This window comes from Sediminibacterium sp. KACHI17, assembly GCF_040362915.1.
Taxonomy (GTDB): domain Bacteria; phylum Bacteroidota; class Bacteroidia; order Chitinophagales; family Chitinophagaceae; genus Sediminibacterium.
In genome coordinates this window covers 1,326,443-1,384,113 of the sequence record NZ_AP029612.1, presented here as the reverse complement: position 1 = coordinate 1,384,113, position 57,671 = coordinate 1,326,443, and the positions used below count along the sequence as shown (strand labels likewise).

55 protein-coding genes, 1 tRNA gene and 1 pseudogene (2 of these 57 running past the window's edge) are annotated in these 57,671 nt (G+C 39.9%); 34 read left to right on the top strand and 23 right to left on the bottom strand.

What is annotated here, in order from left to right:
* Both ABXG83_RS06085 and ABXG83_RS06080 read right to left on the bottom strand, forming a co-directional pair.
* Positions 1 to 754: the 5' portion of an ABC transporter permease gene (locus ABXG83_RS06085; protein WP_353550594.1), read on the bottom strand. 71 nt of this gene lie to the left of the window's left edge; only the first 754 of its 825 coding nucleotides appear in the window; it begins with the start codon at positions 752 to 754; its stop codon lies off the left edge, out of view.
* Positions 755 to 776: 22 nt separating this feature from the next.
* Positions 777 to 1,673: an ATP-binding cassette domain-containing protein gene (locus ABXG83_RS06080; RefSeq protein WP_353550593.1), complete on the bottom strand. Its 897-nt coding sequence runs from the start codon at positions 1,671 to 1,673 to the stop codon at positions 777 to 779.
* A gap of 207 nt (positions 1,674 to 1,880) precedes the next feature.
* Between ABXG83_RS06080 and ABXG83_RS06075 the strand changes: the two genes are divergently transcribed.
* Positions 1,881 to 2,336 (top strand): ATP-binding protein, encoded by a 456-nt coding sequence (locus ABXG83_RS06075; RefSeq protein WP_353550592.1) that lies wholly within the window; start codon positions 1,881 to 1,883, stop codon positions 2,334 to 2,336.
* Positions 2,337 to 2,391: 55 nt separating this feature from the next.
* Here ABXG83_RS06075 and ABXG83_RS06070 read toward each other — a convergent pair whose 3' ends face one another.
* A complete protein-coding gene (locus ABXG83_RS06070; protein ID WP_353550591.1) occupies positions 2,392 to 4,767 on the bottom strand; it encodes a 3-hydroxyacyl-CoA dehydrogenase/enoyl-CoA hydratase family protein in 2,376 nt (791 codons plus the stop codon).
* Between the two features lie 627 nt (positions 4,768 to 5,394).
* Here ABXG83_RS06070 and gatC point away from each other — a divergent pair.
* From gatC to ABXG83_RS06055, 3 genes are all read left to right on the top strand, one after another.
* Complete coding sequence (gene gatC, locus ABXG83_RS06065) at positions 5,395 to 5,685, top strand: Asp-tRNA(Asn)/Glu-tRNA(Gln) amidotransferase subunit GatC (RefSeq protein WP_353550590.1); 291 nt, start codon at positions 5,395 to 5,397, stop codon at positions 5,683 to 5,685.
* 29 nt (positions 5,686 to 5,714) lie between these two features.
* The gene (locus tag ABXG83_RS06060) at positions 5,715 to 6,425 is read left to right on the top strand and encodes an ABC transporter ATP-binding protein (RefSeq protein WP_353550589.1); all 711 of its coding nucleotides are present in this window, start codon (positions 5,715 to 5,717) and stop codon (positions 6,423 to 6,425) included.
* Between the two features lie 104 nt (positions 6,426 to 6,529).
* Entirely contained in the window at positions 6,530 to 7,090 is a 561-nt protein-coding gene (locus ABXG83_RS06055; RefSeq protein WP_353550588.1) for a cob(I)yrinic acid a,c-diamide adenosyltransferase, read from the top strand.
* Positions 7,091 to 7,163: 73 nt separating this feature from the next.
* Here ABXG83_RS06055 and ABXG83_RS06050 read toward each other — a convergent pair whose 3' ends face one another.
* Entirely contained in the window at positions 7,164 to 7,823 is a 660-nt protein-coding gene (locus ABXG83_RS06050) for an ABC transporter ATP-binding protein (protein WP_353550587.1), read from the bottom strand.
* Between the two features lie 143 nt (positions 7,824 to 7,966).
* Here ABXG83_RS06050 and ABXG83_RS06045 point away from each other — a divergent pair, with 143 nt between their 5' ends.
* Complete coding sequence (locus ABXG83_RS06045; protein WP_026767946.1) at positions 7,967 to 8,188, top strand: DUF2795 domain-containing protein; 222 nt, start codon at positions 7,967 to 7,969, stop codon at positions 8,186 to 8,188.
* A gap of 128 nt (positions 8,189 to 8,316) precedes the next feature.
* On the opposite strand, the gene ABXG83_RS06040 is transcribed toward ABXG83_RS06045, so the two are convergent.
* The 6 genes from ABXG83_RS06040 to ABXG83_RS06015 all read right to left on the bottom strand — a co-directional run bounded on the left by ABXG83_RS06040 (position 8,317) and on the right by ABXG83_RS06015 (position 14,807).
* Positions 8,317 to 8,583: a SemiSWEET family transporter gene (locus ABXG83_RS06040; RefSeq protein ID WP_353550586.1), complete on the bottom strand. Its 267-nt coding sequence runs from the start codon at positions 8,581 to 8,583 to the stop codon at positions 8,317 to 8,319.
* Between the two features lie 75 nt (positions 8,584 to 8,658).
* The gene (locus ABXG83_RS06035) at positions 8,659 to 9,474 is read right to left on the bottom strand and encodes an SDR family oxidoreductase (protein ID WP_353550585.1); all 816 of its coding nucleotides are present in this window, start codon (positions 9,472 to 9,474) and stop codon (positions 8,659 to 8,661) included.
* A gap of 56 nt (positions 9,475 to 9,530) precedes the next feature.
* Positions 9,531 to 11,207, bottom strand: a complete 1,677-nt coding sequence (gene recN / locus ABXG83_RS06030; protein WP_353550584.1) for a DNA repair protein RecN — start codon at positions 11,205 to 11,207, stop codon at positions 9,531 to 9,533.
* Positions 11,208 to 11,365: 158 nt separating this feature from the next.
* Positions 11,366 to 12,853, bottom strand: coding sequence for a bacterial transcriptional activator domain-containing protein (locus ABXG83_RS06025; RefSeq protein ID WP_353550583.1), 1,488 nt, complete (start codon positions 12,851 to 12,853; stop codon positions 11,366 to 11,368).
* Positions 12,854 to 12,919: 66 nt separating this feature from the next.
* Entirely contained in the window at positions 12,920 to 13,675 is a 756-nt protein-coding gene (locus ABXG83_RS06020; RefSeq protein WP_353550582.1) for a C4-type zinc ribbon domain-containing protein, read from the bottom strand.
* A gap of 28 nt (positions 13,676 to 13,703) precedes the next feature.
* Positions 13,704 to 14,807, bottom strand: a complete 1,104-nt coding sequence (locus ABXG83_RS06015) for a Nif3-like dinuclear metal center hexameric protein (protein WP_353550581.1) — start codon at positions 14,805 to 14,807, stop codon at positions 13,704 to 13,706.
* A gap of 48 nt (positions 14,808 to 14,855) precedes the next feature.
* Here ABXG83_RS06015 and ABXG83_RS06010 point away from each other — a divergent pair, with 48 nt between their 5' ends.
* From ABXG83_RS06010 to ABXG83_RS06000, 3 genes are all read left to right on the top strand, one after another.
* Positions 14,856 to 15,707: an aminotransferase class IV gene (locus ABXG83_RS06010; protein WP_353550580.1), complete on the top strand. Its 852-nt coding sequence runs from the start codon at positions 14,856 to 14,858 to the stop codon at positions 15,705 to 15,707.
* A 277-nt stretch (positions 15,708 to 15,984) separates the two neighbouring features.
* The gene (locus ABXG83_RS06005) at positions 15,985 to 17,295 is read left to right on the top strand and encodes a deoxyribodipyrimidine photo-lyase (protein ID WP_353550579.1); all 1,311 of its coding nucleotides are present in this window, start codon (positions 15,985 to 15,987) and stop codon (positions 17,293 to 17,295) included.
* A 431-nt stretch (positions 17,296 to 17,726) separates the two neighbouring features.
* On the top strand, positions 17,727 to 18,815 hold the full coding sequence (locus ABXG83_RS06000; protein ID WP_353550578.1) for a heavy metal-binding domain-containing protein: 1,089 nt from the start codon (positions 17,727 to 17,729) through the stop codon (positions 18,813 to 18,815).
* A 121-nt stretch (positions 18,816 to 18,936) separates the two neighbouring features.
* Here the strand turns inward: ABXG83_RS06000 and ABXG83_RS05995 are convergent.
* Positions 18,937 to 19,386 (bottom strand): annotated as a pseudogene (locus ABXG83_RS05995) (FKBP-type peptidyl-prolyl cis-trans isomerase); the annotation flags it as partial.
* Positions 19,387 to 19,511: 125 nt separating this feature from the next.
* On the opposite strand from ABXG83_RS05995, the gene ABXG83_RS05990 reads away from it, so the two are divergent.
* The 10 genes from ABXG83_RS05990 (at position 19,512) to ABXG83_RS05945 (ending at position 31,355) form a co-directional block, all read left to right on the top strand.
* Positions 19,512 to 19,883, top strand: a complete 372-nt coding sequence (locus tag ABXG83_RS05990; RefSeq protein ID WP_353550577.1) for a 4-fold beta flower protein — start codon at positions 19,512 to 19,514, stop codon at positions 19,881 to 19,883.
* A 211-nt stretch (positions 19,884 to 20,094) separates the two neighbouring features.
* Entirely contained in the window at positions 20,095 to 20,991 is an 897-nt protein-coding gene (locus ABXG83_RS05985; protein WP_353550576.1) for a putative phage abortive infection protein, read from the top strand.
* A gap of 137 nt (positions 20,992 to 21,128) precedes the next feature.
* On the top strand, positions 21,129 to 22,223 hold the full coding sequence (locus ABXG83_RS05980) for a DUF3644 domain-containing protein (protein WP_353550575.1): 1,095 nt from the start codon (positions 21,129 to 21,131) through the stop codon (positions 22,221 to 22,223).
* A 301-nt stretch (positions 22,224 to 22,524) separates the two neighbouring features.
* Positions 22,525 to 23,100: a Crp/Fnr family transcriptional regulator gene (locus ABXG83_RS05975; protein ID WP_353550574.1), complete on the top strand. Its 576-nt coding sequence runs from the start codon at positions 22,525 to 22,527 to the stop codon at positions 23,098 to 23,100.
* A 90-nt stretch (positions 23,101 to 23,190) separates the two neighbouring features.
* Positions 23,191 to 23,802: a hypothetical protein gene (locus ABXG83_RS05970; RefSeq protein WP_353550573.1), complete on the top strand. Its 612-nt coding sequence runs from the start codon at positions 23,191 to 23,193 to the stop codon at positions 23,800 to 23,802.
* Positions 23,803 to 23,909: 107 nt separating this feature from the next.
* Positions 23,910 to 24,539, top strand: coding sequence for a hypothetical protein (locus tag ABXG83_RS05965; protein ID WP_353550572.1), 630 nt, complete (start codon positions 23,910 to 23,912; stop codon positions 24,537 to 24,539).
* Between the two features lie 10 nt (positions 24,540 to 24,549).
* Entirely contained in the window at positions 24,550 to 24,972 is a 423-nt protein-coding gene (locus ABXG83_RS05960) for a DUF6326 family protein (RefSeq protein WP_353550571.1), read from the top strand.
* Positions 24,973 to 25,136: 164 nt separating this feature from the next.
* Positions 25,137 to 28,307 carry a SusC/RagA family TonB-linked outer membrane protein gene (locus ABXG83_RS05955; protein WP_353550570.1) on the top strand — a complete coding sequence of 1,057 codons (3,171 nt, stop codon included), beginning with the start codon at positions 25,137 to 25,139 and terminating at the stop codon, positions 28,305 to 28,307.
* 18 nt (positions 28,308 to 28,325) lie between these two features.
* Positions 28,326 to 29,810, top strand: coding sequence for a SusD/RagB family nutrient-binding outer membrane lipoprotein (locus ABXG83_RS05950; RefSeq protein ID WP_353550569.1), 1,485 nt, complete (start codon positions 28,326 to 28,328; stop codon positions 29,808 to 29,810).
* 18 nt (positions 29,811 to 29,828) lie between these two features.
* Entirely contained in the window at positions 29,829 to 31,355 is a 1,527-nt protein-coding gene (locus tag ABXG83_RS05945) for an alkaline phosphatase family protein (RefSeq protein WP_353550568.1), read from the top strand.
* Positions 31,356 to 31,423: 68 nt separating this feature from the next.
* Here ABXG83_RS05945 and ABXG83_RS05940 read toward each other — a convergent pair whose 3' ends face one another.
* The 5 genes from ABXG83_RS05940 to ABXG83_RS05920 all read right to left on the bottom strand — a co-directional run bounded on the left by ABXG83_RS05940 (position 31,424) and on the right by ABXG83_RS05920 (position 35,384).
* Positions 31,424 to 32,470, bottom strand: a complete 1,047-nt coding sequence (locus ABXG83_RS05940) for an NAD(P)-dependent alcohol dehydrogenase (protein WP_353550567.1) — start codon at positions 32,468 to 32,470, stop codon at positions 31,424 to 31,426.
* Positions 32,471 to 32,541: 71 nt separating this feature from the next.
* Positions 32,542 to 33,399: a dienelactone hydrolase family protein gene (locus tag ABXG83_RS05935; protein ID WP_353550566.1), complete on the bottom strand. Its 858-nt coding sequence runs from the start codon at positions 33,397 to 33,399 to the stop codon at positions 32,542 to 32,544.
* A gap of 107 nt (positions 33,400 to 33,506) precedes the next feature.
* A complete protein-coding gene (locus ABXG83_RS05930) occupies positions 33,507 to 34,094 on the bottom strand; it encodes a hypothetical protein (RefSeq protein WP_353550565.1) in 588 nt (195 codons plus the stop codon).
* A 14-nt stretch (positions 34,095 to 34,108) separates the two neighbouring features.
* On the bottom strand, positions 34,109 to 34,918 hold the full coding sequence (locus ABXG83_RS05925; RefSeq protein ID WP_353550564.1) for a hypothetical protein: 810 nt from the start codon (positions 34,916 to 34,918) through the stop codon (positions 34,109 to 34,111).
* A 151-nt stretch (positions 34,919 to 35,069) separates the two neighbouring features.
* Positions 35,070 to 35,384 (bottom strand): hypothetical protein, encoded by a 315-nt coding sequence (locus ABXG83_RS05920; RefSeq protein ID WP_353550563.1) that lies wholly within the window; start codon positions 35,382 to 35,384, stop codon positions 35,070 to 35,072.
* 261 nt (positions 35,385 to 35,645) lie between these two features.
* Here ABXG83_RS05920 and ABXG83_RS05915 point away from each other — a divergent pair, with 261 nt between their 5' ends.
* On the top strand, positions 35,646 to 36,047 hold the full coding sequence (locus ABXG83_RS05915; RefSeq protein ID WP_353550562.1) for a hypothetical protein: 402 nt from the start codon (positions 35,646 to 35,648) through the stop codon (positions 36,045 to 36,047).
* A 52-nt stretch (positions 36,048 to 36,099) separates the two neighbouring features.
* Here the strand turns inward: ABXG83_RS05915 and gcvP are convergent, their stop codons facing one another.
* Positions 36,100 to 38,970 (bottom strand): aminomethyl-transferring glycine dehydrogenase, encoded by a 2,871-nt coding sequence (gcvP, locus tag ABXG83_RS05910; protein ID WP_353550561.1) that lies wholly within the window; start codon positions 38,968 to 38,970, stop codon positions 36,100 to 36,102.
* Positions 38,971 to 39,125: 155 nt separating this feature from the next.
* Here gcvP and ABXG83_RS05905 point away from each other — a divergent pair, with 155 nt between their 5' ends.
* From ABXG83_RS05905 to ABXG83_RS05895, 3 genes are all read left to right on the top strand, one after another.
* Positions 39,126 to 39,920 carry a DUF3667 domain-containing protein gene (locus ABXG83_RS05905; RefSeq protein ID WP_353550560.1) on the top strand — a complete coding sequence of 265 codons (795 nt, stop codon included), beginning with the start codon at positions 39,126 to 39,128 and terminating at the stop codon, positions 39,918 to 39,920.
* A gap of 36 nt (positions 39,921 to 39,956) precedes the next feature.
* Entirely contained in the window at positions 39,957 to 40,421 is a 465-nt protein-coding gene (locus tag ABXG83_RS05900; RefSeq protein WP_353550559.1) for a YkgJ family cysteine cluster protein, read from the top strand.
* 71 nt (positions 40,422 to 40,492) lie between these two features.
* Positions 40,493 to 42,718 (top strand): cation:proton antiporter, encoded by a 2,226-nt coding sequence (locus ABXG83_RS05895; RefSeq protein WP_353550558.1) that lies wholly within the window; start codon positions 40,493 to 40,495, stop codon positions 42,716 to 42,718.
* 65 nt (positions 42,719 to 42,783) lie between these two features.
* Here ABXG83_RS05895 and rsmG read toward each other — a convergent pair whose 3' ends face one another.
* Positions 42,784 to 43,428, bottom strand: a complete 645-nt coding sequence (gene rsmG, locus ABXG83_RS05890; RefSeq protein WP_353550557.1) for a 16S rRNA (guanine(527)-N(7))-methyltransferase RsmG — start codon at positions 43,426 to 43,428, stop codon at positions 42,784 to 42,786.
* Positions 43,398 to 44,522, bottom strand: coding sequence for a glycosyltransferase (locus tag ABXG83_RS05885; RefSeq protein ID WP_353550556.1), 1,125 nt, complete (start codon positions 44,520 to 44,522; stop codon positions 43,398 to 43,400). Before ABXG83_RS05885 ends, rsmG begins: the two co-directional genes overlap by 31 nt.
* 174 nt (positions 44,523 to 44,696) lie before the next feature.
* On the opposite strand from ABXG83_RS05885, the gene tgt reads away from it, so the two are divergent.
* The 5 genes from tgt to ABXG83_RS05860 all read left to right on the top strand — a co-directional run bounded on the left by tgt (position 44,697) and on the right by ABXG83_RS05860 (position 49,207).
* Positions 44,697 to 45,836 (top strand): tRNA guanosine(34) transglycosylase Tgt, encoded by a 1,140-nt coding sequence (tgt, locus tag ABXG83_RS05880; RefSeq protein ID WP_353550555.1) that lies wholly within the window; start codon positions 44,697 to 44,699, stop codon positions 45,834 to 45,836.
* A 74-nt stretch (positions 45,837 to 45,910) separates the two neighbouring features.
* Entirely contained in the window at positions 45,911 to 47,002 is a 1,092-nt protein-coding gene (locus ABXG83_RS05875) for an LptF/LptG family permease (RefSeq protein ID WP_353550554.1), read from the top strand.
* Positions 47,003 to 47,142: 140 nt separating this feature from the next.
* Entirely contained in the window at positions 47,143 to 48,465 is a 1,323-nt protein-coding gene (locus tag ABXG83_RS05870) for a citrate (Si)-synthase, eukaryotic (RefSeq protein ID WP_353550553.1), read from the top strand.
* 115 nt (positions 48,466 to 48,580) lie between these two features.
* Positions 48,581 to 49,081, top strand: coding sequence for a hypothetical protein (locus ABXG83_RS05865; protein ID WP_353550552.1), 501 nt, complete (start codon positions 48,581 to 48,583; stop codon positions 49,079 to 49,081).
* A gap of 52 nt (positions 49,082 to 49,133) precedes the next feature.
* Positions 49,134 to 49,207: transfer RNA gene (locus ABXG83_RS05860), tRNA-Ala, on the top strand.
* A 55-nt stretch (positions 49,208 to 49,262) separates the two neighbouring features.
* Here ABXG83_RS05860 and ABXG83_RS05855 read toward each other — a convergent pair.
* Entirely contained in the window at positions 49,263 to 49,913 is a 651-nt protein-coding gene (locus ABXG83_RS05855; protein WP_353550551.1) for a hypothetical protein, read from the bottom strand.
* A gap of 74 nt (positions 49,914 to 49,987) precedes the next feature.
* Here ABXG83_RS05855 and ABXG83_RS05850 point away from each other — a divergent pair, with 74 nt between their 5' ends.
* The 4 genes from ABXG83_RS05850 to ABXG83_RS05835 all read left to right on the top strand — a co-directional run bounded on the left by ABXG83_RS05850 (position 49,988) and on the right by ABXG83_RS05835 (position 53,182).
* Positions 49,988 to 50,839: an endonuclease/exonuclease/phosphatase family protein gene (locus ABXG83_RS05850; protein WP_353550550.1), complete on the top strand. Its 852-nt coding sequence runs from the start codon at positions 49,988 to 49,990 to the stop codon at positions 50,837 to 50,839.
* An 80-nt stretch (positions 50,840 to 50,919) separates the two neighbouring features.
* Complete coding sequence (locus tag ABXG83_RS05845; RefSeq protein WP_353550549.1) at positions 50,920 to 51,852, top strand: SPFH domain-containing protein; 933 nt, start codon at positions 50,920 to 50,922, stop codon at positions 51,850 to 51,852.
* 221 nt (positions 51,853 to 52,073) lie between these two features.
* On the top strand, positions 52,074 to 52,757 hold the full coding sequence (locus ABXG83_RS05840) for a MotA/TolQ/ExbB proton channel family protein (protein WP_353550548.1): 684 nt from the start codon (positions 52,074 to 52,076) through the stop codon (positions 52,755 to 52,757).
* A gap of 23 nt (positions 52,758 to 52,780) precedes the next feature.
* Positions 52,781 to 53,182 (top strand): biopolymer transporter ExbD, encoded by a 402-nt coding sequence (locus ABXG83_RS05835; protein WP_353550547.1) that lies wholly within the window; start codon positions 52,781 to 52,783, stop codon positions 53,180 to 53,182.
* Between the two features lies 1 nt (position 53,183).
* Here the strand turns inward: ABXG83_RS05835 and prmC are convergent, their stop codons facing one another.
* A complete protein-coding gene (prmC, locus tag ABXG83_RS05830) occupies positions 53,184 to 54,035 on the bottom strand; it encodes a peptide chain release factor N(5)-glutamine methyltransferase (RefSeq protein ID WP_353550546.1) in 852 nt (283 codons plus the stop codon).
* 43 nt (positions 54,036 to 54,078) lie between these two features.
* Between prmC and ribD the strand changes: the two genes are divergently transcribed.
* Genes ribD through ABXG83_RS05815 form a run of 3 tightly spaced genes read left to right on the top strand, consistent with a single transcriptional unit; the run spans position 54,079 to position 56,632 of the window.
* Positions 54,079 to 55,140, top strand: coding sequence for a bifunctional diaminohydroxyphosphoribosylaminopyrimidine deaminase/5-amino-6-(5-phosphoribosylamino)uracil reductase RibD (gene ribD / locus ABXG83_RS05825; protein WP_353550545.1), 1,062 nt, complete (start codon positions 54,079 to 54,081; stop codon positions 55,138 to 55,140).
* Positions 55,137 to 56,024 (top strand): hypothetical protein, encoded by an 888-nt coding sequence (locus ABXG83_RS05820; protein WP_353550544.1) that lies wholly within the window; start codon positions 55,137 to 55,139, stop codon positions 56,022 to 56,024. The genes ribD and ABXG83_RS05820 overlap by 4 nt, the downstream gene beginning before the upstream one ends.
* Positions 56,021 to 56,632, top strand: coding sequence for a YigZ family protein (locus ABXG83_RS05815; RefSeq protein WP_353550543.1), 612 nt, complete (start codon positions 56,021 to 56,023; stop codon positions 56,630 to 56,632). Before ABXG83_RS05820 ends, ABXG83_RS05815 begins: the two co-directional genes overlap by 4 nt.
* On the opposite strand, the gene ABXG83_RS05810 is transcribed toward ABXG83_RS05815, so the two are convergent.
* Complete coding sequence (locus ABXG83_RS05810; RefSeq protein ID WP_353550542.1) at positions 56,633 to 57,391, bottom strand: YdcF family protein; 759 nt, start codon at positions 57,389 to 57,391, stop codon at positions 56,633 to 56,635.
* A 51-nt stretch (positions 57,392 to 57,442) separates the two neighbouring features.
* On the bottom strand, positions 57,443 to 57,671 hold the 3' end of the coding sequence (locus ABXG83_RS05805) for a 3-hydroxybutyryl-CoA dehydrogenase (protein WP_353550541.1). It continues 668 nt past the right edge of the window; 229 of the gene's 897 nt are visible here — the last part of the coding sequence; the start codon falls outside the window, past its right edge; it ends in the stop codon at positions 57,443 to 57,445.

Below are 57,671 nucleotides of genomic sequence, written 5' to 3'. Positions count from 1 at the left end.
TTACATGCTCAGGTACGGCAGCTACTGCTTTTTCGTAACCTGCTTTTGCATCTTTTCCGAAATTTCCGATAAATGCAGGTGGGGGAACGATTCTGTCTGAAATTTCAAAGGGAAGAAAACGTCCCAGATCATTCCCTACTTTATACTTGAACCAGGATACGCCAATATTTTCTATGATCAAATACTGAAAGAAATAAATACCCAATGCGATGAAGGCTTTTTTGATGAGATAGCCCAATAAAAAAGCCAGTGTCAATTGTGCAAAGGTTTGTAAGAAGAACAAAGGAATGTATTCCAACTGTTCAGCCCATCTGTAAAATGATTTACTATCGGTATAAAATCCATACCCTGCTGCAACTATACTGTAAACAATGGTAATGATCGTACTGATGATCAGTACATCGCATAATTTACTGGTGATGAAATCCTGTCTGCTCCAGCCATCGATGATATTTTGTCTGTGAGTTCTGTAGTTGTACTCATTTGTGATCAACATGATCACCAGAATCGCAGGTAATACAATGAAGAATGAAGAGAAGAAGGCAACGGAATGCCAGGTCTCCGGAAATGCATATGGATTGCCTAAGAGCATCTTGGCAATGGCGCCCATTTCTTTTCCTTTTGAGATCTCTTCGTATACATTCAGGAACATTAAGTTGATACTTGGATAGGTCAATGCAACGATCACCAGCATCCACCAAAAGGCAGGATACTTTTTGATCTTTAACCATTCTATTTTTATAAGGGATAACATGATTTCTTGTTTTAAGGATGAATTAGTCGTTGGTGAGTTCGAAGAATTTTGTTTCAAGACTCTTCTTCTTCAAGAGCAACTGGTTTAAAGTAATACCCTGATCGAAGCAATAGCGATTGATCTCTTCCATATTGGCTGTACCAATCGGGAAAAATAACTGAATCGATTTTCCTTCTTCTTTCAAGTGTGTATGACCTTTAATATTTGCCAGCACCTCTTTTAACCTTGTGGTATCCTGTGCTGATACTTCCACAATATCTTCATTTGTCAATACTTCATCTACAGGCCCTGCTGTCAATAGATTTCCTTTCTTTAATATGGCCACATGGGTACATACTTTTTCTACTTCATCCAATAAGTGACTGGCCATGATAATCGTTTTACCATCACGCGCCAATTGTTTGATCAATTCACGTATCTCAGCAATACCTACAGGGTCTAATCCATTTGTAGGCTCATCAAAAACCAAAACATCCGGATTGCCCAATAAGGCCGCACCGATGGCCAGGCGTTGCTTCATACCCAGGCTATACGTTTTGAATTTGCTTTTCTTTCTGGCAGAAAGTTTCACGATTTCTAGAACGCGATCGATATCCGCAGCATCACCCCGCCCACTAATGGCATGTGTGATATTTAAGTTATCGACTGCAGAGAGATAGTGATAGAAATTCGGTGTTTCTAAAAGAGAACCGATCTGTCTTCTGGTTTCTGCTGAACCCGGTTTCCCAAACCAAGTGTAGGTGCCGGATCTGGCCTGAAGAATATCCAGAATAATACTGAGTAGGGTGGTCTTACCACTACCATTCGGACCAAGAATTCCGAAAACACATCCTTGCGGAACATCGAAGGATACATTATTCAGGGCTTGAATCGAGCCATAATTTTTGGAAATCCCCTGAATAGAGAGAATTGGTTGCATAAGCGGTTGTTAACGATGAAAAATGATAATCCGAGGGTTGAAGCATCTCGAAGATAATCAGAATGTTGACTTTTTACTAGAATTAGGATGATCTGTTTTTTACATGTACCAACGGTCAGTGACCGGTTTGAAGTCTTTGGAAGTGGATTTTAATGTTCTCGGATTTGAAATAATAATAAATTACAGGGATAAACCACGCTTACCTGCATGCATCCGCAAAAAGGAAATGTTTTGGTGAAGACCGATATCTGTTACCTGATCGAAGAAATGATTGTCAGGTACAGTTCTGTAGTTGAAGAAAAGAAGATCATTCTTTCATTATCCTGCCCATTAAATACACATTGGATCGTGGCTGAATCTGCTACCCTGAATGAGGTCTTCGAGATCCTACTGAAGAATATGCTGGACCTCAGCAATGAAGCAGAGGTCATCGAATTATCTATTATTCCCGGGGATCTTTTTCTGACCGTAGATTTTTTAAACCGTTCAAGATCGGTTGGAGCAGAACAGCTTCATGCTTTTTTTACTGATTCAGCAAATATGTATCATACCTCTTTATACAAAGCCAGTGAGTTGGCGATTCATGCATTAGCAGGGGAGATCATGTATGGTTCCTCCGAAGAGACCGGTACATTTTTCCGATTGAAAATAAAAGAAAGCTAGCGTTGCAGTTGATGCTATGCTAGCTTTCTTTGAGATACCGGTATGATATCAGGATTTAATTTCTTACCGGTCGGCCACTTTTCAATACACTCTGGATACGCTCTAATGTTTTTCTTTCACCACACAGACTCAAGAAAGCTTCTCTCTCCAGATCCAGTAAATATTGTTCTGTAACATTTGTTGGTTCACTTAAATCGCCACCACACATTACATATGCCAGTTTCTTTGCTACCACCACGTCATGATCGGTTGCATAACCACCACGCCACATGCCATTGATACCTGCATATAAGGCACCCAATGCTGAGCGACCAAGTACTTTGACATCATTGCGTTGAATGGGTGTGGTATAGCCACTGTCATATAGTTCAATGACTGATTTTTTTGCTTCAGCAATTCGTCTTCCGATATTCATCACAATTTCATCCGCACCTTTTCTAAGAATACCCATCTCCATGGCTTCTTGTGCAGAGGTAGCTACTTTTGCAGTAGCGATGGATAAGAATCTATTTTTTAATGTGATTGTTTCAGGTTCATCTTCATGCATTTCATCGGCGGCGCGTAAAACAAATTCTTTGGTGCCTCCACCTCCTGGAATCAGTCCAACTCCTAGCTCAACCAGTCCGATATAGGTTTCAGCAGCTGCACAGATTTTATCTGCATGTAAATTCATTTCACAACCACCACCCAATGTCAATCCATGTGGAGCAGTTACTACAGGAACAGAAGAGTAACGAACACGCATCATGGTATTCTGGAACATGCGTATGGCCATATCCAGTTCATCATATTCTTGTTCGATGGCTAGCATGAAAATCATTCCTACATTGGCTCCGGCACTGAAATTCGGTCCATCATTACCAATGACCAGCCCTTTGAATTTTTCTTCAGCAATAGCGATCGATCTATTCAGTCCTTCTAAAACTTCACCACCGATACTATTCATTTTTGTGCTCCATTCAAGACCAGCCACGCCATCTCCGAGGTCATACAAACGACAAGCACTGTTTTTCCAAACTATTTTGTCTTTATGGTGTCCCATTACCAGGAAGGATTCTCCACCCGGAATCGCTTTATACGATTTACTGTTCTGATCATAGAACATTCTGCGACCATTCTCTACTTTATAAAATGAAGTAGCACCGCTTGCCAACATCTCATCGATCCAAGGAGCAACCTGATGCCCGGCTGCTTTCATCGCAGCCACTGTTTCTTTAACACCTACAGTATCCCATGATTCAAACGCTCCGATCTCCCAGCCGAAACCTGCCATCATTGCGTCATCAACACGATAGATCTCATCACTGATCTCCGGAATACGATGTGATATATAAGAGAATAGAGAGAAATGAAATGCGCGATAGAATTCACCGGCTTTATCTCCGGCAGCAGACAACATTTTGATCCTTTGTTTCAGGTCTTCGATAGGTTTGGCAGCTTCGAGACTTTGAAATTTAGGTTTATTGCGAGGACCATATTCCATGGTCTTCAGGTTCAATGTTTGAATTTCTTTTCCTTCGGCTGATTTGATCTTTTTAAAGAAACCTTGTCCTGTTTTATCTCCCAGCCAATTATTGCTGACTAAAGTATCTAACCAAGCAGGGATCTGGAAAATGGTTTTCGCCTCGTCTGTCGGACAATTATCCGCTACACCCTTTGCAACTTTTACCAAGGTATCAATACCTACTACATCTGCTGTTCTGAATGTTGCAGACTTAGGTCTTCCGATCATCGGTCCGGTCAGTGCATCAATTTCATCAATGCTGAGTCCCAGCTTATCCATGATATGAAAGATGCTCATGATGCTGAAAACACCAATTCTGTTAGCGATGAATGCAGGGGTGTCTTTACAGAGAACGGTTGTTTTACCCAGATAAAGATCTCCGTAATGCATCAAGAAATCAACGATCTCCGGATCCGTATGTGGGGTAGGGATGATCTCTAATAAACGGAGGTAACGTGGTGGATTAAAAAAGTGAGAACCACAGAAATGTTTTTTGAAATCTTCACTTCTGCCTTCCGCCATCATGTGAATGGGTATGCCTGATGTATTGGAGGTGACCAGTGTACCGGGTTTTCTGAATTGTTCAACACGCGTATAGATCTGTTGTTTGATATCCAAACGTTCCACCACTACTTCAATGATCCAATCGCAGTGAGCAATATCTTTCAGATTATCATCAAAATTACCGGTCGTGATTCTTTTGATCACTGACTTACTGTACACCGGTGATGGATTACTTTTAATGGCTGCTTGTAATGCATCATTCACCAGTTTATTTCTCTCAGCAGGTTTATTACTCTCTTCTGCTCCTTTGGTTACCATGTCTAATAACAGTACTTGAACACCAATACCTGCGAAGTGACAGGCAATACGGGAACCCATAACACCACTACCTAGAACTGCAACTTTTTTAATGGAACGTTTCATGCGATTACATTTTGTGATTTTACCGGATGGGATTCGCCCAATACAAGTTGGTTATGGTTAACCTTTGTACCGGTTGATCCCTTCTCAACAGCTTTATCGTAAAATTAGTTAGTTATGCAACTATTTGTATCGAAGGTAAGGGAATTTATTTTTTAAATGAGGGGATGTAATGGCAAAAAAAATCCAACTTCATTACCCTGATGAATGAAGTTGGATTCGATTGGCTCTTCAGTAGGATGGTGTTGGAAACATGTTACTCTTCTGAAGGAGCGGCACCTTTGTATGCCATATACAGGCATCCTAGGTAAACGATTAACAGAACGTACACTAACATAATCGGGGGGATTTTGTTTGTTTACAATTTATGACTAAAAAATATTAATTGATCTTGATTTAACAGTGCTTTTATACACGTATGTGGATAGTGATTAGGAAATGACTGATTCAGAGAGTCTTATGCCAATGTTAATCTTTGGAACTACAGTACAGTTGTATCGTTGTGGCCGTTATCCAATATTGAAAACAATAGAATGAAGGTTTTGTTTCAAAATTCTGACGCTTTTTTTCCCAATTGCCACTCAACAAGAAAGGCTTGGATTTGAATGGCTTTCAGTTATTTTTGTTTACATGGAAGTTACTGTTGCCCTTACCGATCATCTGGCCCATTTGTCAAGGCTTCATTTTAGTGATGTAGAGAAAGTTGAGATCAGAAAAGACCTTGAAAAAATGGTTGCTTTTGTTGAAACATTATCACAGCTGAATACAGATGGCATTGAGCCTTTGATGCATATGGGACAAGCGGTGAATATGCTCCGATCTGATGAAATAGAAGGGTCTATCAGCGAAGAGCAAGCATTGCAGAATGCACCCGGCACTCATACTTCTTTTTTTCAGGTTCCTAAAGTCATTCGTAAATAGGTTATCAGAGATTTACTTAAATTGTCAACATGTCAAATCAGGCGATCATCCGATTAGAAGATATCCAGAAAAGTTATTTCATGGGCAGTCAGGCCATTCCTGTATTGAAGGGCATCACACTGGATATTCGTAAAAATGAGTATGTAGCACTGATGGGTCCATCCGGAAGTGGTAAAAGTACCCTCATGAATATTTTGGGTTGTTTGGATTCGCCAACAGGTGGTAAATACATTCTGAACAATAAAGATGTGAGCAAGATGGCGGATGATGATTTGGCGGAAGTCCGTAATTCAGAGATCGGCTTTGTATTTCAGCAGTTCAATCTTTTACCAAGATTATCAGCCGCGGAAAATGTGGCTTTGCCCCTTATCTATGCAGGTGTAAGCAAGAAAGAACGCATGGAGAGATCATTGGAAGCTTTGAATAAAGTAGGTTTAGCAGAAAGAAGTCACCATAAATCCAATGAATTGAGTGGTGGACAAATTCAAAGGGTGGCCATCGCCAGGGCATTGGTCAATAATCCTTCTATTTTACTGGCAGATGAACCTACCGGAAACCTTGACTCAAAAACATCTGTAGAAGTGATGGAACTGTTTGCTAAAATTCATCAGTCCGGGAATACAGTTGTATTGGTGACACATGAAGAAGATATCGCCGCTTATGCTCATCGGGTCGTACGTTTACGCGACGGATTGGTAGAAACCGATAAGGTGAGGAGTACGGCAATGTCTCACCTTTGATTGAGCAATGGCAGGTGTACATTTTGTGGAGAGCTTACCAAGGCTCTCTTTTTGTAACTGAACCATTCAAATCTAATTTTGTTTGTAACACACAACTTATCACAATGGCCCTTAAGATATATACAAAAACAGGCGATCTGGGTAAAACCTCTCTTATTGGAGGAACAAAAGTGCCCAAAAGCCATATCCGTATTGAAACCTACGGAACCGTAGACGAGCTGAATTCTCATATCGGCTTGGTGGGAGACTATTTTGACGAACCACACACACGTTCGATCTTAAAAGAAATACAGGATCGTTTATTTACCATTGGATCTTCTCTGGCTTGTGATCCGGAGAAAGAACCGCTGATGAAGATCCCTGATCTCAAGGAGTCTGATATTACCGTTCTCGAAAGAGAGATCGATAAAATGAATGAAATATTACCTCCGATGAAATTCTTCATTTTGCCGGGTGGACATATTGCTGTTTCTTCTACGCATATTGCTCGTTGTGTATGCAGAAGAGCCGAACGCTGCTGTGTGAATATGCAGGAGCATGAACTTTTTGTAGATCCCTTGGTGATCAAATACCTGAACAGATTAAGTGATTATCTCTTCGTCCTAAGCCGCTTCATCGGCCACCATCTCGGTGTATCTGAGATTGCTTGGAAGCCGAGGGTTTAGTAGTGCATAGCTTATAGCTTATAGATCATAGCTTATAAAAGATGACCTGTAACAATAAGCCATGATCTATAAGCTATACCCCATCAACTATCACCCCATCCCTCATATACAAAGTCCTGTCACTAAGTGCGGCTAATTCTTCGTTGTGGGTGACGATGAGAAAGGTTTGATGGAATTGATCTCTGAGGGTACCAAAGAGTTTGTGTAATTCTTTAGCGTTGGTGCTATCAAGATTACCGGTGGGTTCATCTGCGAAAATGATATCGGGCTGATTGATCAAAGCCCTTGCTACTGCTACTCTCTGTTGTTCTCCCCCGGATAATTGATTGGGTTTATGTTCTGCACGATCTGATAAACCCAACATCGATAATAATTCCAATGCCCGGTTCTTGACATCTTTTTTCGCAGTACCCGCGATCCAGCCGGGGATACATACATTTTCCAGTGCTGAAAATTCAGGAAGTAAGTGATGAAACTGAAATACAAAACCAATATGCAGATTGCGAAAGGCAGCCAATTTTTCTCCTTTTAACTGATCGATGGACTGATCATTGAGCCAAATAGAGCCGGAATCGGGTTTGTCAAGCGTACCCAAAATGTGCAGCAATGTACTTTTTCCTGCCCCCGAAGAGCCCACAATACTCACCATTTCACCCTTTTTGATCTCAATATCTACGCCTTTCAATACTTCGAGCTGACCGTATTTTCGGGTGATGTTTACTGCTTTTAGCATGAATTCTGCACTGTTTTGCTACAAACCTACGACACAGGGCTTCATATCAGCCTATTTTTAAACATTTCTTTACACACTGTGGACTGTGCTATTTGGTGGTTTCGTATATACGGTTACATTTGCAAAAAATTAAAAGGTAAGTTATGTTCTGGACATTAGAATTGGCAAGTTACCTGGAAGAAGCCCCTTGGCCTGCTACCAAAGATGAACTGATTGATTATTCTATTCGCAGTGGTGCACCTATTGAAGTGGTGGAAAACCTCCAGGAATTGGAAGATGAGGGAGAAGTGTACGAGAGCATAGAAGACATCTGGCCTGATTACCCAAGTCAGGAAGACTTCATGTTCAATGAAGATGAATACTGATATCCCGTTTTTGGGTTAATAGAATTTAAAAATCCGCCTCTTTAATGAATGGCGGATTTTTTTTGAAGATGGCAGATGGTTCATAGCTTATAGTAAGCTCTTTTCTATACGCTATGAACCATTTGCTATTAGCTTCCATCTCTCTTAAAAGTAAGTTTAAAATAAAGCAAGAGCAGTGTCAACGAGAGCACCACAAAATTTGCTACGATGACAGGGCCGCTTTCGATGGCGAATCCGTAGACCAGCCATACAATGGTACTGGTAACGACGATCAGGATCATCCAAATACTCAGATCACCTACACTTTTTGATTGCCAGGATTTGTACACCTGTGGTATAAAAGTGATAGAGGTAAGAAAGGAACCCAGATAACCGATGATTTCGATCCAGTTCATACTTGATTTTTAGATGTCAGATATCAGATCGCAGATGTAACAAAATCTGACATCTGCGATCTGACATCAAAAAATTTATTCGACTCCCAATTTCGTCATCACTTCCATGCTTACGCCTGTAGTAGAATAACCACCATCATGGAAGAGATTCTGCATGGTGACCATACGTGTAAGGTCAGAGAATAGGGTGATACAATAGTTGGCACAATCTTCTGCACTCGCATTTCCTAATGGTGCAACCGCATTCGCGAAATCAAAGAAATCGCCAAAACCTTTGATACCGGTACCTGCAGTGGTTTTGGTCGGAGATTGTGAAACGGTATTGATACGTACTTTTTTCTCCAATCCATAATGGTAACCAAAACTACGTGCGATAGATTCAAGCATGGCTTTGATATCGGCCATATCTGTATAGAAAGGGAATGTTCTTTGTGCAGCCATATAAGTGAGTGCTACTACACTTCCCCATTCATTGATGGCATCTAATTTTCTGGCAACTGATAACATCTTGTGCAGTGACATAGCGGATACATCAATACCCTTCATGAAGTAATCATAGTTTGATTCCGCATAGGGGATCTTTTTACGGATGTTCACACTCATACCGATAGAGTGTAATACAAAATCGATCTTACCACCCAATACTTCCTGTGACTGAGTAAATAGATTCGTCAGTTCCTCAACGCTGGTAGCATCTGCAGGAATGATCTGTGAATTGGTTTTTTCAGCCAGTTTATTGATCTCACCCATACGCATTGCGATAGGTGCATTGGTCAGTACAAAAGTGGCGCCTTCTTCATGAGCTTTCTCAGCTACTTTCCAGGCGATAGAATTTTCATCAAGAGCACCGGTAATGATACCGCGTTTTCCTTTGAGCAGGTTATAAGCCATAATCTTTGTTTTAGTCAATGTTTGAGGGGTAAATGTATAGAATATCAGCTAAATCTCTAATTCATGATCATTTCTCGGGCATTTTCCAATGCAGCAGCGGTAGGTTTTTCACCACTTAACATTCTTGCGATGGCAGTAATACGTTCATCCTGATTCAGCATTCGGATATTTGTTTTAACGGCATCATTCACGATCTCTTTATACACAAAGAAATGTGCATCTGCCTTACCCGCGATCTGCGGCTGATGCGTAATACAGATGATCTGTCTGCCTGATGCCATTTCTTTCATGATCATACCCACCTGCTTGGCAGCCTCTCCTGAAATACCGGTATCGATCTCATCAAAGATCATGGTCGGAAGATTGATGGATTTCGCTACAAGTGATTTGATACACAACATCAATCTACTCAGTTCCCCACCACTGGCCACTTTTCGGATGGGCTCAAATCGATGGCTGGTGTTGGATTGTCCGGCAGGTACATTGGCATCAAATAAAAACTCGATCTGATCTTTACCATATACATGCAGCGTACCGGGCTGAATAGAAACTTTCAACTGAGCATTCGGCATACCCACTTGTTTCAATAACTGATTCACATTTGTTTCAAGTGGTTGGATCTGTTCTTTTCTTGCTTTTGATAATTGAGTGGCAAAACCATCGGCTTCATCCTGCAATCGCTGCATTTCTTTTTCGAGTTGCTGAATGGTATCATCGATATTCAATACAGCTTCTAGTTTTTTTGCAAGAGAAGCTTGTAGTTCCAGCAGATCTCCGGTAGACTGTAAGCCATGTTTCTTCAACAGTTTATAGCCTTCTGTGAGTCTTTGATTGATCCATTCGATTCGTTGTTCATCGAATACAACTGAATCATTGATATGATCGGTTTCTGAAGCGATATCTTGTAATTCAACCTGTGTACTTTGTAGTCTTTCGATCAATGCCTGAAGATCTTTGTGCATGTCTGAGAACGGCTGCAACTGCTGAACCATTTGTTTGAGTAGCGTAACCACCGGTTGTTCACTTTCGCGTAAGTCGAAATACACTTTGGTAAGGGCTGCTTTGATTCCTTCAGAGCTGTTCAATACTTTCAGTTCCTGATCGAGCTCTTCCAGCTCATTTTCTTTCAAGGCAAGTTCATTGAGCTCATCAAAAAGAAATTGATGGTAGTCTGCTTCTTTGGTGAAAGCGGATTTCTGTTCTTTTAATTCGGTTAACTGTTTTGCGACTGATTGCCATTCACGATATACCAGCTGGTATGCTTGCAATACAGACTGATTGCCTGCCAATGCATCCATGACCTCTCGTTGAAAATCTGAATCACCCAATTCGAGTGTATCAAACTGTTGATGAAGATCTACCAGTAAAGAAGCCAGTTGTCGAAGTTGTTGTAAAGAAGCGGGGGTATCATTGATAAAGGCCCTGGATTTTCCATTACTGCCGATCTCTCTTCTCAACACCAATTCATGATCAATATCCAATTCATTCGATTCAAGAAACTGCAATACCTCAGGTTTATCATCAATGGAGAAAACACCTTCGATAAAACATTTTTTCTGGGTATTAACGAGCACTGAGCTATCAGCACGCTCTCCTAAGATCAAACTCAATGCCCCCATAAGGATACTTTTACCGGCACCTGTTTCACCGGTAATAATATTCAGCCGCTGAGAAAAATCGATCTCGATTTCCTCAATGATCGCATAGTTCTGTATCGTGAGTTTGTTCAACATAAAAAGTTATTTAAGATGTCAGATCGCAGATCTCAGATTTGATTAGTACTTACATAATTACCTACTATCCATATCCAACCTAATATCTGCCATTATAAATCCTAAATCCGACATCTGACATCTGACATCCGCCATCTTCTTGCAATTTATACAATCCATCATTCCCCTTTACATCTCATTATCCCCGATTTAGCACGTTGATCCAATGAGTTTTTATATTCATGATCACCCATATCTAAACAGCGCTGATAGTAGAGTATGGCCTGGGCCTTTTGTCCACGCGCTTCATATATCTGTCCCAGTTGCACCGCTGCTCGTGCAGCATAATATTCTTTTCTGAATTCACCCAGTCTGATTGCAGCCAGATAGGCATTGATCGCTTCTTCTTCTCTTCCCAGATCATCAAAGATCCTCGCTGCTCGATATACATATTCTAAACGGTCTTCTTCTTTTGAGAAATCATTTTCCGTTTTTCCATGTAATTGTGCCAGTGCCTCTTTATGATAACCACCATCATTGAGGAAACGCGCTTTTAATAATAATAAATGCGGCCAATGATTTGCTTTGGCATCTCTCAATGCTTTTTTATCCGCATCTGCATCCGTCGCACCTTTGCTTAACACCAATTGTCTCGCTCTCTCAGCGGCAGTGGTATTACCCATCATGTAATAACAGAGTTTTATTTTGTCATACACATCCTTTACATAAAAATTGCCTTTGAATTTTTGTAAAAATCGTTCAAAGTAAGTGATCGCTTCTTCCGGTTTTAATTGATACATTTTCACAAAACCCATTTCAAAATCCCAGATAGGAATATCAAGATATTCAGCAGACTGATGTCTATTCTGAATGATCTGTTGGGTGTATTGTGCTTGCTTGTTATTCAGGGTGAGATTGGCTGCCATCCATCCATGTAAATGATTATTGACCAGGTCCAATTTCTTTTGCTGTATAAAGGCAATGGCTTGGTCTTTTTTATTGTCCATATAGAACAATAGATACGGATAAATGAACTGTGCTTCCGGTGCGTAGATCTTTGCATAGACATCTGTACTGTTGACAAAAGCATTGACCGTCTTCAAACCCTCGGTAACAGAACCACGCATTCCTAAAATACTAGCGAGCCATTTATATCCTTTCGGTATCGTACCGATCATGGTTTGTAATGTGCCATAGAGCAGATCATCCGCAGTAAAAGCTGGAAAGGCTTTTTTATTGTCTTTCAGCAGTACCCAGGCCCTGCGAATATCCCATCCCGCTTCCCAGGTTTTTCCAAACTTGATCGCTACGGCAGCTTTATGTACCCTTACAGTACTGAGCGCAAAACGATGAAAAGGAGAGGTGTTGGATCCCTCTTCCAATAAATTCAATCGCTCAGCAAAATGCGGATACATGATTTTATAATCCTCCGGATTTTCATTCAGGAACAGTGTCAGGAAGTCGATATAACTTTCCAGTACAACAGGGATCAGGTTATTGGGATTTTGTTGTTTGGCTTTTTCGATCAACGATGCTCCCTTCATCAATTTCAATCTGGTGATCTCTTGATAGGCTTGTTGACAAGTACCATTGAAGTCATATACTTTCTGTGCATGTACAGAAGTAAAGAAGATAAAAGAAAGGAGAAAAGAGAGACTGGTTTTCATGCAGACCGAAAATAAGAAAGGACAGCCAAATAGCTGTCCTCTCGGAGTATTTTAAGTAGATAGTGTTTATTTTATTTCCACACTGTCATTCAGATCAGCATCTACAAGGATACGACCGCAGTTTTCACAAACGATGATCTTCTTGTGTAAACGGATCTCACTCTGACGCTGAGGCGGAATAGAGTTGAAGCAACCACCACAAGCATCACGTTCTACCGGTACAACAGACAATCCATTGCGGTAGCTTTTACGAATACGGTCATAGCTGTACAATAAACGCTCATCGATATGTCCACGAGCTTCTGTGCTCTGCTTTCTGAAATGTGTTTCTTCTTTCTCAGTATCTGCAATGATCTTTTCCAGTTCACCTTTCTTGTGATTCAATACACCGTCTTTCACAGCGATCTGCTTCTTAGCAGCTTCCAAAGCTTTTACTTTATCAGCCAGCTCTTCATTCGCATCACGAATATGCTTTTCACACAATTTGATCTCCAGCTGTTGCATTTCGATCTCTTTGTTGATGGCTTCGAATTCACGATTGTTCTTTACATTCTCACTTTGCTTCTCATATTTAGCGATCAAAGCTTCACTTTCTTTCATCGCCGCTTTTTTGCCTTCGATGAATTCAGTGATACCATTGAGTTCTTCTTCGATACGAGTCTGACGGCTTTGTAAACCCTGGATCTCATCTTCCAGGTCACTCACTTCCATAGGAAGTTCACCTTTCAGAATCTGGATCTCATCCAGTTTGCTATCGATCTTCTGCAACTTCAGCAGATTCACCAGTTTTTCTTCAACCGAAAAGTCTTTAACGGAAGCCATATTGTATTTGTGGTTTATTGTATGATTGTTATTCCCCTGTGAAGTAGTTCACCGGATTGGTTTTTACTTCGGATTTGAGGACGGCAAAGGTAGGGAATTTAGCCTGTAAAACATCAATCAGGAGGTCGGTTGTGAACTGTTCACTTTCCCAGTGACCGATATCGGCGATCACCATACGGTCATTGGCATCAAAGAACTCATGGTACTTGAAATCAGCCGAAATATAGATATCTGCCCCCTTGGATAGTGCTTTTCCCGTTAAAAAGCTGCCCGCACCCCCGCAAATCGCTACTTTTTGGATGTTTTTACCCAAAAATGGGGTGTGTTTGACCATCGAAAGCCCAAAACTGGTCACCAACATCCGTAAAAACTGGGTTTCTTCCATGGGCTCGGGTAATGTTCCGATCAGCCCGCTTCCAATATCTTGATAATCATTACCTAAGCTCACCAGGTCATAGGCTACTTCTTCATAAGGATGTGCCTGAAACAGGGCGGATAAGATCTCGGATTGTTTCCATACCGGGAAAATGACTTCCAGCCTGATCTCTTTTTCGGTATGCGTTTTACCGATCTCCCCAACAAAGGGATCGGTTCCCTCACCGGCCTGAAAAGTTCCGGTTCCCTCTACATTAAAACTACAATGACTGTATTTCCCGATCTCTCCGGCTCCCGCTGTAAAAAGAGCAGTTCTCAGATTTTCGGCATGTTCCACCGGCACAAATGTGTGCAGCTTCATCAATTGACCCGGTTTGGGTGATAAAATCTTTCGGTTGATCAAGCCCAGTTTATCAGCGATCTTATTGTTGACACCCCAGGCTACATTATCGAGATTGGTATGCATGGCATAAATGGCAATATCATTTTTGATCGCTGTGATCACGGCTTTCTCCACATAATTTTTCCCGTTCAATTTTTTCAATCCACCAAAAACGATCGGATGATGCGCCACTACCAGGTTACAGCCTTTTTGTTTTGCCTCGAGTATTACGGCTTCGATAGCATCTAGAGTGCAGAGCACACCGGTACATTCCCAGGAAGCTGATCCGGTGATCAGACCGGCATTATCATAACTCTCCTGTAAGGAAGGTGGGGCCAATTGCTCCAGCACCTGTATCATGGCATTGATCTTCATATTTGTTGATTCGAATCAGCAAGTTACCTTCATTCTATAATTGATGGTATGCGTGAAGGCGATTTTCTTTTTTATGATGGACAAATACTCCGTTCAGACAAACTGCTGATCTCTCCCAATAACCGATCTTATCGTTATGGTGATGGTTGTTTTGAGACCATCAAAGTGCTCAATGGAAAGATCATGCTGGCGGATTATCATTTTGAACGATTGTTCAGTTCTTTGGAAACACTCCATTTTAAAAAGCCCGGTTATTGCAATGCCAGTTGGTTAGCAAAACAGATCCTATCCGTCGTAGAAAAAAACGGACATGCCAAAAGAGCCCGAGTACGCATTACTGTTACAAGAGGGGATGGTGGTATTTATGATGAACAAAATCATTACCCGTATTTTTTGATCCAAAGCTGGCCTTTACAACCTGCTACACAGGAATTGAATGAAAATGGATTGGTGATTGATATTTATAAAGACGCACGAAAAACAGCCGATCTTTTTTCATCTATCAAAAGCAATAATTACCTGCCTTATTTAATGGGTGCATTATGGGCGAAAGAAAACCACCTGAATGATGCCATCCTGCTGAATCCTAATGATCGAGTGGCAGATGCTACCATCGCCAATGTATTCATCGTGAAAGATGGGAGCATCAAAACACCTGCGTTAACAGAAGGTCCGGTAAACGGTGTCATGCGCAGACATTTGTTACACCTGCTTCGAAAAGAAAACATACCGGTAGAAGAAGGCATGATCACTGTCGATGAATTATTAGAAGCCTCCGAACTATTCCTCACCAATGCCATCCACGGCATCAAATGGGTGAAACAGTTAGGCAATAGTCATTACACCAACGCAACATCAATTCGTTTCTATAAAATGTTGAAATCAGGCAATGATCTTTAAAGTGCAGTACACAAGCAAGTATCGTAAAAATAATTTCCACCAGTCCCTACGGACGGGCCTCATTGGGGTCGGTATCAAGCGAAGCGATGATAGATTAGATCCTGCGAAGCGGATCTAATCAGAGGCCAATGCAGCCTGGAAGTAGGGACGAGGCCCAGCGGCCATGAGCGAAAAAATTAAAAAATTAAGTGTCTTTATATTTAATAGTAGTCTTACACTAAAAGTTTACCCATAAGTAAACTTTTAAAATCTCCAACTGTTACAAAACAAAAAATTCATGAAATCCCGCATACAGGTCATGTGGTTCCGCAGGGACCTTCGCTTAACAGACAATGCAGCTTTGTACCATGCATTAAGAACAGGTGTTCCTGTATTACCCATATTTATATTCGATCGTAATATTCTGGATCAACTCGAAGACAAAGCAGATCGTCGTGTGGAATTTATTCATGCTGCGCTTTCGGAAATGCAAGCGCAATTGGCATCCATGGGAAGCAGTCTGGAAGTGTATTATGGTTTTCCGATGGATGTATACAAACAGTTGACAGAAGTCTACGACATCGAAACCGTTTTCACCAACCACGATTACGAACCTTATGCCAAAGAAAGAGATGATGCGATCGCTGCTTTCTTACAATCCAAAGGAATCGGTTGCCAAACCTTCAAAGACCAGGTGATCTTTGAAAAATCGGAAGTGGTGAAAGATGATGGAAAACCCTACACCGTCTTTTCACCTTATGGAAGAAAATGGAGAGCTGCATTGAAACCTTTTCATGTAAAATCATATCCGGTTGAAAAATACAATGCGCATTTTTATCAGCAGTCGGTGAAAGACATACCCTCATTGGCTTCCATGGGTTTCAAAGCAGTAGATCTGCCTTTTCCGAGTAAGCAATTACAAGAAAGTATTATCAAACAATATAGTGCCAACAGAGATTTTCCTGCATTGGAGAATGGCACTTCCAAAATGGGTGTGCATCTGCGTTTTGGAACGGTGAGTATCCGACAACTGGCAGCGCGTGCATTGTCGTTGAATGATACTTATGTGAATGAATTGATCTGGAGAGATTTTTATCATGCCATTCTCTGGCATTTCCCGCATGTAGGAAAAGGGGAGTCATTCAAGAAAGAATACGATCGCATTGAATGGAGAAACAATGAAGCGGAATTTGCGCATTGGTGTAATGGCACAACAGGATACCCCATCGTAGATGCCGGTATGCGCGAATTGAACACCACCGGTTACATGCACAATCGTGTTCGCATGATCGTGGCCTCTTTTCTCACCAAACATTTGTTGATCGACTGGCGTTGGGGTGAAGCTTATTTCGCACAGAAATTATTGGACTTTGATCTCGCGGCCAATAACGGCGGATGGCAATGGGCCAGCAGCAGTGGTTGTGATGCCGCACCTTATTTCAGGGTCTTCAATCCGGCCTTACAAACAGAAAAATTTGATAAGGATCTCAAATACATCCGCAAGTGGATCCCCGAACTCAATGAATTCAGTTACCCCAAACCGATCGTGCCGCATGATGTTGCGAGGAAGCGCGTGTTGGAGGTTTATGCGAAGGCGTTGAAACAGTGATGAGCCCCAAGCTACAAGCTGCAAGCCACAAGTGTATTCTTTGCTTGCAGCTTGCGGCTCGAAGCTTGCAGCTCCCAACTCACAATTATTCCATACAAGTATTATCTAAGGGACTTACATCCTACCTATCAAGAACATACCAAGGGTAAATAAAAGATTATACTACGCTATGTTACCTCTATAAAACCTCTCTATAAGGATGGGCTTATAATGGGGTTATAAAGGGCTTATATAGGGCTTATATCGGGGTTACACCTTGAATATCTGAGAATGAGATACAAATCATCTGTAGGGTATTATGACTTTTTTATCGTATCAATCGAAGGATGTGAAACTGTTAGCTGTAAACTCTCTTTAACATCCTAAGGATTGAGAACAGTAATTGAATATATTAAATATTTAATGTATTTTACTTTCCTAAAATTTTAAAAATGCTAAACTCTCGAGATGTTCTTGTCACTACCACTTCGTCTTTAGATGGCATAACAATTAAACAATACTTGAGACCTTTATCAGCTCATGTTGTAGCTGGTACAAATTTTTTTAGTGACTTTTTTGCATCTTTCAGTGATTTTTTTGGTGGTAGGTCAGGGTCATATCAAAAGCAATTAGCTTCATTATACAATGAAGCAATTGAAAAGTTGAAGATCGCTGCTTATGAAGCTGGGGCAAATTGTATAGTTGGTCTACATATTGATCTTGATGAAATTTCTGGTAAAAATAAATCGATGTTCATGTTAACAGCAATAGGAACAGCTGTAATTATTGAAGCCCATGAAAAGAAGCAGAAAATTGAAAGTTCGTTAAAAGTCGACAATGTTAGTTCTGATAAGTTACAAATGCTTATTAAGAAGAATGAAGTAATTGAGCAAGCAGAACAAAAAAAGTTAGAGATAGATGATAATATCTGGGATTTTATCATTCAAAATCATATACATGAGGTTTATGAGTATGTGATTTTTAAATTTAAAAAATCAATTGCGGCATATAATGAAAACCCCAATGGATATAATGATTTTAGAAAAAAATTAGTCTCCTATATTGATAGCTTGCCTGATGACGAAAGATCACTTTTAGTACATAAAACTATTGCAGAAACTGATGATGAAAAATTAGCTTTAAGATTAACTGAGATAGTTGGCGAGCTACAAATATTAGATTTGCAAAGAGTTGATGATTTTCTTAATAATGAGTCTTTTGATAAGCAAAAAAGGGTAACAAGATTATTATGCTATGATAAGCCTTTCTATAATAAATCTGATATTGAATATTTAAAGGGAATACTAGATCGGATGAACAATCTCTTTGTTGAGAGAGGGACCCGTACTATGAAAAAACAACTTCTTTCTTCAAAAGAAAAGGAAATGTGGACTTGTGAGTGTGGTAAATTAAATGATATTGATTCGTCTTGCTCAAGTTGTTTTAAAGATATTTACGGATTTTCAGCAAGTGATATTTCTGCGCAAAAAGCAATTTCTTTTATCAAGTATAAGATTGAATTACTAGAGGGGTTACTCTAAATAATTTTGTATTCATGTTATTGATAATTTATATAACAATAAGATAGACTCTATGCTTAAGCTACAAGCCACAAGTATATTCTTACTTGCAGCTTGTAGCTTGAAGCTTGCAGCTCAAAACCTATCTAAAGCTGATCAACTCTACATCAAAAATCAATGTGCAATTCGGTCCGATCTGCGCGCTTACCTGACGATCTCCATAAGCAAGATGGGGTGGGATGAAGAAACGCCATTTGCTTCCGGTTGACATGAGTTGTAAGCCTTCTGTCCAGCCTTTGATGACCATGTTCAGTGGGAAGGCGGCAGGTCTACCTCTTTGAACAGAACTATCGAATACCGTTCCATCGATCAAGGTACCATGATAATGACAAGTCACTTCATTGTGCGCTTGTGGTTTAGCACCTGTACCTTCTGTGAGTACTTCGTATTGTAATCCGCTGGGTAACTCGGTTACTTCAGCTCTTTGTTTGTTGGTGGCCAGAAAATCTTGTCCGGCTTTTAAATTGGCAGCAGATTTTTCTGCTTTTAATTGTGCTAATTGATCAGCTACTCCCATATACAATTTTTTGCGAAAATAACAAATAGGGACATTGGGTTCTAATGTTATCTTATTGTAAACTTAGTATTAAGTCTTGCAGGAGTATAGGTAGGAACTGTGTGAAAAGTATACATTGGCGTCCCTAATTAACTGCAGCCATGACACCTATACTTGATCAACACGGTTTAACCGTTGCGTATTTGCACCTCAATATTATTTTGAATACAGAACAAGATCGTGTGTTGGGATTGGTATTGGGTAATTGTGTATTTGGTGCCACTGATTCTCCGGTAGGAAAATTTTTCAAAGATACTTTTCGCAATATGCGTGGTGAGATCGTTGCTGAACTGGCAACCACCACCAGTCCGCTCAGACCTTCCAATGAGCCCCTCATTCTACAACAAGCCTGGCAAAAATTAACCGGCGTCAAAAATCATCTCTGCACCTGGATTGAAGAAAAAAATCATTGGTCTGGGGATGAGTTTGCTTCTTTTCTGCATTATCATGAGAGTGCTGCGGTGGCGGTTTAGGGTTTTTGATTTTGGAGGTTTGCTTTACAATTTTTTTGAGTAGTGATACCTTTTGTATTGGCTGATTAATATTTAGTTAGTTGAAAAATATTGCGGCATAGAGCTTATGTTAAAAAATTTGTATATTTATAAATTCAGTTGCAAGGATTTGACTATAAAGCAAATACAATCAAAGCGACATGATATAATCATGTTATAGACAAAATTGAGAATGAGAAAACTAAATGCTTCAAATGATCACGAGGGCGACAACGGTTTCATAATTACAGCTGTTATTGTTACAGTTGTGATTATTGGACTTTGGACTACAACTTATTTCTTATTAAAAGATTTAAATGAATTAAAAAGAGGAACATTTGGTGATATGTTTGGTTCTGTAAACGCATTATTTTCAGGACTTGCATTAGCTGGTATTATCCTTACAATTTTGCTTCAACGTAAGGAACTAAAGTTACAAAGAGAAGAGTTAAGAGACACCAGAGCTGAATTTGAAATTCAAAACGAAACTTTGAAACTTCAACGTTTTGAAAATACCTTTTTTAATCTTTTAAACCTTCATCACCAAATAGTATCTGCTATTGATTACAGATATTATAAGAGCAAAGAAAAAGAAAGGGGGTGGGGTACAGGAAGTTTTATGACAACTAAACCAGAGGAAAAGGAAGCTGTAACCATAACAGGACGAGATGTATTTCGACATAGATATAATTTGATGCTCCCAAAACTTAAAGAACAGTCTGACAGTTACGAAGAAATATATCTTGAACATTATGAACAAGCTCAAACTGATTTTGGACACTATTTCAGAAATCTTTACAGAATGATTAAGTTGGTTGACCAAACAGATTTCTTTTATAATAGCGAAAAAGTTACAAAAGAGGAAATTTTTAAAATTAAATATCGTTACACAAGTATAATTAGATCGCAAATCTCTGACTATGAATTACTATGGATATTCTATAATTGTTTAAGTGAAAACGGCATCGATAAATTTAAACCTTTTATTGAGCGTTATTCGTTCTTCAAGAACATTCCAGTAAATTTAATTGCAGACAAAATCCATGTTAATTTATATGAAAAACGTGCATTCATTCCTGATGAACAATAGCCCTGTAGTTAACAATGGCTTAGAGTAAACCGGGGAGAAGTGCAGACTTGAATCTATTCTTTTATTCAAGTGTAGTGCTCAAATCTGCCTGAATACAACCCCTTAAAACTTTACTTGCAACCTTAATTAGCTTGTCTATGAAAAAAGAAGCCAAAACCCTTCTTACAAAATCAATAGATTCAATACTACTTGCAGTTGAACATTTCAATCGTCATTTAAACATAGGTAGACATGAAGCAGTCTTAATTTTTCTTGATAGGAGCTTCGAACTACTATTGAAATCTATTATTCTTCACAAAAATGGTAATATCAGAGAAAAAAATGAGAAGCTAACAATTGGGTTCAATCAATGTGTTCGAAAATGTGTCAGTGATGATAATTTAAAATGCCTATCTGAAAATGATGCTTTAACTATTCAAATAATCAACAGCTTACGAGATGCAGCTCAACACCATATCTTAGAAATGTCCGAGCAGCAATTGTACATATATACCCAATCGGCAATAACACTTTATAACAGAATACTTGAGAAAGTATTCAATCAAAAAATAACAGATCATCTACCGGAACGAGTTTTACCAGTTACCTCTAATCTGCCAATGGAATTTTCAAGTTTAATAGATGTAGAATTTGATGATATAAAACAAATGGTAAGAAATGGAAATCGAAAAACTTTAGATGCAAAATCAAAGTTACTTCCATTTGCTATAATAGAATCTTCGCTTAATGGTACTCATACTCAGCCAAGTGAAAAGGAGTTAGATGAAATTTCAAAAAAAATAAAAGCAGGAAAAAATTGGGAAGAAATATTTCCAGCAATCAAAAAACTTAACATTAGTCCAGAAGGAAAGGGGTTTATAATTTCTTTACGTTTGACAAAAAAAGAAGGTAATCCTGTATATATAGTTCCAGAAGGGACACCTGGCGCAACTGCTATCGCTATAAAAAAAATAAATGATCTGGATTTTTATTCATTAAACCTAGATAAATTATCGGAAAAAATAGGGTTGACTACTTCGAAAACAATAGCCATAATAAGAGAGTTGAATGTTCAATCGGTAAATGATTACTATAAAGAGTTTAAGATTGGATCGGTTGTGTTCAAAAGGTATAGCAGTCTTGCATTGGATTTCTTATATAAATCACTACCGAATCTCAATATTGATGAGATTTGGGGTAATCATAAACATTTTTTAACGGGAGGGAAAAAGAAAAAGCAAAACAGCATATAACATAATATTAGTGTTTTTTTCTTCTTCGCAGCGTGTTCGAATAAAAAGAGGTTTCACGCATCGTCTCCCGACGCAGTAGGGCACGTTGCGTAGGTTACACAGAAGCGGGTAAATCTCTTGTGGGAATGGCCAATACCTCTGACAGAAAAGGGGGCTAAAAGTAATAGTAATATCTTGGTTGTGTGAAACGAAGAGCCCCTCGTACCTCGAAGACTCTTCAAAGACCTAAAAGAAGTAGTTTTGCAAAACATCATCATTTTCAACACTCTTACCATAGTGAGAGAAATTAGTTAAACACCCCATGCAAACCCTACTCTTCAATTTCCTCTCCAAATATGTCACTCTAACAGAAGAAGAAAAGAACGCTATCGTTTCTTTAGATATTTTTCATTCCGTAAAGAAAGGAACGATCTTACTGAAAGAAGGGCAAAAATCAAAAGAAAGCTATTTTGTACTCAAAGGTTGTATTCGTACTTACTATGAAATAGATGCGGAAGAAAAAACCACCGCTTTCTACACTGAAATGGAAGCTTTGACTCCTCCTTGCGTCATCAGCCAAACACCTTCTGAATATTATGTGAGTTGTACAGAAGACTGCATACTGCTCATTTCCAACTCAGATATGGAAGCGGAGGTTAATGCTAAATTTCCTAAGTTTGAGTCCCTGTGTAAGAAGTTATCCGAAGAACTCTTGGCCAAAGAACGAATGGATTTTGATGAGTTCAAAACCTCTTCTCCTGAACAACGCTATTTGAATTTATTGGATAAAAGACCCGACCTCATTCAGCGTGTTCCTCAACACCAGTTAGCGAGTTACTTGGGTATACAGCCACAATCCTTAAGCCGACTAAGGGCCAGAATTTCAGAGAAAAAATAAAAGACGCGTTCATTATTTAACTTAAGTGAACGAGTGGAATCTTTCCACCTCTCTTTCTTTGTCATATCATTTAACAGCAATTAAAAAGATATGCAAAAGAAAGTTCTATGGTTGGCATTGGCGATCGGTTGGGTAAGTAGTTTACAAGCACAAGACACACCCAAAGACAGCACGTTTAAAAGATGGTATATCGGTAGCTCATTACTGATGTTGGGTAATTTCTCCAAAGTCAACAACCCCGAGTACATACAATTGAATGTCGGTTATCGAATCACACCAAAAGATGTGGTTTCCTTTGAATTCAAAAGATCCATTTATGCCTGGCCCATCGGTATTCCATTCGGTCCCAACTTTGATAAGCCGGGAGAAGGTTATCCCGGTCATGCACGCATACTCGCACCCACGGTAGGTTACCAACGTTTCTGGTGGAAGGGTGTATATACTTCTGTGTATGCATTGAATGCTTTTGAAAAATACATGGATGAGAACAAAAAGAAGATTGGTAATGGATATACTTTATACCTGAATTTTCATTTAGGCTACCAATTCCAATTTTTCAAAAACCGTTTCTTCTTCGAACCGGCATTGGGATGTAGTTATTGGCCCATCCGAACCAATGTTCCCGCATCTTTCAAAGCTGTGGAAAGCAAGTGGAATAACTATTTCATCCAACCCGGACTTCATTTCGGATTCAATTTCTAAAAACTTGTCAAAAAAAGTCGCGACACACATTTCTTAACTTAAGTGAATGAGTGGTTGTGGATCGTCCATCGACTTTTGCAGTATTCTTCAACATAAAAAGCAAGGAAATGAAAAAGAAAGTTTTAATTATGGGTATTCTCTTCATGATGGTAAGCGCCCTCCAACTCAAAGCACAGTATGCTGCAACAGATACTATGCATAAGAAATGGTTTGTGGGAAGTTCTATGTTTGTGCTGTTTGGTAATCTGGCTACGACCAATAGTCCGGAGTTTGTTCAACTCAATTTTGGTTATCGCATCACCGGTAAAGATGTCATTACCATTGAACCCAAAACCTGGAAATATGCCTGGCCCAATGGTATCCATCCATTTTTGAACAAAGCATATGGAAAGAAGGAAGAAGAGTTCCCGGGCTATGTTCGTGAGTATGGAGTATCTCTATCTTACCAGCGATTCTTTACCCACAATTGGTATGCAGAATTGAATGTGATGCCCACCTGGCAAACTTTTAAAGATCGTCAAGATAAAAAGATCGATAATGGTTTTCAGATCTTCAACACCTATCGGGTAGGGTATCATGTGAAATTATTTAAGGATCGTTTTTTTATTCAGCCATCTCTCGCCATCACCCACCGTGCTTATCATACTACATTGCCCAATGGATTCAAACAGTTGGATGATAAATGGTCCAAGTTTGTGTTTGGAGAACCTGGATTACATGTAGGCTTTAATTTTTAATAGCAATGTTATGCATACACAACAAAGTGAATTAAAGGAAATAAAAGTAAGCACACAGCTGAAACTGGCATCCTTATGGACGAGTTTGATGTTCCTCTATATCTATGTCGATTATTTTCATTTATACATGCCGGGTAAGCTGACAGATATTCAAAATGGAAGGGTATATGTATTTGATATCACACCCGCATTTCTTTCGATAGCACTCGTATCATTGACGATTTCTGCACTAATGATTTTTCTTTCAGTTGTTTTACCGGCTAAGATCAATCGTGGGTTGAATATGGTCGTTGCGGCAATATATATTCCCTATACGCTGTATAATCTGGCAGGAGAGGCATGGATACATATGATAGTTGGTGCTGTTGTGGAAGTCATTTTATTAGGTCTTATTATTTGTTACGCATGGAAATGGCCGCGTGTAGACATGTAGATGAATAGTACAGGGATTTGCTTGAAGAAAAAATTCATACATTAACAAATCATCAACACAATCTTATCTTCCTGTGAAGCAATCTTCATCTAATGGTTAAGTTTCCTTCGCACCCCTATTTCCTGATTGATTAAATGAAACATTTGCAGTCTTAAAAACTGCTTATGAAATCTGTATCGAATTTTATTTCCCCCAAACTATGGGCAGTACTGTGTTGCATCGTTGTTTCTTTGTCTGTGCAAGCACAGCTCATCAAAGGTGTTGTGAAAGACAGTACATCCAATCCACTGGTAGGCGCTACCATTCAATTAAAAGGATCGCCACTGAAAACAGCTACCATCAATGATGGTTCTTTCTCTTTGAATTTACAAGGTGCTTCTTCTTCCAATGCGGTATTGCTGATCAGTTATACCGGATTTCAGGATAAGGAAATCAAACTGAATGGAGCGAGTTCACTCAATATTCTGTTATCAGAAAAAAAGGAGTTATTACAGGAGGTAGTTGTAACAGCATTGGGTATCAGACGGGAAGAAAAATCTTTGGGTTATGCTGCCCAAACAGTGCGCGAGAGTGCAGTGAAAGATGCCAAGACCAATAACTGGGTGAATACTTTATCGGGTAAAGTTGCAGGATTGAATATTCAAGGTACAGGCGCCGGTCCGATGGGTTCTTCACGCGTTACCTTACGAGGTGAGAACTCTTTGAATTTAGATAATAACCAGGCATTGATCATTATTGATGGTGTACCGGTGAATAGCAGAATTACTGGAACCGGCTTTACTTCGCATCTTTCTGCAGATGGTCCGGTTGACTTTGGATCAGGATTATCTGATATCAATCCAGATGACATTGATAAAATCACCGTGTTGAAAGGTCCGGGTGCTACTGCATTGTATGGTAGTCGTGCTGCAGGTGGAGCTATCATCATCACGACTAAATCCGGACAAAGAACAGACAAAGGCATCGGTGTGACTTTCAATTCAAATGTCAGCATCGATCAAGTGAACCGTTGGCCGGATTATCAATTTGAATACGGCGAGGGAAGAACCAATGCTTACTATTCTTATCTCGATAGTCCTGACGGTCCGAACACCAGTACAGGTGTTGCAGCCGGACGTGCATGGGGCCCAAGATTCAACGGTCAACTCTATTATCAGTTTAATCCCAATGCTCCTGATGGTAGACCAACAGAGAGAACACCATGGGTGGCGCATAAAGATTATATCTCCGGATTTTTCAAAACAGGTGTAACGATCTCAAATAGTATTTCTATTGAGGGTGGTAATGATAAAGGTTCTGCCAGGTTATCACTGACACATTTGAAAAATGATTGGATCCTTCCCAATACCGGATTTGAACGTTATAATGCTGCTTTATCAGTATCTCAAAAAGTTTCTGATAAATTGAAGATCACCGGTAAGGTGAATTATACCAACAAGCAAAGCGATAATCTTCCTACAGCAGGTTATAACAACCAAACCATCATGTATTTCCTGATCATTGGTACTGCACCCAATATCAGGCCAGAATGGTTCAAACCTTATTGGCAGCCGGGATTGGTAGGTGTGCAGCAAAGAAATCCATTCAATCCGGGTCCGGATAATCCTTATCTGGATCTGTATGAGATGTTGAATAAGATGAATAAACATGGAGTGATCGGAAATATCTCAGCAACCTATACTATCAATAAGAAACTGGAGCTGATGTTGCGTACGGGAACAGATCTGTCTTATGAGTTCCGTTCACAGCAAAGGCCTTTTAGTATGACCAAATACCCACGTGGTATGTATCGTGAGCAAAATGTATTCAATTATGAGATCAACTCTGATGTATTATTGACTTACAAGGATAAGTTGAATGATGATATCAATTATACTGTATCCGGGGGTGCCAATGCGATGCGTCAAACATCTGATTTTACGGGTGCTTATGCTGATCAGCTTTCACAGCCCGGTATTTATCAAATCTCTAATAGTTTGGATCCTGCGGTGATCGATGCGATCAAAACTAAGAAAGCGATCAACAGTGTATATGGTTCTGCACAGTTCGCTTATCGTGAGAAGATATTTTTAGATGTTACTGGAAGAAATGACTGGTCAAGCACATTGCCATTTAAAAATAATTCTTTCTTCTATCCATCTGTAAGTACTAGTTTTTTACTGAGTGATCTATTCACTTTGCCTTCTCAGATCTCTTTTGCAAAATTCAGGGCATCATGGGCGCAAGTGGGTAATGATACTCGTCCTTATCAAACCGATAAGTATTATGATCGTATTTATGGAAACAGTTTTACGAATCCATCTACACTATTCAATCCGAATCTAAAGCCTGAGATCACTTCTAGTTATGAAGCAGGATTAGATATCCGTTTCTTCAAAGGAAGATTGGGTATTGATGTAGCACTCTATGATAACAAAAGCCGCAATCAGATTCTGGCTATCCCATTAGATCCTGTTTCCGGTTATTCAAGTGCGCTGGTGAATGCAGGTTTGATCAATAGTAAGGGCGTGGAATTGATGGTAACAGGTAAGCCGATCGTGAACAGAAAATTTACCTGGACCACCACGCTTACCTGGAGTCGTAACAGAAGTTATGTACGTGAATTGGCAGATGGTATTACCAATCAGATCATTTATAGTCATGGTAGCAATGTAAGTATTGAAGCAAGAGTAGGTGGACGTATGGGAGATCTCTATGGCAGAGGTTTTCAGCGTACACCGGAAGGGCAGATCATTTACTCTTCCAATGGATTACCTGCTCCTTTGGATCCTGTTGCTAAAAAATGGGGAAATGCTTTCGCGGATTGGAAAGCAGGTTTGATGAATGAATTCAATATTGGCAATTTCCGTATCAATATTTTATTGGATGGACAAAAGGGCGGTGATATCTATTCTCAAACGAATCACAAGAACAATACCCTGGGTAAAACCAAAGTGACATTGCCGGGTAGAGAAAATGGTATCGTCGGTGAGGGCGTCGTATTCAATGCCGGTACCGGGAAATATGAACCGAATACACGTTCAGTTCCGGCAAGTTCTTATTATGACAATATTTATGGAATCAGTAATGCAGAGATGAACATTTTTGATGCATCGTTTCTCAAATTAAGAGAGGCTAGAGTTGAATTCAATCTCCCCAAAACATTATTGTCAAAAATTGGTATTCGCCAAACCAGTGTTGCTGTGTATGGGCGTGATCTCTTCAATATTACCAGCTTCCCGGGCTTTGATCCGGAAGGAGGTAACCTGAACAGTGGTACACTAACACCCGGTGTTGAATTAACACAGTTCCCGTCTACCAGAAACATGGGAGTAAACCTCACTTTCAAATTTTAATTCCTAAAATCATTTACCATGATAAAGTCATTGAAGCAATATATCACTCTATTCATTATAATGTTATTACTGAATAGCTGTGCTAAAGATTTTGAATCACTGAATACAGATCCCAATCGTCCGAAAGAAGTGAATCCGGGTGTGATGTTGGGTCAGTTACAATATCGTTTTGTAACAAGCTCCATCACTGCTGCCAGAAATTTCACCCATGAATTGATGCAGGTGGATGCACCGCGTTCTAGTCCGGGTGGTGTTGGATTACACAGGTATGTAGTCAATCCCGGATCCGGTATCTGGACCAATTTTTATAATTATTTGATCGATGTGGAAGATATCTATGCGATAGCTGATAAATTGAATGAACCAAACTATAAAGCCATTGCGTTGATCTATAAAGCGTGGGCATATTCTATCCTTACAGACTTATATGGCGATGTGCCTTTTTCAGAAGCTTCCAAAGCAACAGAAGGAAAATTTCAACCTGCATTTGATAAACAAAAAGATATCTATACCAAAATACTGTCGGATCTTGAAACTGCGAATGGATTGATCAATACCAGTAAGGCATTGACCTATGGGGGTGATATCGTATACAATGCCAATGCATTAACGGGAACAGTGAATCAAGGAATGGTGAAGTGGAAGCGTTTTTGCAATTCCTTAAAACTGCGTTTATTGTTGCGCATCTCGAAACGCAATGATGAGATGAATGTAAACAATCAGATCACCGCTATGTTAGCAGATCCCGTGAAGTATCCTCTGTTCGTGACCAATGCAGATGAAGCTATTTTAAGATTCACAGGTTCTTTTCCTTATTTCAATCCTTATTATAATGCCCGACAATTGGAATGGAGGGATGGTACTTATTTCACAAAATTTTTTCTTGATAAAATGAATACGGATAATGATCCGAGAAGAGTATTGTGGAGTACCACCATTACTGTGAACGGCACACCTTCTTATGTGGGTATTGAGAGTGGTTATCCGGCCAGTACAGAATATCAGGTGGGTCGTAACTCAAGTTATAATGACGTATTGAGAACATTTCCGCAGATGGGTATCATGATGACCTTGTCTGAACTGGAATTCATCAGAGCAGAACTGGCATTGAAAGGATTTAATACAGGACGAACTGCCAGACAACATTATGAATCAGGCATCACCGCTTCAATGGTGCAATGGGGTGTTACCATGCCTGCAGGTTTTTTGAATCAATCAGGTGTTGTATACAATGATGCTGCAACAACCGATAAACAGTTAGAGCAGATCATGCTGCAAAAGTATTACGCTTATTTTTTTGTAGACTATCAATCATGGTTTGAAAAAAGAAGAACCGGATACCCTGTGCTGCCAAGAGGAACAGGTATACCAGCTGAAAATAAATTTCCCAGCCGCGTACCTTATCCAACCTATTTACAATCATTGAATGCTGATAATCTCGCAAAAGCAGTAGCGTCAATGGGTGGTGATAATAGTGATAGTAAAGTATGGTGGGAGAAATAATCAATCAAAATTCAAGTCATGAAATACTTATTTGTTTTTATACTCTTTGTTTCAGGTTTTACTGTTAAAGCACAAACTGATACATCAATACGAACCTTAATTGTTTTTTTTGATGGGTTACGCCCGGATTATATCACTCCCGAGCTAATGCCGAATGTATATGCATTCAGCAAAAAAGGAGTATATGGTAAACAACACCACAGTGTGTTTCCAACTGTAACAAGGGTGAATTCTTCTTCTTATGCTACCGGTAGTTATCCGGGAACCAATGGTATCATGGGTAACACGGTTTATTTTCCGCAAGTAAATCCTGTCAAAGGACTCAATACCGGGGATGCAAAAGAGTTGAATAAAATTACCGTTGCCACCAACGATCGATTGGTCACTGCCACTTCTTTGGGTGAGGCATTGGAGTCTGTAGGACAACGTATGATGGTATTTAGTTCTGGTTCAAGCGGACAAGCTTTATTACAGAATCATAAAGTAGGGAATGGAGCAATCGTGAATACTTCTATGATTCTTCCTGAATCATTCAAAACTGTTATAGAAGCTAAACTGGGACCTATTCCTGCACATAGTAAACCCAATCATGCACAACACAAATGGATCACTGATGCTTTGATCGATTTTGGGTTGGTAGCTGATGGTCCTTTGGTAAACGCTATTTGGTATTCAGATCCGGATGGAACTGCGCATAGTGATGGTATTGGTTCAGCTACTGCCAATAGTTCTATTCAGTCTGTGGATACACAATTTGGAAGGATCATAGCAGCAATAGGACAAAAAGGATGGAGCAATAAGGTCAATATCATTATTTCAACTGATCATGGATTTGTTACCAAAGTAGGAAAGATGAGTGTTGCAGATTTTTTGATCCAGAAAGGATTGAAAAAAGATAAAGAATCTGATGATGTAGTAGCAGCTGAAGGCGCTTTGTATGTAAAGAACCATGATCCGGAAAAGATACGTCAGATCGTTACAGCCTTGCAACAAGAAGATTGGGTAGGAGCAGTATTTACACGATCAGAAAAAAATGGGGATATGAAAGGCTGGGTACCCGGTACGTTTTCTTTCGAAGCGATTCATTGGAATCATACTGAGAGATCAGCAGATATTCTCGTTGATGAAAATTGGAGTGATGCAAAGAACAATGCAGGCTATGCCGGTACGAGTTATTCAAGAGGAGTGGCTGGACATGGAGGATTTAGTCCTTATGAAGTACACATCGCATTACTTGCCGGCGGACCTTCTTTCAAACAATCTTATGAAGGTGAGATACCTACTTCCAATGTTGATATTGCACCGACCGTATTGAATATTCATAATATACCGGCACCTGTTACAATGACGGGCAGACCTTTTGTGGAATTACTTCGCAAGTATAATGGGAAACTGCCTCTCGTAAAGAGATCTACCTTAGAAACCAGTACAGCTATTACAGGGGGGATGTATAAATTGAAATTGGATATTAGTGAAGTGGGTAAATATCGCTACATCAATTTCTCAAAAGCAGAAAGAGAGATTCAAGCAAGCAGTGGTAGATAAGCATCTTGTATAGTAAAATAAAAAGAGTCCCAATGTATCGGGACTCTTTTTTATTAAATTGTATAGCCTTATTTCAATGACGCCAGATCGATCACAAATCTGTAGCGCACGTCTGCTTTTAGCATTCTTTCATACGCTTCATTGATCTGTTGCATCGGAATCACTTCCACGTCAGAAACGATATTGTGTTCAGCACAATAGTCTAACATTTCCTGGGTTTCTTTTATGCCACCGATCAGCGACCCAATGATGCTTCTTCTTTTCATGATCAGGTTGAATGCAGGTACTTCTGATGGACTAGGAGGTACGCCCACAACGATCATGGTACCATTGGTGCGTAACAGGTTCAGATATGTGCTGTAATCATGTGGTGCAGAAACGGTGTTGAGGATAAAGTCAAAATGATTCTGCAATTTTTTCATGGTATTAGCATCTGATGTCAATGCGAAGTGATGCGCACCTAACTTTTTGGCATCTGCCTCTTTGGAAGGAGAGGAGCTCAGCATCGTTACTTCTGCACCAAATGAGGCTGCAAATTTTACTGCCATGTGACCCAAACCACCTAAACCTAATACGGCAACTCTATGTCCTTTGGTAACACCTACATGTCTGAGTGGTGAATAGGTAGTGATACCCGCGCATAACAAAGGTGCTACGCCTGCCAATGGCAGTTTATCAGAAATACGCAATGTGTATTGTTCATCTACTACAATCTGAGTAGAGTAACCGCCATAGGTAGGAGCATTGGTACCTCTTTCACGTCCATTGTAAGTACCTACCATTCCTTCCTCGCAATATTGCTCAATGCCTGATTTGCAATTCTCGCAAGTGCGACAGGAATCCACAAAGCAGCCTACGCCGGCAAGATCACCTACTTTGAACTTTGTTACTTCAGTACCCACATTGGTTACCCTTCCAACGATCTCATGTCCGGGTACCATTGGGAAAATAGATCCACCCCATTCATCACGCACCTGATGAATATCTGAATGACAAACGCCACAGTATAAGATCTCTATTTGAACATCTTTTGGACCGGGATTTCTTCTTTCCAGTGAAAACGGACCCAAAGGTGATTTGGGATCCTGTGCTGCATAAGCTTTGGTTGCTATCATACGATTCTTATTTACATGCATTAACAAAACAAAACCAATTGGGTTTGTTGATCAAAAAATAAAACACAAAACTACTTCATGTTAGCAGCCCAAAAGTCGAGGGTTCTTTTCCATGCAAGTTTTGCAGCAGCTTCATTATAGCGTGCTCCGGAAGTATCATTATGAAAAGCATGATTCACCCCTTCATAGAGATAGAGTTCATATTTGACATTGTTTTTCTTCAATGCCTCTTCATAAGCAGGTATTCCTGCATTGATACGTTCATCCAGACCGGCATAATGAAGTTGTAAAGCAGCTTTTATTTTCGGAACATCTGCTGCATCAGCCTGTCTGCCATAAAATGCGACAGCAGCATTGAGGTCAGGAACATTCACGGCCAATTGATTCACCAATGCTCCACCCCAGCAAAATCCGACGCAACCGGTAAAACCGTTACAGTCTTTTCTGCTTTTCAGGTAATCAAAACCTTTACTGAAGTTGATAAGATTTTGTTTGGCATCGATCTGGCTGAATAATTGTCTGGCCTGATCCTGATCTATTGGTGTACCACCGGCTGCAGATAGTGCATCAGGTGCAATGGCAATATAACCAGCTTTGGCGGCACGTCTGGCAACATCACGAATATGATCATTCAATCCACGATTTTCATGGATGATGATCACGGCCCCATACTTGCCTTCTTTTTTGGGTTTGGCGAGATAGGCTTTCATTGTTACATCACCGGCAGGATAGGTAATGTCTTCGGTATGTAATTCTATATCCTGCTCCGGAATGGTGGCTGCAACAGCATAATTATTTTCCAGCATTGGAAGTATGGCCATGGCAGCAGCAGTGCTTCCTGCCAATACAGCCAAGCGCTTCAAAAAGACTTCTCTTGGAAGTGGTTTATGGGTATACTCGTCGTAGAGGTTGATGATTTGCTGATCCATGTTGGTTATATTTTAGTCTCTAAATATAACACTTAACAGCAGGTACCGCAAATGGTTTGACCGATAGGATCTTTGTATTTACCGTTTCAAAAGACCTGATTCATCAACTATTGTATCAAAGAAGCCATTTTTTCCAATGGCAAAGTTCCTGCCCAAGCCAATATCTCTGATTCATTGGATTTCAAAACCGTGAGGGTCAGTAAAGCATTGGTCATCGGAATTTCCAGTTTATACTGATCCTCTTCTGCCTCTTTCGTGAGACGAGCTTTGTAATGACCTACTTTCACAATGCGTGTGTTCGGATCACTTCCCAAACCTGCCATTAAAGGCGAAGTGATATAGGCATTCAGACTATTGAGTAAAGGAGAATTGATGACCACGGATAAGGTTGCTTTCTTATTCGTGATGCCATAATTTTTTTCAATGGTTACTCCTGTAAACTGAGTATTACCAAATACTTCTTCTTGTTTGGGAATGGCGGATAAAGTATCCAATCGCAGCGGGAATAGTTTTAAAACTTCTCTTCCAATGGTGATATCCAGGTCTTGCATCATTTGCTGTAATGCGAAATGAGCGTCTTGTAATTTCCCTCTGGTATAATGACTTTGTACCTGACTAATATTTTTTTTGAAATCCTGCGCTGATAGGGATGTAATGATGCAGGTCAATGCTATGTAACAAATAATCTTTTTCATGTTTTCTTTTTTGATCAGTTTTCACCCATTGTTTTTTTAATATGATCGATATCAAATTGATGGATCGCATCCATTACTTCTTTTTCTGTTTGGAAGTTGATGGCTTTCCATGTGATCATACCTGATTGTCCCAGTTGCATCAATACGGTGTAACCTTCTCTTTCCTCAAATTGAATGATCGCTTTATTTCCTTTGATACGAATTTGTTTGGTGTTTTGTGTTTCACCATTCGACTGTGTAGCAGCAAATCCGAAATACATATCTAACATACCGCTGTACATAGCATTGTTACCCATCAGCATACTCAGCTGCTGGTCCTCTTTTTGATAGATGCGTTGAATCGAGAGATTTGCCCAACCGTAACGGGTACTCATTACGCGATCTTCCGTAGAATCTTTCGGTAAGCCCTTGATTTCATTGGGTAAAGATTGCAGGAGCGATTTGCCGATCTGTAATTCAACACCTAATAATGCTTGTTGAATAGAAAATCTGGCCTCACCAAACTGTTGCTTGTCATAAGCTGCATCCGCTTCTTGTATTTGTTGCAACACATCAGGTACAGTTGAATTTTTTAAACCTTCTCCAGTTTTATTGATGGGTCTGCCATTTTTTGAACTTCCTGCAGACGGACCATTACCTACTTGCGTATTACCGGTAGATGGAATTGAGTTGCCGGTTTTATCTGACGTTTTTTTGTCTAAAATATCCTCTGCTTTTTTCTCAACCTTATCTTTTAATTTCTTGAGAAATCCTTGTGCCTGAAGATCTTGTTGCAGTGTGATTCCACTGATCAAAAGAATGGATAACCAAATTTTATGTTTCATGTTGTTGTTTTCGGATCGCAAAGCTACAGTCGTAACAAGCCGAATACAAGCCATTCATGATGCCATAATACCGATTGTATTTTCAATGAGTACTGATAAACAATCACTTATTAGAATGCTCACATAAATATGTGATAGCGATGCTGTTGATTCAGAAGATATGTCTTTCTTTTTCTTTTGTATTTTCTTTTGACGTCTTTTGTTGAATATAAAGTAGGTGCGAAGCTTCGATCAGTTTTTGTAACTTTTCGTAAACACATAAAATCGAAGCTCGTTCTGCGGCAGTGGTTTCGGTATTGTATGAGCCACTCACAGTAATCTTCAACCAATCCCAAAGCAATGTTCTCCATTCGGGCAGGTGTGCAAAATCGAATAACTCATCTAAAACGAGGGTAGGGTCTGCATATTCTTCATTTGTAAGCGATCTGGAATACATTTCCCATGTAGGATAGTCTGTTTTTTTCATACCGATGATGTTGAAATGATGAATCATGACTTCTCTCGCGAAGTGTTGCGGCAGGGCTTACTGACGAAATGGGAGTGTTTGCATATTTACCTTATGGGGATTGATTCCTGCGGAATGACTCAAGGTAAATCAGGTATAAATACCTATTGCGGTATTTATGTTTTATCGGTTTCTTCGTTCAGCTTCAATGAAAACAAAGCTATCGAAGCTTTTCTATGATTTCTATGGAAGCATCGTTTTCTTTCTAAACAATTATACACAATGACAGTACCTGAAAGATTTTATGAGTTCATGCATTTCAAGCAACTTAAGCCTCGAACGGTTGAGATCGAATGTGGTTTATCAAATGGCTATTTAGGAAAACAGCGAAAGAATAAAGGCTCTTTCGGCGGAAATATCCTTCGTAAGATCGAGCAAAAATTTCCTGAACTAAATATGACCTGGTTACTCTCCGGTGATGGTGATATGTTAAATACAAAATACCGCGAAGTGAGATCACTCAGTATTGATACAGTAGAGGAGGAGTCCGCATTCTATGGCTCCGCACAACAAGAGATCATCAGTTTATTACGAAGACAAATTGAGCAGATGGAATCTGCTTTATCCGACAAACAAAAACTGATTCTCATTCTAGAGAAACAGTTAGTTGCCATGGAAGCATAAAAAAAGCTACGGTCATTACCGTAGCTTTTATACTAAAATGATCTAAGCATTTTTATTCAGACATGTAAGACGATACCGGCTCACAGGTGCAGATCAGGTTTCTGTCGCCATGGGTATTATTCACCCTCGCCACACTCGGCCAGAATTTATTCTGTGTTACATAATACAATGGGAATGCAGCTTCCTGACGTGTATAAGCATGATTCCATGTATCAGCACAAACCACTGCTTGTGTATGCGGCGCATTCTTCAGTGGATTATCAGTCTTATCTGCTTTGCCATCTTCAATGGCTTTTATTTCCTGATAGATAGAGATCAATGCATCACAGAAACGATCCAGCTCTGCTTTGTCCTCACTTTCCGTTGGCTCGATCATGATAGTGCCTGGAACCGGGAAACTCATGGTTGGCGCATGGAAACCATAATCGATCAAACGCTTCGCTACATCTTCTGCTTCGATACCTACACTTTGTTTGAATGGACGTAAGTCTACAATGAATTCATGCGCACATGTACCATTCTTTCCGGTATACAGGATCTTATAATATTTCTCCAGACGCGCTTTCATATAATTCGCATTCAGGATGGCATATACTGTCGATTGACGAATACCTTCTTCACCCAACATTTTGATGTATGCATAACTGATCAGCAAAATACTTGCTGAACCATATTGTGCCGCACTCACTGCCAAATTCGGATTACCTAAAACAGTATGGCCCGGTAAGTAAGGCGCCAGTTTATCATTCACACAGATAGGTCCCATACCAGGTCCACCACCACCGTGTGGAATAGAAAATGTTTTATGCAAATTCAAGTGACATACATCTGCACCGATCATACCCGGACTTGTTAATCCAACCTGTGCATTCATATTCGCACCATCCATATATACCAATCCACCATTCTCATGAATGGTCTGACAGATATCTCTGATCGTTTCTTCAAACACACCATGTGTTGATGGATAGGTTACCATCAATGCACCTAAACTGTCTTTGTATTGTTCAGCTTTTGCTTTCAGATCTGCTACATCGATATTCCCGGCATCATCACATTTCACTACTACTACCTTGAAACCAGCCATTACAGCGCTGGCAGGATTGGTACCGTGTGCACTGATCGGGATCAGTACAATATTTCTGTGTGATTCTTTTCTGGCAACATGATAAGCACGAATGGTCAACAAGCCGGCATATTCACCTTGTGCGCCACTGTTGGGCTGTAAACTACAAGCAGTGAATCCGGTTACTTTACAGAGATAATCATTCAATTCACTGATGATCTGCTGGTAACCCGCTGTTTGAGAAGCAGGAACAAAAGGATGCAAACCACCAAATTCAGGCCAGCTTACCGGAATCATTTCCGTTGCTGCATTCAGCTTCATGGTACAACTACCCAAACTGATCATGCTTGTATTCAGTGAAAGATCTTTGTTCTCCAATTGTTTGATATAACGCATCATCTGACTCTCACTTCTGTGTGTATTGAAAACAGGATGTGTGAGGTAAGCAGATGTGCGCTGAAGTGATGTGGGTAGTTGATAGTTGACAGTGGACAGATTTGCAGGAGTTACTGTTGCTGCTTTTTTGCCGGTTGTTTGTGCAAAAATGTTCAAGATATGATTCACATCATCTGCTGTTGTGGTTTCATCTAAGCTGATCACCACAGCATCTGCTGTATAGAAGAAATTTGTTTCTGCAGCTTCTGCATTTTTCTTCAGATTGTCAATATTGATTCCTGAAACATGCAATGTGTCAAAGTAACTTTCATTGTGGAGGATAACGCCCATTGACTTTAAGCCATCCGCCAATGCCTGTGTTAACTGATGTACACGAGTGGCAATATTCTTCAATCCACTTGCACCATGATACACAGCATACATTGCAGCCATATTGGCTAACAATGCTTGTGCGGTACAGATATTGGAAGTTGCTTTTTCTCTTTTAATGTGTTGCTCTCTTGTTTGCAAAGCCATGCGTAATGCGCGGTTGCCTTGTGCATCGATACTCACACCGATCAATCTGCCGGGAATCCCTCTTTTGAAATCATCTTTGGTAGCAAAGAAAGCAGCATGTGGTCCACCAAAACCCATCGGAACACCAAAACGTTGTGCACTACCTACTGCAACATCTGCACCCAGTTCACCCGGTGTAGTCAATACAGTGAGCGCCAACAGATCTGTAGCCATGATCACCAGTCCTTCAGCAGCATGTACTTTATCAATGAAAGTTTTATAATCATTTACAGAACCTTTACTGTTCGGATATTGGATCAACGCTCCGAAATATGTATCATCGATCGAAGCAGTTTGATAATCACCCACTACTACTTCAATACCGATCGGTTCCGCACGGGTGATCAATACATCTATCGTTTGTTGGAAGGTATGTTGGTCTACAAATAATTTAGGTCTGCTGATCACATCTGTTTTATTGATGTGATGGAAGATCATGGCCATTGCTTCAGCAGCAGCTGTTGCTTCATCCAACAATGATGCATTGGAAATGGGTAAACCTGTGAGGTCTGCTACCATGGTTTGGTAGTTCAGTAAGCTTTCCAAACGTCCTTGAGAGATCTCAGCCTGGTAAGGTGTGTATTGTGTATACCAACCCGGGTTCTCAAAAATATTACGCAGGATCACACTCGGAGTAATCGTGCCATAATAACCCTGACCGATATAATTCTTGTAAAGTTTATTTTTCGCAGCCACTTTTTTCAGCTCTGTCAAATACGCGAACTCACTTACAGCAGCAGGTATGCCCAATGGCTTTTTTATACGAATGCTGTCCGGGATGGTCTTACTGATCAATTCCTCCATCGAAGAAAGACCAATGGTTTTGAGCATTGACTCGGTATCGGCTTGATTGGGTCCGATATGTCTTGTTTGAAATTCGGCTGACTGCTGTTCAAAAAGATTCATAATATTGATAAGCTTAAAGTGTTAGACTGAAAATGACCGTCATTTTAAACGCGGCAAAGGTAAGTCTACCAAACGTGAAAATTGATCTTTTGTTTATCCGGTTGATAAGCTGTGAATCCAATAAATTAAATATATTTAATTTTATAATGTAACACATGAGCGCCTCGAATTGTTCCAACTGTGCGTCCCCATTAGACCCGGCTTTTAAACATTGCCCGAATTGCGGTCAGTCCACTGCCATCCATAGATTCAATGTAAAACACCTGATACATGAATTTTTGCATGCATTTACGCATACTGATAAAGGAGCCCTGGTTTTATTAAGAGACCTGGCAATAAGACCGTCGACCGTCTTGAGGGAATATATCATCGAAGGAAAAAGAAAGAAATACTTCAATCCATTTACCCTTTTACTACTGGTATTAGGTGTTACAGTGTTCATGAGCTCTGTTTTTCATCCGATGAGAGGCGCAGAGTCCATTTATAAAGAACAGATCGCCTCCGCCAATACACAAAAGAAAAAAGCACTGATGATCTCTATGGCTGAAAAGCAAGAAAGGCTAAGTCAGCTGGTAGAGAAAAAAATGAATGTCGTTGTTTTTATCACTGCACCCTTGATGGCCCTGGCTTTTTGGTTGGTATTTAAAGGGAAAGGACAGAATTACGCAGAACATTTGGTGGCCTATCTCATGCTGACCTGTCTTTTATCTTTGGTCAGCAGCATTTGTTTGTTGCCACTGATGGCTATTTTGCCCCCTGAAAATATGCTATGGATATCCCTCGCGAATATCCTCATTCAAATGGTCTATACCTGTTATGCATACAAAGGCTTTTTGAAATTGAAAGGTTTTGGAGATATGTTCATGGTTGTTGTTGCCAATATTTTGGGAATGATCTTTTGGTTTACTGTTTTAATGATAGCCATGTTGGTTTTCATCATCTTCTTATAAACACATAGATCTGATTAACTTTGATCAAATCATTACATGGAACCTTGGGAAAAATTAAGTGCGGATCATCAAAAACAATACAAACAGTTCTTACAGCGAGCTGATAAGAATAAAGTGTTGAAAGTACTTCCCGATTTACATGAAGAAGCTTTTGAAAAGATCGATTGCCTGACTTGTGCGAATTGCTGTAAAAATTATTCCCCGCGTTTCAAAACTCCTGATATCAAACGCATCAGCAAAACACTTCGGTTAAAAGAAAGTGTATTCATTGATACTTATTTAGACCTGGATACCGATGGTGACTATGTCACAAAAACAAAACCTTGTCCTTTTTTAGGTGCTGATAACTATTGTAGCATCTATGAAGACCGCCCCTCTGATTGCAAAAGATTTCCTTATACGGATGAAGATGTATTGATCAAACGTCCTGCTATTACCCTAAAAAATTCCACTTTTTGTCCGGCTGTACATTATGTATTGGAACGTTTACTCAATTCATAAATAGTTGCCGATTTTTTTGTATATTCTCGCCATTCGATAGCAGCAAGATTGTTCAACAAAAAGAGAGGATTATGGCGCACTTACCAGTTTTGATCAAAGACTTGGCACTGATACTTGGTGCTGCAGGCATTATTACCATTTTCTTTAAAAAGCTCAAGCAACCTGTAGTACTGGGATACATCATTGCAGGATTACTCGTTGGTCCCAACTTCAAATTGTTTCCTACTATCGGTGATGTTGAAGGCATTAAGATATGGGCTGAGATTGGTGTAGTTTTTTTATTGTTCGCATTAGGACTCGAATTCAGTTTTAAAAAGCTGGTCAAAGTGGGAGGCTCTGCAGCCATCACGGGTATCACGGAATTATCCTTCATGATGATGCTGGGTTATGGTATGGGACAGTTACTGGGCTGGTCAAATATGGATAGTATGTTCTTAGGAGGCATCATCGCCATATCTTCTACAACGATCATCTTCAGGGCATTTGATGAATTGGGTTTGAAAACAAAACAGTTCAGTGGACTGGTGATCGGCGTACTGGTCATTGAAGATCTTGTAGCCATCTTATTGATGGTGTTATTGTCTACAGTTGCTGTGAGCCAGCAATTTGAAGGAACGCAAATGTTCTTATCGATCGGTAAACTTTTTTTCTTCCTCTGTTTATGGTTTGTGATGGGTATTTTTTTATTGCCAACTTTCTTTAAAAAAGTTAGTCGCTTTTTAAATAGTGAAACTTTATTGGTGTTATCGCTTGCATTGTGTTTAGGAATGGTGGTGTTGGCCGATCAGGTGGGTTTCTCCGCTGCACTTGGAGCTTTTATCATGGGATCTATTTTGGCTGAAACAACACAGGCACATAAAATTGAACACCTCATCACTTCAGTAAAAGATCTTTTTGGTGCGATCTTTTTTGTATCCGTAGGGATGTTGATCGATCCGCAGATATTAGTAACGTATGCAATTCCGGTTTTGATCCTTACCCTTTCTGTTATTTTAGGAAAGACCATTTTTGTAGCCAGTGGAGCACTGTTAGCAGGCAGACCTTTAAAGCAAGCAGTACAAGCCGGTACCAGTATGTCACAGATCGGCGAATTCTCTTTTATTATTGCAACTTTAGGAGTGTCTTTGGAAGTGACCAGTTCTTATTTGTATCCCATCGCTGTTGGGGTTTCTGTGATCACTACATTTACTACTCCTTACATGATCAAACTGGCAGAACCGCTTTATCAGTTTCTTTTAAAAGTATTGCCTCAAAAATGGATCACAGGTCTTGAAAAATACAGTAGTAGTTCCCAGATCATCGAAAGTGAAAGCAACTGGAAAAGATTATTGCATTTTTATATTCAGATCATTATTCTCAATGGGGTCATTATGATCGCGCTGAGTTTATTGGTAGCCTATTTTGTTGAGCCCTTTTTACAAAAGTCTATTACAGATGCGCTAACAGCCAAGATCATAGCGGCTTCTATCGGATTAATTGTGATGGCTCCTTTTATTTGGGCGTTGACAGTGAAGAAAATGAACAAGAGTGCTTATGCAGCTTTATGGTTAGACAGAAAATATAGTCATGGTCCATTGGTGATGTTAGAGATCGCTAGAAATGCCATTGCTGTATTATTGGTTGGTTTTATGCTTCGTCAACTCTTTAGCTTTTGGATTGCTGTGGGTGGCACATTGGTGGCTATGTTGGTGATCGGTGTTGTATTTCGCCAGCGCTTACAGAAATTTTATCAGCGACTGGAAGATCGTTTCTTACAAAATCTGCATGAACGAGAATTATTGGAGCAAAATAAAACACAAAGTCATCTTTCCCCCTGGGATGCCCACTTGACCCATTACAAGATCAGTCCACACGCAGCTTTTATCGGAAAAACCCTGGAAGAACTACAGTGGCGGGAGAGCTATGGAATCAATGTGGCATTTATTGAACGCGGAAACAAAGTGATGTTTGCACCTGCCCGTACAGAGAAAATATTTCCTTTTGATAATATTGGCGTCATTGGAACCGATCAGCAAATGCTGGAGTTTGGAAAGATCATGGTGCCTTATGTGGAAGAAGTCGATAGTGAAAAAGAATTGGTGGAATTGGAGAAGATCGTTGTAGATGAACATACACGCTTGAAAGGATTGACCATCCGTGAATCAGGTATCCGTGAAAAAACCAATGGATTGGTAGTAGGTATTGAAAGAAAAGGAGAACGTATCCTGAATCCTTCATCATTCACACAATTGGAATGGGATGATATTGTTTGGATCGTAGGGAATAGAAAGAAGATACAGCAATTGTATCATCCTTAGATTTCTCTCAGCGAAATCTCTGCGTCCTGATATTTTAGCGGTGAAATATGACTGTGTAGCAACTTTTATTTAGCTACATGCAAAATATACTTCTCGTCAAAGTATTCCTCCGGGAAGATCTTATCTACCGGCATCATTTTAGGTCTCAATCCGCTTTCAAAAATTTCTTGTGCCAGATCTCCGCCTTTTAAGCAGATCAATCCATTGGCCATTTCTTGTTTATGGCCTTTTCTCAATAAAGGTCCTGCCCATTGCCAGAGATCTTTCAATGGAGCAACCGCACGAGAAACAGCAAAATCAAATTTTCTGTTTTTGATCTCTTCTGCACGTGTATGTTGGGTAGTAATATTTTTGATGCCTGCGCCTTCAGCAACGGCTTCTACTACTTTTAGTTTTTTAGCGATACTATCTACCAAATGAAATTGTACTTCAGGAAAAAAGATAGCCAATGGAACACCCGGAAAACCGCCGCCACAGCCGATATCAATGACTTCAGTACCCGGCTGAAAATCTGCAATAGCAGCTATACTTAAGGAATGCAGTACATGGTGTAAATAAATACTATCAATATCTTTTCGTGAGATGACATTGATCTTGGCATTCCATTCTTTATACAATTCTTCCAGCGCTTCAAACTGTTTGATTTGATGCGGTGTGAAATCGTCGAAGTATTTCAGGATCAATCCCAGTTTTTGCGGGGTGCTTTCCATATAGCGGGAACTGTAAAGATGAAATAAAAGAACATCCAGATATCAAAAAATAAGAACCAGGGCCAAAGGTCTTTTTCATTCAATTTCTTCATAGACTTATAGAATACAATGGCCTGTATCAGAAAACGAACACCGAATACAGCCAATGCTATCCACCAGTTATAGAAGATGATCGATACTGCTAGTAGTGGATAGATCCAGAATAAAGAGAAAGAATATAAAGCCAGTAAGAACTTATGATTCGGTTTGTAATAGTTACTCGTTGTATAGTGGCGATATTTCTGCGTCATCCAATCGCTCCAGCGTGTCTTCGGTTCACTCAGTGTATGTGCTTCCTGGTCAACACAGATCGATGTATTGTCTTTTCTGGCTACCTGATTAATGAACAGATCATCATCCCCGCTGGGTATTTGATTGATAGAAGAGAATCCTTTGTTTCTTAAGAACACTTCTTTCTTATAACTTAAATTTCTTCCCACACCCATATAAGGAATGCCGGCAAGTGCATAAGAGAGATACTGAATAGCAGTATGAAATGTTTCGAATCGGATCAGTTTATTGAGTAGTCCGGGTTTTTTATGATAAGCACCATAACCCAAAACGATCTCTGTGTTTTCGCTATAACATTCCTGCATTCGCTGGATCCAATGTTCAGAAGCCGGAACACAATCTGCATCTGTCAATAAAAGAATTTCGTGTTTGGCACTCTTGATCCCCATGGATAAGGGGAACTTTTTGCCACTGATCATTTTAGCTTCTTGTCTCAGCTCAATGTAGTTGATGTTTTTAAACATCTTTTTAAACTCATCTACCAAATACTTGGTGTCATCAGTAGAATTGTCGTTCACCAATACAACTTCATGCGTGGTGCGGTATTGTTGAACCAAAACACCCGGCAATGTTTTTACCAGATTATGCGCCTCATCTCTTGCACAGATCACTACTGATACCGGATGCTCCATAATAGTTGTTCTGTCAGGTGCTTTAAAAAAAGCCAGTCGCTGAAAAAAATAGAGATAATAAAACAACTGAATGGCAATAATGCCACAGAATGCATAGAAACATATATCCCAGAGCAGAGTTGGTATCGTCATTCCGCAAAAATAATGCTTCAACTGTCTATGTTTGATGGGCTTGTGAAGATGTGGAAAACAATGTTCAGGATATCGGATCTCAGATGGCAGATGTCAGATTTGTATGATTGTTTTTATATCTGCCATCTGAGATCTGACATCAAACATCAGACATTGTTTCTGTATTTTTGCCGAATGGCTGCACTGACATTTGATTTACAGGTTACGGCAGAGAACAGCAGGGCTCGTGCGGGTAAGATCACCACCGATCATGGGGAGATCATGACGCCTATTTTTATGCCGGTTGGTACTGTGGGAACGGTGAAAGCAGTTACCCAGCAGCAACTGAAACAAGATGTTTCTGCACAGATCATCTTAGGAAATACCTATCATCTTTATCTGCGTCCGGGTACCGAGGTCCTGGAAGCGGCGGGCGGATTGCATCGTTTCAATGGTTGGGATAGACCTATTCTTACCGATAGTGGTGGTTATCAGGTTTTCTCTTTGGCCGCAAACCGTAAGATCAAAGAGGAAGGTGTGATGTTTCAATCTCATATTGATGGCAGCAGGCATTTATTTACGCCTGAATCAGTCATGGATATTCAGCGCAGCATCGGTGCAGATATCATCATGGCATTTGATGAATGTCCACCTTATCCCAGTGAATATGGCTATGCATTAAAAAGCATGGAACTAACGCATCGCTGGTTAGATCGTTGTTTTGCCAGATTGGCTGAAACACCTGATAAATATGGGTATACGCAGAACCTGTTTCCAATTGTACAGGGAAGCACTTATAAAGATCTCAGGAAAGCATCGTGTGAATATATTGCATCAAAAAATGCTGTAGGCAATGCCATTGGTGGTCTGAGTGTTGGTGAGCCCGAAGAAATGATGTATGAATTTACAGAGCTCTGCACGGAGTACCTGCCCATCGATAAACCTCGTTATCTAATGGGAGTAGGAACACCCTGGAATATTCTGGAAGGGATAGACAGGGGTATTGATATGTTTGATTGTGTGATGCCCACACGTAATGGAAGAAATGGGATGATCTTTACAACAGAAGGGGTGATCAATATCAAAAATAAAAAATGGGCCAGTGATTTTTCAGCGATCGATCCCGGGCTGCCGAATGAAATGAGTCAGTTTTATAGTAAGGCTTATCTCAGGCATTTATTTGTTGCAGAAGAGATCTTAGGCATGCAACTGGCGAGTATTCAAAACCTTTCTTTTTATCTCTGGCTGGTAGGTGAGGCACGGAAACATATAGTAGCCGGTGATTTCAGCTCTTGGAAAAAAGAGATGGTGGAAAAAGTTAAAAAAAGACTGTAATCGGGTATAAATGATCTGATAACCTCATGTAACGATTGCTGCTTCTATCGAGTCGTTATCTTTGTTTGATCTATATGAAGAAACTCGACTGGTACATATTACGGAAGTTCTTGACCACTTTCTTTTTTTCCATCTTTCTGTTCGCGGTCATAGCCGTAGTGGTAGATGTGAGTGAAAAGACCGATGATTTCGTACGTTCTGGTTTAAGTGTTCAGCAGATCATCACCGAATATTATTACGGGTTCATTCCGCATATCATTGCCTTACTATTACCATTGTTTGTTTTTATTGCCGTGATTTTTTTCACTTCCAAGATGGCGAACAGAAGTGAGATCATTGCTATTCTGGCCAGTGGTACCAGTTATAGCAGATGGTTAAGACCTTATTGGGTTGGCGGTCTCCTTCTCGCAGGTGTTTTGTGGTTTGCCAATCAATACGTGGTTCCCAAGGCCAATCAGATCAGGGGTAGTTTTGAAGCGAATTATATCGATAAGAACAATACGTATAATGCGTTGGTAAGTACCAGTAGTCATATCTATTTACGGATTGATTCCTTTACATATGCAGGTATTTATGCTTATGACACACTAACGAAAAGAGGAGGACCATTCTTTTCCTTTCGGATGAAGAACAATAAAGTGACTGAGAATACGCGGGCAGATCAGATCATTTGGGATACGGCTACCCGTAAATGGAAATTGGAATCTGTATTGTTCAGGAAAGTGTATGACCTGAAAGAGGATATCTCAATGATTCCGGAAAAGATCATGGACTTCAATTTCAAACCTTTGGATCTAAGCAGGGATAAGTATACAAAAGATAAATTGACCACACCTGAGCTCGACAGATTCATTGAACTGGAAGAATTGCGTGGTTCAGAAGGGTTGAACGGATTAAAAGTAGAGCGTTACAGAAGAGATGCCACTTGTATCACTGTTTTATTACTAACCCTGATCGGTGCCATTGTAGCCGGAAGAAAAGTAAGGGGAGGTAGTGGGGTGCACTTGGCGGTTGGCTTTGTAACAGCGGCATTATTCATCCTGACAGACAGGTTCTCCACCATTTTTTCTACCAAAGGGGATCTTCCCCCTTTATTGGCAGCATGGATCCCCAATCTGATCTTCATTTTTGTGGTAATATTCCTTTACCGTAAGGCGCCGAAATGATTTTAACGGAGTTTACACAACCTTCACGGCATAAGTTTTGTTGAGCATAGCAACTTGTTTTACCTTTAGCGCTCCCAGACGCAATCTAACAAGACATTTAATCATTTTTATAACGTTTGCCATAGCTAAAATTTTACGAAATGGGAATTATTAAAGATCGTTTCAAGGCAAAAGCAGATGCTGCAAATGCTGAGATAAAAGACATCCTCAAAACACACGGAAATAAAAAGATCGGTGAAGTAACCCTTGCACAGGCTTATCAGGGAATGAGAGGTATTACCGGCTTAGTAACTGAAACAAGTTTACTGGATGCTCAGGAAGGTATCCGCTTCAGGGGTTATTCTATCCCTGAATTACAGGAAAAACTTCCAAAAGCACCGGGAGGTGGAGAGCCTTTACCGGAAGGATTGTTTTACCTGATGTTGGTGGGAGAATTGCCAACAGAAGAAGATGCCAATCACATTACCAGTGTATGGCAAAGAAGAAGTCATGTTCCGAATCACGTATTTCAGACCATTGATGCATTGCCCATCAATACACATCCGATGACCATGTTCGTAACGGGAGTGATGGCACTGCAAACTGAAAGTAATTTTGCTAAAGAGTATGCAAAGGGCATCAATAAAAAAGAATACTGGAATCCGATCTATGATGATGCCATGGATCTGATCGCTCGTTTACCTCGAATCGCAGCTTATATCTATCGTCGCAAATACAAGAACAATGATCATATCCATCCAAATGGATTATTGGATTGGGCGGGTAACCTTGCGCACATGATGGGTTATGAGAATGAAAGTTTCAAGGAATTGATGCGTTTGTACATGACCATCCATGCAGATCATGAAGGTGGTAACGTATCCGCACACACAACTCACCTGGTAGGTTCAGCACTCAGTGATCCTTATTTGAGTTATGCAGCAGGTATGAATGGACTAGCAGGTCCTTTGCATGGTTTGGCCAATCAGGAAGTGATCAAATGGATCTTTGAAATGCAGGAACAACTGGGAACAGATGATCCTACCAAAGAGCAGATCGCTGATTATGTGCAGAAAACATTGGCTGGAGGTAAAGTAGTTCCGGGTTATGGTCACGCGGTATTGCGTAAAACAGATCCTCGATTCACTGCACAAATGGAGTTCGGCAAAAAACACATGCCGGATGATAAACTGGTGAATACAGTATGGAAAGTATATGAAACAGTACCTCCAATTCTTGAGTCATTAGGGAAAGTAAAAAATCCATGGCCGAATGTAGATGCACACAGTGGTGCACTATTGGTTCATTATGGATTGGTGGAATATGAATTCTACACTGTATTATTCGCAGTGAGCAGAGCTTTAGGTGTATTGGCTAGCTTATGTTGGGACAGAGCATTGGGTCTGCCCATTGAAAGACCAAAATCTGTGACCACAGAAGCAGTGAAAGAGTGGTTGGAAGGTAAAGGTGAGATTTGGGAGTAAGTGAAAGATCAACAGTAAAAAGTCAAAAGTCCGGAGAAGTTCTTCGGACTTTTTTTATGGGGTTATTGCAAATGCAAGTGGGGTGAGTTAATTTGTAACAATAACGATCTCTATTATGGCAAAAGCGGTAGCAAAAAAAGCGGTCAAGAAGGCAACTAAAAAGGTAGCGCCGGTAAAGAAAGCGAAACCTGAAAAGGTCAAGAAAGAACCTACGATCAAATATGCGGATAAGTCTGCCGGACAGCCGGAGATGGCGGCCATCTTTGAAGCGATCAAAAAGATGATGTTGCCTTATGAAAAAGGGAATCTAAAAATGATTGGAGGTACAGGAGGCATGTTATGTTTGGTAAGTCAGAAACCTGTGGTGATTGACGGAAGAAAAAAAGATGAGCTTTGGTTTGCGGCAATATTGGTGCAAAAAGGATATGTAGGCTTTTATTATATGCCTGTTTATGCAGCTCCTGATATGAAAAAAGTGTTCAAACCTGAGTTATTGAAATGTCTGAAAGGGAAAAGTTGTTTTCATATCAAAAAACAAGATCCGGTGATTATTACACAGATCAAGGAGTCGTTGAAGATTGGGTATGCGATGTATAAGGAGAGGGGATGGATATAGATTAAAAATTTTGCGGAAAACTAGTCAGCACATACATTTGCAATCCCTGATAGGGGAATTAGCTCAGTTGGCTAGAGCGCTTGCATGGCATGCAAGAGGCCACCGGTTCGAATCCGGTATTCTCCACCGAAAAGAGGCTACAACAGTAGCCTCTTTTTATATCCATATACTACTATTGAATTTAAATACGTCGCCTGTTCTTCTCAGCCCAATACCCTAAGCCCACAAATAGCCATAACAATAATGCTGAATACGATACCGCATTTGTTGATGGGGGTGGTGGACCTATGATATTCATCACAAAAAAGATAGCCAATAGAATAACAATCGTCCAGGGCAGCCATTTACCTTTTTGATTTTCTTCAACGGATTGATTGAAGTACAAATAAATACCTGTTATGAAAATGAGAATTTCTACAATGATAGAAATAGCCGGATAATTCCATAACCCCATTCCATATTTCTGTTCATCAGAAAAAGAAATAGGAAGATCAGGCCTATGTGTGAGAAAATCAAGCACCCAATGGCTCACTACTAAAACACCATAAATAATTGCATTGGTACGATCTTTTCTGATCATATAATAGATAACACCAACTATAACTCCTAGAAATATACTCGCTATTAAACTATGTGAGTATGGATAGTATTGAAAATTCAAAGGAGTCAGCTTTGTTATACCTGGTTCTATGGAAAAGTTTTCGATCCCCGCCAACGTTAAAATAGGCCAGATGAGATCTAGCAATTGAGCTGACATGATCGAAGCACCGAGATTGTTGGATGGACTTAATTTTTTTGCAGCAAACGCAAGTCCAAAATGTCCAATAAACATAACAGTTGTTTTAAGGTTGAGACATAAAAGATAATGACTTAAAATGAATTTTAAAATCACTATTTTCATTGTACATGAAACAATTGTTCAAAAATTATATTGTCACTGCTTGCGTTTCAGTTGTGCTATATTCAAGTATATCGGCTCAATCCATCATTACCGGAACCTTCAATATTCGCTATGATAACCCTCGTGATTCCGGCAACTTATGGACCGATAGAAAAGCCTATGTCGCTGCTCTTATCCGCTTTCATGATTTTGATGTATTTGGTACACAGGAAGGATTAAAACATCAATTAGATGATATCCAACAACAGCTGCCCCAATATGAACGATACGGTATCGGGAGAGATAATGGTCAAACAAAAGGCGAGTACTCCGCGATCTTTTATAAAAAAGAAAAATTCACGCTCTTGAAAAGTGGTGATTTCTGGCTGTCTGAAACACCTGATAAGCCTGGTTTTGGATGGGATGCGCGGATCAATCGTATTTGCTCATGGGTTCAGTTGAAAGATAAATCAACCGGTAAAATCTTTTACTGCTTTAATGTACATTATGATCATCAAGGTATGGTGGCCAGAAAGGAGAGTAGTAAATTATTGTTAGCAAAGATCCGATCCATCAGTGGGAATGACCCTGTTATCTTAACAGGTGATTTCAATGGCGATCACAATACGGAATGGTACCAGTCCATCGCCCATTCAGGCATATTGAAAGATAGTTTCCGGGAAGTCGAATACCCATACGTCAACAACGGTAGTTTTCAAAATTTTGGAAGAAACTTCAATACTGCTGATATCATCGATCACATTTTTATTTCAGCTCATTTTTCAGTGAAAAAATGGGGTGTATTGACAGATTCTTATTCCGGTAAATTTCCTTCCGATCATTTCCCTGTATTGGCTGAAATACAGTGGCGAAAATAAATCCATCATTTCCCTGTAAGAAAGCATTCAGACCCACTACTAATTGATTACATTAGTTGTGAAATCAAAACTGCTGAATCATGGAATTTCTAACCAACTTCGGATGGATCATTGTTCTGATCCTGCTTGCTTTTTTATCATTGGTAACCGTCAATCAGGGTACCATTGCGGTGCTTACTATGTTTGGTAAATACAGAAGAATACTCAGACCCGGTTTGAATGTAAAAATTCCGTTACTGGAACAGGTATTTAAAACAGTCAGTATTCAAAACCGCTCTGTGGAATTAGAGTTTCAGGCAGTAACCATCGATCAGGCAAATGTGAATTTTAAGAGCATGCTGCTGTATTCAGTATTGAATCAGGATGAAGAAACCATCAAGAATGTAGCATTCAAATTCATTAGTGATAAAGACCTGATGCAGGCACTGATCAGAACTGTAGAAGGTAGCATTCGTTCTTATGTAGCAACGAAGCGTCAGGCTGAGATATTATTGCTTCGCAGAGAGATCGTCGAGTTCGTGAAGGAACAGATCGATATTTCACTGGAAGACTGGGGTTACCATTTACAGGACTTACAGATCAATGATATCACTTTCGATGCCCGTATCATGGAAAGCATGAGTAAAGTGGTTGCCAGTAATAACCTCAAAGCTGCAGCAGAAAATGAAGGTCAGGCTTTGTTGATCACCAAAACAAAAGCTGCAGAGGCAGAAGGTAATGCCATTAAAATTGCAGCAGAAGCGGAAAGAGAAGCAGCCCGTCTTCGTGGTCAAGGTGTGGCTTTATTCAGACAAGAAGTAGCCAGAGGTATGAGTCAGGCCGCAGAACAAATGAAACAAGCCAATTTAGATACCAATGTGATCCTCTTCAGTATGTGGACAGAAGCGGTGAAAAATTTTGCCGAATACGGTAAAGGCAACGTGATCTTCCTCGATGGTAGTGCCAGCGGTATGGACAGAACCATGCAACAGATCATGGCGATGATGAAGATGAAAGAGGGGAATAATAGTTGACAGTTTGTGGTTGACAGTTGACAGGAGCAAAGTTCTTTACTGTCAACTGTCAACTATCATCTGTCAACTCTCCAAACTGTTAAGACCTCGTGAAATCGACCCTCCCCACATCACTTATGTGCAAAAGCTTTCCTAAAAAGCCCTTGACCGTTAATTTTATTCACATGCAGACCTTTCTTTTGTGTTAGGGTCTAATTTTAGCCTAACACAAATCAACAGGTATGTTCTATTTTCTGCAGATCGATAGTTTACAACAGGCAACCAATACAGTAGCAGCAGCAGCGGAAAAAATATCCATGTGGAGTTTGTTACAGAAAGGTGGTTGGATCATGTATCCATTATATGGCTTACTGATAGTAGCCATTTTTGTATTTGTTGAAAGACTCATGGCTATTCGCAAAGCTTCACGTATTGAACCGAACTTCATGAATATTATTCGTGATAATATCATGTCAGGTAATGTACAAGCTGCGCGCAACATCGCTAAAAATACGAATAACCCAGTAGCAAGAATCATTGATAAAGGCATTCAGCGTATTGGTAAACCTTTGGATGCGATCGAGAAGAGCATGGAGAATGTAGGTAAGCTGGAAATGTATAGCATGGAACGTAACCTGAATATTCTATCATTGATCGCAGGTATTGCACCTATGTTTGGATTTCTCGGAACGATCGTGGGAATGGTGCAATTGTTTTATGGGATCGCATCTACAGGAGAATATACATTGAATACCATTGCAGGCGGTATCTATACCAAAATGATCACTTCAGCAACCGGTTTGATCATTGGATTGATCGCCTATGTAGGCCATAATTTTCTGAGTACACAGATCGATAAGACAGCCAATAAAATGGAAGCTGCCAGTGCAGAATTCATCGATATCCTACAGGAACCTACACGTTAATTGAACATCGGTAAAGTCAGTATATGAACATCAGAAAAAGATTAAGAACACATCCCGAAATGCATACAGGCGCACTGAATGATATCTTGTTCATTCTGTTACTGTTCTTTCTGATCGTTTCAACCCTCGCTAATCCGAATGTGATCAAAGTCTCTAATCCAAAAGCTAAGAGTGATACTAAATCGAAACAAACGGTTGTGATCACGGTAGATAAAGATCAAAATCTCTATATCGGTTCACAAAGAACCACTTTAGATCAACTGGAACCTGAACTGAAAGCATTTCTTTCTAAGGAAACAGAAAAGCCTTCAGTAGTGATCAATGGCGATAGTACTTCGCATTTGGGCACAGCGATCAAAGTAATGCAAGTCATCAAGAAATTGGGAGCAACACCTGTAATGGCAGTGGATAACTCGGGTCAATGATCTAATGAACAATGGTGGCCATGATCATACGATCATTGCCATGCAGGTCTTTTCTCAGGATTGTATGATAGCCTTGCTTTTCCAATAGTTCACATACTTCTTTTCCCAACAGTTGATTGATCTCTAAAAATAATTTCCCTTGCTTTTTAAGATGTGAAAGTCCAAAGTTTGCTATTTTTTTATAGAAGATCAATGCATCTTCATCAGGAACAAACAATGCAATATGTGGCTCATGATCTACCACATGCGCCGACATGCTCTCTTTCTCTGATTTTTTGATATAGGGTGGATTACTGACGATTATGTTATAATCAGGTAGACCAGACCATAATGTTTCATTCAAAAAATCCATACAAATGAAATCAACCCATACATTATTCGAAGCTGCATTTTGTTGTGCTACTTGTAGGGTATCATCACTTACATCCAGGGCCGAGAGCTGCCAAAGTGGAAATTCCTTTTTCAAAGCGATGGGAATACACCCGCTACCCGTTCCAATGTCCAGGATCTTTTGAGGCTCAGGGTTTGCGGTAGCTTTGATCCATTCAATGAGTTCCTCAGTTTCAGGTCTGGGTATCAAAGTATGTTCATTGACAAGGAACTTCATCCCGCTAAACCATGCTTCTCCCAATACATATTGAATGGGTCTGTGATTCATTAGCGCTGCAATGATCTCGATCAGTTGATCTTCTTGCGTAGCAGAAAGATTTTGATGCTTATGCATCATTCTGTCGGTCTTATTCATACCCGTAAGATGCTCCAGCACTAAATGCGTAATGCTGGCAGCCTCCCTCGCTTCATAAAGCGAAGACAGTTGTTGAATAAGTTGATCTTTGGCCGATTCAATGGTCATGCTGCAATGTTAAGCACCATTTGGCTATTTTTGTCCATTCCTTATGTCTGATCTTCATCAACAATATATGTTTCGTTGTCTGGAGCTGGCCCGCCTGGGTGCCGGCTTTGTATCACCCAATCCAATGGTCGGAGCAGTATTGGTATATCAGAACAGGATCATAGGAGAAGGCTGGCATAAAAAATATGGAGGTCCACACGCCGAGGTCAATTGTATTCATGCTGTTGATCCATCAGATGAACATTTAATACCGGATTCAACACTCTATGTATCATTAGAACCTTGTGCGCATTTTGGTAAAACGCCGCCCTGTAGTCAACTGATCATTGATAAAAAGATCCCTAAAGTAATCATAGCCTGTAGAGATCCTTTTGCGGCAGTCAATGGAAAAGGAATAGAACAGTTACAAAAAGCAGGAATTGAAGTGATCACCGGTGTATTGGAACGTGAAGCGGTTGAACTGAATAGACGATTTTTTAAATTCCACCAACAACAGCAGCCTTATGTGATTTTGAAATGGGCGCAAACTGATGATGGTTTTATGGCCGGGAATTCGAATGATCGATTATTGATCACCCGGGAACAAACAAATCGAATCGTTCATCGATGGCGTAGTGAAGAAGCTGCTATCTTGATCGGTACAGATACAGCGATCAAGGATAACCCTTCGCTGACAAATAGATATTGGTTTGGTAAATCCCCTTTACGATTGGTTGTTGACAAACATTTACGAATACCGGGCCATTTAACCATGTTCAATGATGATGAGCCGGTGGTAATTTTCAATCTACAGAAAGACGAAGTTCAAGGGCATCTTAGATTTGTAAAGATCAGTAGTGATCGGTCCTTCATCGATCAGCTTTTTGCATATTGTTACCAACAAGGAATTCAAAGTATTCTGGTAGAAGGCGGAGTTAAATTATTGCAATCTTTTATTGATGAAGAACGATGGGATGAAGCTCGTGTTATCACTAATACTTCTTTACGAATTGGGTCCGGATTAGCAGCCCCGCGTATTCACGAACCTCATTTTCTTGATTCGCTCAATTCAGCGACAGATCAGATAAAGATATACCTCTCTCAAAAAATCAAGATCACAGTATGATATATTTGATCGGCAGTATAGTGCTTACAAGTTATCTCACACTTTCCTTTAAGGCTTGTGAAAAATATGGTGTGAATGTCTTTCAGGCTATTGTATTCAATTATATCACTTGTGTTATTACAGGTAGTATTGTGAATGGAGCTTTCCCGATACATGCGGAAAATATGCAAACTCCCTGGTTTGGATGGGCCATGATCATGGGTGTGATGTTTGTCAGCATTTTTAATATTGTGGCTATCACAGCACAAAAAAATGGAGTAGCTGTTGCTTCAGTTGCTAACAAGCTATCGCTTATCATTCCTGTTGTGTTATCTGTGTATCTCTATCGGGAAACAGTAGCGGGATGGAAAGCAGTAGGAGTAGTGCTGGCTTTATTGGCTGTGGTATTAACCTGTTATACAAAGGCTAAAAACGAGACTACAACAAAAAGAAATGGATGGATCTATTTGCTTCCGTTTGTGTTATTCGTGAGTAGTGGTCTATTGGATGCCTTGATCAATCACGTACAATTAACATATGTTACAACCGAAAACAGTAATGATTATTTGGTGAGTTCATTTTTCTCTGCGGCTACGATTGGATCTTTGATCTTGTTGATACAACTCATTAGAAGAAAGCAACACTTTGTTTGGAAAAATTTATTTGCAGGTGTATTGATTGGTATACCCAATTATTTCTCCATCTGGTGTTTGGTTCATTTCTTACAGGCAAGTCCATGGCAAACAAGTGCAAGTATTCCCGTTAACAATATGGGTATAGTATTGTTTAGTGCTGTGGTAGCATGGCTTTTGTTCAAAGAACGTCTTACAATCATCAATTGGTTGGGGATTTTATTGTCACTGGTAGCTATTTATTTAATCGCTTTTGGAGATCAGTTAGCATGATGACGGAAAACGAATATTACCAAACCATTGATAGGCATGGATTTGCTGAATTTAAAGATCGGGGAAGCCGCTTTATGGCGCATGCTTTTCCGATGATCACACCTGATGATTTTAAACAGCAATTGCAGCTGCTTAAAAAAGAGCATCCCAAAGCAGTACATCATTGCTTTGCTTATCGATTGGGGCTAGATGGACATCAATTCAGAGTCAGTGATGATGGTGAACCATCTGGTTCTGCAGGTAAACCTATTTTAGGGCAAATTGATAGTAAAGGGTTGACAGATACCGGTGTAATTGTTGTGCGATATTTTGGCGGTACTTTATTAGGTGTGCCGGGATTGATCAATGCATATAAATCATCGGCGGCAATGGCATTACAAATGATCCCGGTCATACAAAAGCCTGTAGAGATCATTTATGATGTGAATTTTGATTATACTACGATGAATGAAGTCATGATGGTTGTAAAACAATTCAATTGCAGCGTTCTTCATCAAGAAATGCAACTTTTCTGCTTATTGAAGATCGGTATACCAAAAAGCAGACTGGATGAAGTATTGTACAGATTTAAGGAGTTGCATACCGTAACCATTCAAAAGTCTAAATAGCTAAGCTTTTCCGGTTAGTTTATATACCCAAAGTCCAACTATCTCCTTTATCAAATGGCTCCAGTCTTTTAAGAGTTTTGCATCGGGTACCAAAGTATTATCCATTGAAAAATAGTCGTCTACTTCTTTAAAGTCGGCGGCATAATAGTCAAACTGAATGCCTGCTTTAGTAAAAACAGCTGTCGACCTTCTCATGTGTAATGCAGATGTGATGAGTAAAGAAGGGGTATTTATTTTAAGGGAGTCTATTAAGCGTTTACTAAAAACGGCATTTTCGTAAGTGTTTCTGGCATCTGGTTCAACAATGATATCTTTTTCGGGGATTTTATTATTGACCAACATTTCCTTGAGGAATACAGCTTCGGATTTGTAGGTATGCAGCAATGATCCACTACCTCCTGTAACGAGAATCTTTTTGATTTTTCCGGTATGATAAAGTGTAGCGGTTTGAATGAATCGATCCGCAGCAGAACCAAAGAAACCCCGATCCTTGGTATCGAATTGAACCATGCCGGTAAGCAAAATACCTAGCTCATAGTTTTTTATTGCTGATAATTCTTTAAAGTCAGCTTGCCAATATTTATTAGCTGTTTTGTACAGCCATGGATTGGTAAACAGTAATGTTATTAGAACTGTAATAATTGCTAACCTTCTTTTTTGTTTAGCCGATTTAATGCAATAAATACTAATCAATAAGATGATGATCCAATTGAATGGTATTAAAAGAAAATAAAGCAGTTTCGAGAAGATGAAAAACATGCACAATATTAAAAAGACCGATTGAGAAACGTCAATCGGTCTTTGGTTTATTTATTTTGTAAAGCGATCACTAACCACTAGTTCCTTACTTCCCGGTGTGTATTTGTAAAATCCTTCTCCTGATTTTACACCTAATTTTCCTGCTGTGACCATATTTACCAGCAATGGGCAAGGTGCATATTTCGGATTGCCAAATCCTTCATGTAATACCTGAAGAATACTTAAGCAAACATCCAATCCGATGAAATCAGCTAACTGTAAAGGTCCCATCGGATGCGCC

What these genes read in the sequence shown, in the direction of transcription:
- recN (WP_353550584.1), bottom strand. Translation starts at nt 11,207, where the DNA reads ATGTTGAACAAACTCACGATACAGAACTATGCGATCATTGAGGAAATC.
- ABXG83_RS05920 (WP_353550563.1), bottom strand. Translation starts at nt 35,384, where the DNA reads ATGAAAAAAACAGACTATCCTACATGGGAAATGTATTCCAGATCGCTT.
- ABXG83_RS05965 (WP_353550572.1), top strand. Translation starts at nt 23,910, where the DNA reads ATGAAAAAGAAAGTTTTAATTATGGGTATTCTCTTCATGATGGTAAGC.
- ABXG83_RS05840 (WP_353550548.1), top strand. Translation starts at nt 52,074, where the DNA reads ATGTTCTATTTTCTGCAGATCGATAGTTTACAACAGGCAACCAATACA.
- ABXG83_RS05865 (WP_353550552.1), top strand. Translation starts at nt 48,581, where the DNA reads ATGGCAAAAGCGGTAGCAAAAAAAGCGGTCAAGAAGGCAACTAAAAAG.
- ABXG83_RS06035 (WP_353550585.1), bottom strand. Translation starts at nt 9,474, where the DNA reads ATGGCTTATAACCTGCTCAAAGGAAAACGCGGTATCATTACCGGTGCT.
- ABXG83_RS05885 (WP_353550556.1), bottom strand. Translation starts at nt 44,522, where the DNA reads ATGACGATACCAACTCTGCTCTGGGATATATGTTTCTATGCATTCTGT.
- prmC (WP_353550546.1), bottom strand. Translation starts at nt 54,035, where the DNA reads ATGACCATTGAATCGGCCAAAGATCAACTTATTCAACAACTGTCTTCG.
- ABXG83_RS06045 (WP_026767946.1), top strand. Translation starts at nt 7,967, where the DNA reads ATGTTCTGGACATTAGAATTGGCAAGTTACCTGGAAGAAGCCCCTTGG.
- ABXG83_RS05835 (WP_353550547.1), top strand. Translation starts at nt 52,781, where the DNA reads ATGAACATCAGAAAAAGATTAAGAACACATCCCGAAATGCATACAGGC.
- ABXG83_RS06080 (WP_353550593.1), bottom strand. Translation starts at nt 1,673, where the DNA reads ATGCAACCAATTCTCTCTATTCAGGGGATTTCCAAAAATTATGGCTCG.
- ABXG83_RS06070 (WP_353550591.1), bottom strand. Translation starts at nt 4,767, where the DNA reads ATGAAACGTTCCATTAAAAAAGTTGCAGTTCTAGGTAGTGGTGTTATG.
- ABXG83_RS06050 (WP_353550587.1), bottom strand. Translation starts at nt 7,823, where the DNA reads ATGCTAAAAGCAGTAAACATCACCCGAAAATACGGTCAGCTCGAAGTA.
- ABXG83_RS06075 (WP_353550592.1), top strand. Translation starts at nt 1,881, where the DNA reads ATGCATCCGCAAAAAGGAAATGTTTTGGTGAAGACCGATATCTGTTAC.
- ABXG83_RS05935 (WP_353550566.1), bottom strand. Translation starts at nt 33,399, where the DNA reads ATGGATCAGCAAATCATCAACCTCTACGACGAGTATACCCATAAACCA.
- ABXG83_RS06055 (WP_353550588.1), top strand. Translation starts at nt 6,530, where the DNA reads ATGGCCCTTAAGATATATACAAAAACAGGCGATCTGGGTAAAACCTCT.
- ABXG83_RS05955 (WP_353550570.1), top strand. Translation starts at nt 25,137, where the DNA reads ATGAAATCTGTATCGAATTTTATTTCCCCCAAACTATGGGCAGTACTG.
- gcvP (WP_353550561.1), bottom strand. Translation starts at nt 38,970, where the DNA reads ATGAATCTTTTTGAACAGCAGTCAGCCGAATTTCAAACAAGACATATC.
- ABXG83_RS05980 (WP_353550575.1), top strand. Translation starts at nt 21,129, where the DNA reads ATGAAAAAAGAAGCCAAAACCCTTCTTACAAAATCAATAGATTCAATA.
- ABXG83_RS05990 (WP_353550577.1), top strand. Translation starts at nt 19,512, where the DNA reads ATGACACCTATACTTGATCAACACGGTTTAACCGTTGCGTATTTGCAC.
- ABXG83_RS05940 (WP_353550567.1), bottom strand. Translation starts at nt 32,470, where the DNA reads ATGATAGCAACCAAAGCTTATGCAGCACAGGATCCCAAATCACCTTTG.
- ABXG83_RS05925 (WP_353550564.1), bottom strand. Translation starts at nt 34,918, where the DNA reads ATGAAACATAAAATTTGGTTATCCATTCTTTTGATCAGTGGAATCACA.
- ABXG83_RS05985 (WP_353550576.1), top strand. Translation starts at nt 20,095, where the DNA reads ATGAGAAAACTAAATGCTTCAAATGATCACGAGGGCGACAACGGTTTC.
- ABXG83_RS05930 (WP_353550565.1), bottom strand. Translation starts at nt 34,094, where the DNA reads ATGAAAAAGATTATTTGTTACATAGCATTGACCTGCATCATTACATCC.
- ABXG83_RS06060 (WP_353550589.1), top strand. Translation starts at nt 5,715, where the DNA reads ATGTCAAATCAGGCGATCATCCGATTAGAAGATATCCAGAAAAGTTAT.
- ABXG83_RS05970 (WP_353550573.1), top strand. Translation starts at nt 23,191, where the DNA reads ATGCAAAAGAAAGTTCTATGGTTGGCATTGGCGATCGGTTGGGTAAGT.
- ABXG83_RS06010 (WP_353550580.1), top strand. Translation starts at nt 14,856, where the DNA reads ATGCGTGAAGGCGATTTTCTTTTTTATGATGGACAAATACTCCGTTCA.
- ABXG83_RS05950 (WP_353550569.1), top strand. Translation starts at nt 28,326, where the DNA reads ATGATAAAGTCATTGAAGCAATATATCACTCTATTCATTATAATGTTA.
- ABXG83_RS06020 (WP_353550582.1), bottom strand. Translation starts at nt 13,675, where the DNA reads ATGGCTTCCGTTAAAGACTTTTCGGTTGAAGAAAAACTGGTGAATCTG.
- ABXG83_RS05900 (WP_353550559.1), top strand. Translation starts at nt 39,957, where the DNA reads ATGGAACCTTGGGAAAAATTAAGTGCGGATCATCAAAAACAATACAAA.
- ABXG83_RS05905 (WP_353550560.1), top strand. Translation starts at nt 39,126, where the DNA reads ATGAGCGCCTCGAATTGTTCCAACTGTGCGTCCCCATTAGACCCGGCT.
- rsmG (WP_353550557.1), bottom strand. Translation starts at nt 43,428, where the DNA reads ATGGAAAGCACCCCGCAAAAACTGGGATTGATCCTGAAATACTTCGAC.
- ABXG83_RS06025 (WP_353550583.1), bottom strand. Translation starts at nt 12,853, where the DNA reads ATGAAAACCAGTCTCTCTTTTCTCCTTTCTTTTATCTTCTTTACTTCT.
- ABXG83_RS05945 (WP_353550568.1), top strand. Translation starts at nt 29,829, where the DNA reads ATGAAATACTTATTTGTTTTTATACTCTTTGTTTCAGGTTTTACTGTT.
- ABXG83_RS06040 (WP_353550586.1), bottom strand. Translation starts at nt 8,583, where the DNA reads ATGAACTGGATCGAAATCATCGGTTATCTGGGTTCCTTTCTTACCTCT.
- ABXG83_RS05915 (WP_353550562.1), top strand. Translation starts at nt 35,646, where the DNA reads ATGACAGTACCTGAAAGATTTTATGAGTTCATGCATTTCAAGCAACTT.
- gatC (WP_353550590.1), top strand. Translation starts at nt 5,395, where the DNA reads ATGGAAGTTACTGTTGCCCTTACCGATCATCTGGCCCATTTGTCAAGG.
- ABXG83_RS05960 (WP_353550571.1), top strand. Translation starts at nt 24,550, where the DNA reads ATGCATACACAACAAAGTGAATTAAAGGAAATAAAAGTAAGCACACAG.
- ABXG83_RS05810 (WP_353550542.1), bottom strand. Translation starts at nt 57,391, where the DNA reads ATGTTTTTCATCTTCTCGAAACTGCTTTATTTTCTTTTAATACCATTC.
- ABXG83_RS05855 (WP_353550551.1), bottom strand. Translation starts at nt 49,913, where the DNA reads ATGTTTATTGGACATTTTGGACTTGCGTTTGCTGCAAAAAAATTAAGT.
- ABXG83_RS05850 (WP_353550550.1), top strand. Translation starts at nt 49,988, where the DNA reads ATGAAACAATTGTTCAAAAATTATATTGTCACTGCTTGCGTTTCAGTT.
- ABXG83_RS05820 (WP_353550544.1), top strand. Translation starts at nt 55,137, where the DNA reads ATGATATATTTGATCGGCAGTATAGTGCTTACAAGTTATCTCACACTT.
- tgt (WP_353550555.1), top strand. Translation starts at nt 44,697, where the DNA reads ATGGCTGCACTGACATTTGATTTACAGGTTACGGCAGAGAACAGCAGG.
- ABXG83_RS06000 (WP_353550578.1), top strand. Translation starts at nt 17,727, where the DNA reads ATGCTAAACTCTCGAGATGTTCTTGTCACTACCACTTCGTCTTTAGAT.
- ABXG83_RS05845 (WP_353550549.1), top strand. Translation starts at nt 50,920, where the DNA reads ATGGAATTTCTAACCAACTTCGGATGGATCATTGTTCTGATCCTGCTT.
- ABXG83_RS05815 (WP_353550543.1), top strand. Translation starts at nt 56,021, where the DNA reads ATGATGACGGAAAACGAATATTACCAAACCATTGATAGGCATGGATTT.
- ribD (WP_353550545.1), top strand. Translation starts at nt 54,079, where the DNA reads ATGTCTGATCTTCATCAACAATATATGTTTCGTTGTCTGGAGCTGGCC.
- ABXG83_RS05975 (WP_353550574.1), top strand. Translation starts at nt 22,525, where the DNA reads ATGCAAACCCTACTCTTCAATTTCCTCTCCAAATATGTCACTCTAACA.
- ABXG83_RS05870 (WP_353550553.1), top strand. Translation starts at nt 47,143, where the DNA reads ATGGGAATTATTAAAGATCGTTTCAAGGCAAAAGCAGATGCTGCAAAT.
- ABXG83_RS05895 (WP_353550558.1), top strand. Translation starts at nt 40,493, where the DNA reads ATGGCGCACTTACCAGTTTTGATCAAAGACTTGGCACTGATACTTGGT.
- ABXG83_RS05875 (WP_353550554.1), top strand. Translation starts at nt 45,911, where the DNA reads ATGAAGAAACTCGACTGGTACATATTACGGAAGTTCTTGACCACTTTC.
- ABXG83_RS06005 (WP_353550579.1), top strand. Translation starts at nt 15,985, where the DNA reads ATGAAATCCCGCATACAGGTCATGTGGTTCCGCAGGGACCTTCGCTTA.
- ABXG83_RS06015 (WP_353550581.1), bottom strand. Translation starts at nt 14,807, where the DNA reads ATGAAGATCAATGCCATGATACAGGTGCTGGAGCAATTGGCCCCACCT.